This is a genomic window from Hominibacterium faecale (genome assembly GCF_020734085.1).
In the GTDB taxonomy this organism is placed as follows: Bacteria; Bacillota; Clostridia; order Peptostreptococcales; family Anaerovoracaceae; genus Hominibacterium; species Hominibacterium faecale.
Window position 1 is genome coordinate 519,043 of the sequence record NZ_JAJAGH010000001.1, and the last position, 57,671, is coordinate 576,713.

Annotated in this window: 45 protein-coding genes and 1 tRNA gene (2 of these 46 only partly in view); 42 read left to right on the plus strand and 4 right to left on the minus strand. The window is 49.7% G+C overall.

Features of this window, described 5'->3' with window-relative positions; all coding sequences use genetic code 11:
- The 20 genes from grdC to LG211_RS02505 all read left to right on the plus strand — a co-directional run.
- Window positions 1-1,051 carry the 3' portion of a glycine/sarcosine/betaine reductase complex component C subunit beta gene (gene grdC / locus LG211_RS02410; protein WP_227754664.1) on the plus strand. It extends 494 nt beyond the left edge of the window, so the window shows 1,051 of its 1,545 coding nt (coding positions 495-1,545); its start codon lies off the left edge, out of view; the stop codon is at window positions 1,049-1,051.
- A gap of 17 nt (window positions 1,052-1,068) precedes the next feature.
- Window positions 1,069-2,181, plus strand: a complete 1,113-nt coding sequence (gene grdD / locus LG211_RS02415) for a glycine/sarcosine/betaine reductase complex component C subunit alpha (protein WP_227754663.1) — start codon at window positions 1,069-1,071, stop codon at window positions 2,179-2,181.
- Window positions 2,182-2,297: 116 nt separating this feature from the next.
- Window positions 2,298-2,394, plus strand: a tRNA-Sec gene (locus tag LG211_RS02420).
- Between the two features lie 25 nt (window positions 2,395-2,419).
- Entirely contained in the window at window positions 2,420-3,829 is a 1,410-nt protein-coding gene (gene selA, locus LG211_RS02425) for an L-seryl-tRNA(Sec) selenium transferase (protein WP_227754662.1), read from the plus strand.
- A complete protein-coding gene (gene selB / locus LG211_RS02430; protein ID WP_148397732.1) occupies window positions 3,826-5,745 on the plus strand; it encodes a selenocysteine-specific translation elongation factor in 1,920 nt (639 codons plus the stop codon). Before selA ends, selB begins: the two co-directional genes overlap by 4 nt.
- 1 nt (window position 5,746) lies before the next feature.
- Window positions 5,747-6,658, plus strand: a complete 912-nt coding sequence (locus LG211_RS02435) for a selenium metabolism-associated LysR family transcriptional regulator (RefSeq protein ID WP_269476945.1) — start codon at window positions 5,747-5,749, stop codon at window positions 6,656-6,658.
- 28 nt (window positions 6,659-6,686) lie between these two features.
- Window positions 6,687-7,841 (plus strand): aminotransferase class V-fold PLP-dependent enzyme, encoded by a 1,155-nt coding sequence (locus LG211_RS02440; protein ID WP_148397734.1) that lies wholly within the window; start codon window positions 6,687-6,689, stop codon window positions 7,839-7,841.
- Window positions 7,842-8,075: 234 nt separating this feature from the next.
- Window positions 8,076-9,446 carry a sigma-54 interaction domain-containing protein gene (locus tag LG211_RS02445; RefSeq protein WP_253021229.1) on the plus strand — a complete coding sequence of 457 codons (1,371 nt, stop codon included), beginning with the start codon at window positions 8,076-8,078 and terminating at the stop codon, window positions 9,444-9,446.
- Between the two features lie 188 nt (window positions 9,447-9,634).
- A complete protein-coding gene (locus LG211_RS02450; RefSeq protein WP_269476946.1) occupies window positions 9,635-11,287 on the plus strand; it encodes an APC family permease in 1,653 nt (550 codons plus the stop codon).
- Window positions 11,288-11,292: 5 nt separating this feature from the next.
- Window positions 11,293-12,552: a glycine/sarcosine/betaine reductase component B subunit gene (locus LG211_RS02455; RefSeq protein WP_269476947.1), complete on the plus strand. Its 1,260-nt coding sequence runs from the start codon at window positions 11,293-11,295 to the stop codon at window positions 12,550-12,552.
- A gap of 14 nt (window positions 12,553-12,566) precedes the next feature.
- A complete protein-coding gene (locus tag LG211_RS02460; protein ID WP_227754658.1) occupies window positions 12,567-13,874 on the plus strand; it encodes a glycine/betaine/sarcosine/D-proline family reductase selenoprotein B in 1,308 nt (435 codons plus the stop codon).
- Window positions 13,875-14,238: 364 nt separating this feature from the next.
- Window positions 14,239-14,571 (plus strand): hypothetical protein, encoded by a 333-nt coding sequence (locus tag LG211_RS02465; protein ID WP_269476948.1) that lies wholly within the window; start codon window positions 14,239-14,241, stop codon window positions 14,569-14,571.
- A 206-nt stretch (window positions 14,572-14,777) separates the two neighbouring features.
- A complete protein-coding gene (locus tag LG211_RS02470; RefSeq protein ID WP_148397738.1) occupies window positions 14,778-16,448 on the plus strand; it encodes an APC family permease in 1,671 nt (556 codons plus the stop codon).
- 27 nt (window positions 16,449-16,475) lie between these two features.
- Entirely contained in the window at window positions 16,476-17,624 is a 1,149-nt protein-coding gene (locus LG211_RS02475) for an acyl-CoA dehydrogenase family protein (protein WP_148397739.1), read from the plus strand.
- A gap of 9 nt (window positions 17,625-17,633) precedes the next feature.
- A complete protein-coding gene (locus LG211_RS02480; protein WP_148397740.1) occupies window positions 17,634-18,464 on the plus strand; it encodes an electron transfer flavoprotein subunit beta/FixA family protein in 831 nt (276 codons plus the stop codon).
- A complete protein-coding gene (locus tag LG211_RS02485; protein WP_269476949.1) occupies window positions 18,461-19,372 on the plus strand; it encodes an electron transfer flavoprotein subunit alpha/FixB family protein in 912 nt (303 codons plus the stop codon). The genes LG211_RS02480 and LG211_RS02485 overlap by 4 nt, the downstream gene beginning before the upstream one ends.
- Before the next feature lie 15 nt (window positions 19,373-19,387).
- On the plus strand, window positions 19,388-20,608 hold the full coding sequence (locus tag LG211_RS02490) for a CaiB/BaiF CoA transferase family protein (RefSeq protein WP_148397742.1): 1,221 nt from the start codon (window positions 19,388-19,390) through the stop codon (window positions 20,606-20,608).
- The gene (locus LG211_RS02495; RefSeq protein WP_148397743.1) at window positions 20,605-21,810 is read left to right on the plus strand and encodes a CaiB/BaiF CoA transferase family protein; all 1,206 of its coding nucleotides are present in this window, start codon (window positions 20,605-20,607) and stop codon (window positions 21,808-21,810) included. The genes LG211_RS02490 and LG211_RS02495 overlap by 4 nt, the downstream gene beginning before the upstream one ends.
- Window positions 21,811-21,927: 117 nt before the next feature.
- On the plus strand, window positions 21,928-23,331 hold the full coding sequence (locus LG211_RS02500) for a sigma-54 interaction domain-containing protein (RefSeq protein ID WP_227754655.1): 1,404 nt from the start codon (window positions 21,928-21,930) through the stop codon (window positions 23,329-23,331).
- Between the two features lie 14 nt (window positions 23,332-23,345).
- Window positions 23,346-24,788, plus strand: coding sequence for an MFS transporter (locus LG211_RS02505; RefSeq protein ID WP_227754654.1), 1,443 nt, complete (start codon window positions 23,346-23,348; stop codon window positions 24,786-24,788).
- A gap of 175 nt (window positions 24,789-24,963) precedes the next feature.
- On the opposite strand, the gene LG211_RS02510 is transcribed toward LG211_RS02505, so the two are convergent.
- Window positions 24,964-25,389, minus strand: a complete 426-nt coding sequence (locus LG211_RS02510; RefSeq protein WP_148397746.1) for an acyl-CoA thioesterase family protein — start codon at window positions 25,387-25,389, stop codon at window positions 24,964-24,966.
- A gap of 352 nt (window positions 25,390-25,741) precedes the next feature.
- On the opposite strand from LG211_RS02510, the gene LG211_RS02515 reads away from it, so the two are divergent.
- Window positions 25,742-26,635 carry a selenium metabolism-associated LysR family transcriptional regulator gene (locus LG211_RS02515; RefSeq protein WP_227754653.1) on the plus strand — a complete coding sequence of 298 codons (894 nt, stop codon included), beginning with the start codon at window positions 25,742-25,744 and terminating at the stop codon, window positions 26,633-26,635.
- Window positions 26,636-26,742: 107 nt separating this feature from the next.
- Here the strand turns inward: LG211_RS02515 and LG211_RS02520 are convergent, their stop codons facing one another.
- On the minus strand, window positions 26,743-27,843 hold the full coding sequence (locus LG211_RS02520) for a YkvI family membrane protein (RefSeq protein WP_148397748.1): 1,101 nt from the start codon (window positions 27,841-27,843) through the stop codon (window positions 26,743-26,745).
- Between the two features lie 20 nt (window positions 27,844-27,863).
- Entirely contained in the window at window positions 27,864-29,459 is a 1,596-nt protein-coding gene (locus LG211_RS02525) for an amidohydrolase (protein WP_148397749.1), read from the minus strand.
- A gap of 391 nt (window positions 29,460-29,850) precedes the next feature.
- Between LG211_RS02525 and LG211_RS02530 the strand changes: the two genes are divergently transcribed.
- From LG211_RS02530 to LG211_RS02575, 10 genes are all read left to right on the plus strand, one after another.
- Entirely contained in the window at window positions 29,851-31,224 is a 1,374-nt protein-coding gene (locus LG211_RS02530; protein WP_148397750.1) for a sigma-54 interaction domain-containing protein, read from the plus strand.
- A gap of 140 nt (window positions 31,225-31,364) precedes the next feature.
- Window positions 31,365-32,618: a glycine/sarcosine/betaine reductase component B subunit gene (locus LG211_RS02535; protein WP_227754651.1), complete on the plus strand. Its 1,254-nt coding sequence runs from the start codon at window positions 31,365-31,367 to the stop codon at window positions 32,616-32,618.
- Between the two features lie 18 nt (window positions 32,619-32,636).
- A complete protein-coding gene (locus tag LG211_RS02540) occupies window positions 32,637-33,956 on the plus strand; it encodes a glycine/betaine/sarcosine/D-proline family reductase selenoprotein B (RefSeq protein ID WP_269476950.1) in 1,320 nt (439 codons plus the stop codon).
- Window positions 33,957-33,958: 2 nt separating this feature from the next.
- On the plus strand, window positions 33,959-35,569 hold the full coding sequence (locus tag LG211_RS02545; RefSeq protein ID WP_269476951.1) for an APC family permease: 1,611 nt from the start codon (window positions 33,959-33,961) through the stop codon (window positions 35,567-35,569).
- A 604-nt stretch (window positions 35,570-36,173) separates the two neighbouring features.
- Window positions 36,174-36,524: a sulfurtransferase-like selenium metabolism protein YedF gene (gene yedF, locus LG211_RS02550; protein WP_148397753.1), complete on the plus strand. Its 351-nt coding sequence runs from the start codon at window positions 36,174-36,176 to the stop codon at window positions 36,522-36,524.
- A gap of 44 nt (window positions 36,525-36,568) precedes the next feature.
- Window positions 36,569-36,856, plus strand: coding sequence for a putative Se/S carrier protein (locus LG211_RS02555; RefSeq protein ID WP_148397754.1), 288 nt, complete (start codon window positions 36,569-36,571; stop codon window positions 36,854-36,856).
- A 29-nt stretch (window positions 36,857-36,885) separates the two neighbouring features.
- Window positions 36,886-37,917, plus strand: a complete 1,032-nt coding sequence (selD, locus tag LG211_RS02560; protein WP_148397755.1) for a selenide, water dikinase SelD — start codon at window positions 36,886-36,888, stop codon at window positions 37,915-37,917.
- Between the two features lie 173 nt (window positions 37,918-38,090).
- Complete coding sequence (gene yedE / locus LG211_RS02565; protein ID WP_227754649.1) at window positions 38,091-39,146, plus strand: YedE family putative selenium transporter; 1,056 nt, start codon at window positions 38,091-38,093, stop codon at window positions 39,144-39,146.
- 15 nt (window positions 39,147-39,161) lie between these two features.
- Complete coding sequence (locus LG211_RS02570) at window positions 39,162-39,371, plus strand: sulfurtransferase TusA family protein (RefSeq protein WP_148397757.1); 210 nt, start codon at window positions 39,162-39,164, stop codon at window positions 39,369-39,371.
- A gap of 11 nt (window positions 39,372-39,382) precedes the next feature.
- Window positions 39,383-39,640: a putative Se/S carrier protein gene (locus LG211_RS02575; RefSeq protein ID WP_148397758.1), complete on the plus strand. Its 258-nt coding sequence runs from the start codon at window positions 39,383-39,385 to the stop codon at window positions 39,638-39,640.
- A 56-nt stretch (window positions 39,641-39,696) separates the two neighbouring features.
- Here LG211_RS02575 and LG211_RS02580 read toward each other — a convergent pair whose 3' ends face one another.
- Window positions 39,697-40,833 carry a PPC domain-containing protein gene (locus LG211_RS02580; protein WP_269476952.1) on the minus strand — a complete coding sequence of 379 codons (1,137 nt, stop codon included), beginning with the start codon at window positions 40,831-40,833 and terminating at the stop codon, window positions 39,697-39,699.
- 919 nt (window positions 40,834-41,752) lie between these two features.
- On the opposite strand from LG211_RS02580, the gene uvrB reads away from it, so the two are divergent.
- From uvrB to LG211_RS02635, 11 genes are all read left to right on the plus strand, one after another.
- The gene (gene uvrB / locus LG211_RS02585; RefSeq protein ID WP_148397760.1) at window positions 41,753-43,735 is read left to right on the plus strand and encodes an excinuclease ABC subunit UvrB; all 1,983 of its coding nucleotides are present in this window, start codon (window positions 41,753-41,755) and stop codon (window positions 43,733-43,735) included.
- 14 nt (window positions 43,736-43,749) lie between these two features.
- Window positions 43,750-46,584 (plus strand): excinuclease ABC subunit UvrA, encoded by a 2,835-nt coding sequence (gene uvrA, locus LG211_RS02590; protein ID WP_227754647.1) that lies wholly within the window; start codon window positions 43,750-43,752, stop codon window positions 46,582-46,584.
- Window positions 46,585-46,887: 303 nt separating this feature from the next.
- Window positions 46,888-47,553 (plus strand): hypothetical protein, encoded by a 666-nt coding sequence (locus tag LG211_RS02595; RefSeq protein ID WP_148397762.1) that lies wholly within the window; start codon window positions 46,888-46,890, stop codon window positions 47,551-47,553.
- A 67-nt stretch (window positions 47,554-47,620) separates the two neighbouring features.
- Window positions 47,621-49,063: a sodium:solute symporter family protein gene (locus tag LG211_RS02600; RefSeq protein ID WP_148397763.1), complete on the plus strand. Its 1,443-nt coding sequence runs from the start codon at window positions 47,621-47,623 to the stop codon at window positions 49,061-49,063.
- A gap of 16 nt (window positions 49,064-49,079) precedes the next feature.
- A complete protein-coding gene (locus LG211_RS02605; protein ID WP_227108434.1) occupies window positions 49,080-49,310 on the plus strand; it encodes a hypothetical protein in 231 nt (76 codons plus the stop codon).
- Window positions 49,303-50,910, plus strand: coding sequence for an amidohydrolase (locus LG211_RS02610; RefSeq protein ID WP_269476953.1), 1,608 nt, complete (start codon window positions 49,303-49,305; stop codon window positions 50,908-50,910). The genes LG211_RS02605 and LG211_RS02610 overlap by 8 nt, the downstream gene beginning before the upstream one ends.
- Before the next feature lie 24 nt (window positions 50,911-50,934).
- Window positions 50,935-52,341 carry a sigma-54 interaction domain-containing protein gene (locus LG211_RS02615; protein WP_148397766.1) on the plus strand — a complete coding sequence of 469 codons (1,407 nt, stop codon included), beginning with the start codon at window positions 50,935-50,937 and terminating at the stop codon, window positions 52,339-52,341.
- A 405-nt stretch (window positions 52,342-52,746) separates the two neighbouring features.
- A complete protein-coding gene (locus LG211_RS02620) occupies window positions 52,747-54,132 on the plus strand; it encodes a Na+/H+ antiporter NhaC family protein (RefSeq protein ID WP_269476954.1) in 1,386 nt (461 codons plus the stop codon).
- A 34-nt stretch (window positions 54,133-54,166) separates the two neighbouring features.
- The gene (locus tag LG211_RS02625) at window positions 54,167-55,399 is read left to right on the plus strand and encodes a saccharopine dehydrogenase family protein (RefSeq protein WP_253021243.1); all 1,233 of its coding nucleotides are present in this window, start codon (window positions 54,167-54,169) and stop codon (window positions 55,397-55,399) included.
- A 27-nt stretch (window positions 55,400-55,426) separates the two neighbouring features.
- Entirely contained in the window at window positions 55,427-56,644 is a 1,218-nt protein-coding gene (locus tag LG211_RS02630) for a saccharopine dehydrogenase family protein (RefSeq protein WP_269476955.1), read from the plus strand.
- A gap of 210 nt (window positions 56,645-56,854) precedes the next feature.
- Window positions 56,855-57,671 carry the 5' portion of a DMT family transporter gene (locus tag LG211_RS02635; RefSeq protein WP_148397772.1) on the plus strand. It continues 143 nt past the right edge of the window, so 817 of the gene's 960 nt are visible here — the first part of the coding sequence; its start codon is at window positions 56,855-56,857; the stop codon falls past the right edge of the window.

Sequence of the window (57,671 nt, forward strand, 5' to 3'; positions counted from 1 at the left end):
TCATGGCGGAAAGCTGGTTGGAGCAGTTAAGCGGGCCCACGACATCGATGTCAATCTATCGGCCCATGTCATGCTGGAAAACCTGGTGACAAAAGCATCCAGCGTACTGTCGCTGCTTCACCTTATAAAAGCATCCGGCGTCGATCCGTCGGAAATCGAATATGTGATCGACTGCTGTGAGGAAGCCTGCGGCGATATGAACCAGAGAGGCGGCGGAAACTTCGCAAAGGCTGCGGCGGAAGTAGCGGGCCTTGTCAACGCCACCGGATCCGATGCCAGAGGCTTTTGCGCCGGACCTGCCCACGCTCTGCTCAATGCGGCGTCGCTGGTTAAGGCGGGAACCTTCAAGGCCGTCGCTGTCACAGCCGGCGGATGTACCGCCAAGCTGGGCATGAACGGCAAAGATCATGTTAAAAAAGACATGCCTATTCTGGAGGATGCCATCGCGGGATTTTCCGTACTCATCACAGCCGACGACGGAGTCAGCCCTCAGATCCGTACCGACATCGTGGGCAAACACACCGTAGGCACAGGCTCATCGCCTCAGGCTGTCATCGGTTCTCTGGTGACCGAGCCTCTGGATCGGGCGGGCCTGAAAATAACCGACGTAGACAAATTCTCCCCTGAAATGCAAAACCCGGATATCACCAAGCCGGCAGGAGCAGGAGACGTTCCAGAAGCAAACTATAAGATGATCGCGGCGCTGGGCGTAAAGCGGGGAGATATCGAGCGGGCCGGTATCGCCGATTTCGTTAAAGAACACGGACTTACAGGATGGGCGCCTACTCAGGGCCATATTCCTTCCGGCGTGCCTTACCTTGGATTTGCCAGAGAAGACATGATAGCGGGCAAGATTAAAAGGGCCATGATCATCGGTAAAGGAAGCCTCTTCCTCGGAAGAATGACCAATCTCTTCGACGGCATCAGTTTTGTTATCGAAGCCAACGACGGAAAAGGCGCAGAAGAGACAGCCGGTATCGATGAAGGAAGAATCAAGGAACTGATCGGAGAAGCAATGCGTGAATTTGCCGGAAATCTCCTCAGCAAATAAGCGGAAAGGAGAAGACGATGTCAGAACAGAACATAAAACAAATGATCGCAAAGTCCTTTATGGATATAGCAGACGGCCTCCAATCAGGGGACTTCAGCAAAAAATTCACCATCGGAATCGCCGCCGACGGCAGCGAGCATGGAGACGACAATCTTCTGCAGGCGGTAAAGCTGGCGGAAGCAAAGGGCCTGAAGGCTGTGCTGATCCAGGGTGAAGATGCCCATGACAAAATGGAGGAACTGCTGGAAACGGGAGAGATCGACGGTGCGGTAACCATGCACTATCCGTTCCCCATCGGCGTATCAACGGTGGGCAAGGTGGTGACTCCGGCAATGGGAAAAACCATGTACCTTGCCACGACCACAGGTACGGCGGACACGGATCGGGTATGCGCCATGATTAAAAATGCCGTGTACGGGATTATTGCGGCCAAGGCCGACGGCGTTGAGAATCCGGCGGTGGGAATCGCTAACATCGATGGCGCACGCCAGTGCGAAAAGGCGCTGCTCAAGCTTTCAGAAGGCGGATACCCCATAACCTTTGCCCAGTCAAGCAGAGCGGACGGCGGCATCGTGATGCGGGGAAACGACCTTCTTCAGGGAACGGCGGATGTCATGGTCATGGACTCCCTCACCGGAAACCTGATGGTAAAAATCTTTTCTTCTTATACCACCGGCGGCGGATACGAATCCCTGGGATGGGGCTACGGACCGGGAGTCGGCGAAGGATTCGACAAGACCATTATGATTATTTCCAGGGCATCGGGAGCGCCGCTGATCGCAGGAGCAGTGGAATACGCGGCAAACCTTCTGAAAAACGGCATGAACAAGATCGCCGAGGAAGAATTCAAGAAAGCCAAGAAGGCCGGACTGGACCACATTTTAAAGGAATTTTCACAGCCCAAGGCCGCGGCTGCAGAGGAAGATCTAGTGGAAGCGCCGCCTAAGGAGATCGTCACCGCTCAGATACCAGGAATCGAAGTCATGGATCTGGAGGATGCGGTCATGGCCCTTTGGCGGGAGAACATCTACGCGGAAAGCGGAATGGGCTGCACAGGACCGATCATCCGCATCAGCGAAGCCAATAAAGACAGAGCAGAAGAAATACTGACAGAAAAACAATACATTTAATAGATAGAAAAGAGTCGGGCAGGTACGGCATGCGCCTCCTTATAATGCGAACTTTCTTGGTACCAGCCCTTATTCTTCAAAACATTACCACAAACATCCATATTCAGACAAGATATGGGGGTAGATGGGTGCTGGTGTGCCTTCCGGTCTTCAAAACCGGTTTGAGGGGTTAGGAGCCTCTCAGGTGGGTTCGATTCCCACATACTCCCGCCATAAACTTGCAGACAGGAGGATAAAGATGGAACATAAGCAAAAGCTTTTATCAAAGCTTCCCAAAGTAGATCAGACGCTGCAAGATCAGCGCCTATTTGCGTTTTTTGAGGATACATCGAGAGACTTGATCGTGGAGTCGGTAAGAGAGGTGATCGCAGAAGAACGAGCAAAGATTTTAAATGGCAGCGGATCAGCTCCGGCCTTTGATGAAGAAGCATTTTTCCAGGCCATCACTGAACGGATCAGCCAGAAGAAGCGCCCCAGCCTGATAAACGTAGTCAACGCAACAGGCGTGGTTCTTCATACCAATTTGGGAAGGGCGGGATTATCCCCTTCTGCGTGCGCCAACGTGATGAAGATCGCAAAGGGTTATTCGACCTTAGAATATAATGTGAAAAAGGGAGCAAGGGGCTCCCGCCATTCCCATGTGGAAAGCCTCATCTGCAAAATAACAGGAGCTGAGGCTGCGATGGTGGTCAACAATAATGCAGCAGCGACGATGCTGTGCCTTTCAGCCATGGCTGAAGACAAAGAAGTCATCGTGTCCAGAGGCGAGCTTGTGGAAATCGGCGGCTCGTTTCGCATTCCCGATATCATGGCAAGAAGCGGAGCAAAGCTGGTAGAAGTGGGAACGACAAACAAGACTAAGATTGCCGATTACAAACATGCCATAACGGAAGAGACCGCAGCCATCATGAAGGTTCATACCAGCAATTACCGCATCGTCGGCTTTACAGCGGAAGCCGATCTTGCGGAGCTGACGGCTCTGGGAAAGGAAAGCGGCCTTCCGGTCATCTACGATATGGGCAGCGGCCTTTTGGTAGACCTGAGCAGCTACGGCATTAAAGAACCCACAGTGGGAGAAAGCCTCAAGACCGGTATCGACGTGATCCTCTTCAGCGGCGACAAGCTGATGGGAGGCCCCCAGGCCGGGATCATCGCAGGAAAGAAAAGCCTCATCAACCAGATGAAAAACCACCCCCTGGCAAGGGTAGTCCGAATCGATAAGATGACATTGGCCGCTCTCGAATCTACTTGCAGGACTTACCTTGACCAGGAAAAAGCCCTCAAGGAAATACCCGCGCTGCGAATGCTGAGCGAGGATATCCAGTCCATGAGAAGCCGGGGCGAGCAGCTGAAAGCCCTTTTGGACGATTCCATGTTCTTCAAATGCCGGGTGGTGGAAGCGGCGGAACAGGTGGGAGGCGGCAGTGCTCCCACCACCGAACTGAAAGGGATCGCGGTGAAACTAGAGACCGAGATACCGGCGGAGAAAATAGAACGGCTCCTGAGAAAAAACAACATCCCTATTATCGCCAGGATCATCCGCGACGCAGTTTACTTTGACATGCGCACAGTGGCCGATGAGGAGCTGCCGATCATCGCAGAGGCGATGGCGGCAATCGAAACTGCCATTAGGAGGTCGAGATCATGAAGAATGTGATAATCGGAACAGCTGGCCATATCGACCACGGCAAAACCTGCCTTATCAAAGCCTTGACCCAGATTGACACCGACCGGCTGAAGGAAGAAAAGCAGCGGGGCATCACCATTGAGCTGGGGTTTGCCGATCTGCCCAACGACATGGATCTGGATATTGGTATCATCGACGTGCCGGGCCACGAAAAGTTTGTAAAGCATATGCTTGCCGGGATCGGCGGCATCGACATCGTGCTCCTGATCGTAGCCGCGGATGAAGGCTTTATGCCCCAGACAAAAGAACACTTTGAGATTCTCAAAATGCTCAAGATCAAAAAAGGCATCGTGGTAATGACCAAGGCGGATCTGGCGGATGAAGAGTGGCGAGAAGTGGTAAAAGAAGATATCAAGGACAATGTGGCAGGCACGTTCCTGGAAGGCGCGCCGATTATGGAGGTTTCTTCCTATACAGGCCAGGGCATCGAAGAACTGAAAAAACAGATCCTGGAAATGGCGGCCCAGTGCGGGAGCAGGCGGGAAGACCGAAGGCTGCTCCGGCTGCCCATCGACCGGGTGTTCACCATCGACGGCTTCGGCACGGTCATTACCGGAACCCTGATGGAAGGCTCGGTGGGAACCGGCGATGAGGTGATGCTCTATCCGTCCCAGAAAAAGGCAAAAGTAAGGAATATTCAGGTACACGGAAATACAGTGACGGAAGCCAGAGCCGGCCAGCGTACTGCCATCAACCTGGCAGGAATCAAAAAAGAGGAGCTCAACCGGGGCGATGTGGCCGCTTACCCGGGGCTTCTTGAGAACACACGAATGATCGACGTGCGGATCGATATGTTCGACCGAACAAAACGCATCCTCAAATCAGGCAGCAGACTCCACTTCTATTATGGATCGGCGGAAGCCCTGTGCAAGGCCGTTCTTTTGGATCAGGAGGCGATAGGTGAGGGAGAGTCCTGTTACGCCCAGCTGAGATTTGAAGAAGAGATCGCCGTCAAGCGGGGCGACCGGTTCATCCTCCGGTTTTATTCACCACTGGAAACCATCGGCGGCGGTAAAATCCTGGACGCTGCCGCCAAAAAGAAAAAACGCTTTAGCGAGGAAGCAATTGCCAGCCTTAAGATTCAAGATGAGGGAAAGGACCAGGATGTCTTGGCCCAGATTTTCCTGGAAGAAAGCTTCCGGTTGGGAGATCTGGCGGAAGTGATCCGAAAGTTGGGAAAGACAAAGGAGGAGGCGGAAGAACTGGTTGATGCTCTGCTTGAAGAAAAGACCATCAAGAAAATCAGTGAAAACCTTCTTTTACATAAAACGTATTTAAGCGATGTTCAATCCAAAGCAAAGGCACTTTTGGAAAACTATCACAGGGAAAATCCCGTAAGCAGCGGCATGCCCAAAGAGGAGTTCCGCGGAAAGCTGGGCAGACTCCTGCGCACAGAGGACCAGAAAAAACTGGAGCTTCTGATCAACGATCTTTTGCAGGGACAAGCCGTGAAAGAAGAAGCCGGAACCATGTCCCTCAGGGATTTTCAGGTGACATACACAGAGGAGCAAAAGAAGATGGCGGATCGTTTTGGAGCGATCTATGAAAAAGCGGGTCTGGAACCGCCGCTGACCCAGGAGGTGGCCGCAGGGGAAAAGGACCCCAGGCTGGCGGGCCAAATCCTGGGCTCCATGCACAACCGCGGAGTACTGGGCAGGCTGAACTATCAATACTATATGGACGCAGCCGCTTTAAAATCGGCAATAGACGTTTTGATCAATACCATCGACCGCCAGGGAAAGATCACCCTGGCCCAATACAGGGATCTGATCGGAACATCGAGAAAGTACGCTGTCATGATTCTGGAATACGCCGATGAAAACAAGATCACCAAAATGACCGGCGATTGCAGAGTGCTTTACAGACAGGAGGACTGATATGGATTTCAAACAGATTGAAGCCTTCGTCAATGTGATAAAATATAAAGGCTTTTCCAAGGCAGCGGAAGCGACCTTTTTAACCCAGCCCACCATCAGCGCCCATGTCAATGCGCTGGAAAAGGAATTGCAGCTGCAGCTCATCGACAGGACCAAAAAGGAAGCCCTGCCCACAGCGGAAGGAAAGCTCTTTTACAATTACGCCTTGACCATGCTCAATACCAGGGAGCAGGCCATTTACTCCCTGCAGAACTTTTCCCTCAACATCAACGGGACGATTGGCATACAAAGCTCCAGCATTCCGGGAGAATACATCGTGCCCGGGCTCATCGCGGATTTTAAAAAGGAATACGGTAAGGCGAAATTTTATCTGGAACAGTCGGACAGCTCCCTGGTCGCCGATAACATTAAAGCCCATAAGGGTGAAATCGGATTTACCGGACACAAAGAAAACGACGGGCTGACCTACAAGCTTTTGATGAAAGACAAGGCCGTCCTCATCACCCCTCAAGTTCCCCACTTTAAAGAACGCGAAGGAGAGCGGCTCCAGTTGAAGGACTTTATTGGAGAGCCGTTTTTGCTGAGAGAACGGGGTTCTGCCACAAGGGAAACCTTTGAAAAGGAACTGGACGCCAAAGGCATCCCCCACACTTCCATGAATGTGGCCGCCAGCATGAACAGCATGGAAGCAATCAAACAGGCGGTGAGAGGCGGCATGGGCGTATCCATCATTTCAGAAGTGGCGGCGGACCGTCAGAGGGCGGACAGAGGGTATCTGGTATTCGATCTGGAAGATTATGACGAAGAGAGGGAGTTCTATTTGGTATATAACGATAAAATCACCATGTCGCCCACAGCCGAGACCTTCAAATTTTTTGTGCTTGAGAAATACGGATATAAGTTCGACTATTAGGCCGGGCTATTTTGCAAGGAGATAGAACATGAAGCAGATTTATTGTGACAATGGGAGCACGTCCTTTCCCAAAGCTCCCGGTCTTGGGGAGGCCATAGGAAAGCATATCGATTTTAACGGATATAACATCAGCAGGGGAGGATACAGGAAAGCTTACAGCCTGGAAGGGGAAATCATCGAAGCAAGAGAAGCCTTATGCAGACTCTTTCATTGCACGGATCCGAAAAACGTGATTTTTACTCCGGGGGCGACCATCGGCCTCAATATGGTGCTCAAAGGTTTGCTGAAAAAAGGAGATCATGTCATTACCACCTCCATGGAGCATAACGCGGTGGTCAGACCGCTGACCCAGCTGGAGAAGGAGGGTGTTTTATGGAGCGAGGCTCAGTGCGATGCGCAGGGCCGGCTGAATGTGGAAGAAATCAGAAAGCTGATCCGGCCGGAAACAAAGCTGGTGCTGGCCATCCACGGGTCCAATGTGTGCGGCACGCTGATTCCCATCAAGGAAATCGGCAGCATTTGCAAAGAAACGGAAATTTTCTTCTGCGTGGACGCTTCTCAGACTGCGGGGAGTGCCTTCATCGATATGGAAGAATGCTGCGCCGACGCCCTCATAGCGCCGGGACATAAAGCCCTCCTTGGGCCTCAGGGAATCGGCATCGTGCTCCTTTCCAAAAGGATGGCCGGAGCGATGAAACCGCTTTTTTCCGGCGGTACGGGAAGTGCTTCCGACAAAGAGGAAATGCCGGAACTGCTGCCGGACAAATTCCAGCCGGGAACGCTGAATATCCCTGGCATCATCGGCCTCAAGCATGCGGTGGATTTTATAGAAAAGGAAGGGCTGGCCGCCATCATAGAAAAGAAACAGCGGATTACGGATGCCTTTCTTGAAGAGGTGAGCAATATGAAGGGAGTCAGGCTGGCGGGCCTTCCTTCCGGCGGCGGCCGGTGCGCGGTTGTATCTCTGGATTTTGTCAATTTGGACAATGCAGAGGCCGCTTTTACCTTGGAAAATGAATTCGGGATCATGACCAGATGCGGGCTCCACTGCGCGCCCCATGCACATAAGACGCTGGGGACCTTTCCCCAGGGGACGGTCCGGTTTTCCTTCGGCTATTTCAATACCATGCTCGATATCCGGCTGGCCGCGGGAGCGCTCAATCGGATTTTGAGCAGCCGCTGACTTGGGGATTGGACAGTCTGGGATATTTGGGCAAAAAAACAAGAAACTCTTAAAAATTTACGCATTTTCCAACGATTCCAAGCTCTCAAATTCAGTTTAAAGGCAGATTTCTTGTTTTAAACCGATATGAGGCCCCGCAAACCCACAACTTTGCGTAAATTTTTAGGCCGGTCCCCTAAATTTACTGGAGCCCGATTCCGGCAGCAAAGGACGGATCCTGATTGGAGGTGCAGGATGGATTTTAATAAGCTTACGGAGAAAGAAAAGCAATATGCAAGAGCAATTATCGAATGTATCGATGACGGCGTATTTATTACCGACGGCGAAGGCACTGTGATCGACTTGAATATCAACAGCCTGGGATGCCAGAAACGGGAAAACATCATCGGCAGAAACATGCGGGAACTGATCCAGGCCGGCATTTACCGGGATTCGGCCGCGCTGAGGGTGATCGAGGAGAAAAAGCCGGTCAGCATGTTTCAATATGAGGAAACGGATCTCTTAACCACCGCCATGCCCTATATGGAAAACGGCAAGGTGAAGATGGTGGTTTGCTGCGAACGGGAGATACACACCTTAGAGGCCATTGAGCGGGAGCTTGAGGAAAGTCTGGAGAAGAACAGCAAGTACGAACAGGAGCTTTTGTATATCCGGGCTGAGATGACGAAAAACGTGGGCATTATCGCTGAATCACCCCAGATGCGAAAAGTGGTGGATTTGGCAATCACGGCGGCCAACTTTGACTCCAGGGTGTTAATCCAGGGCGATACAGGAACCGGCAAAGAGGTAATTGCCAAGCTGATCTACAGCAGCGGCAAGCGAAAAGGAAAACCCTTCATCGCCGTCAACTGCGGAGCGATTCCAGAAACCCTGTTGGAATCGGAGCTCTTCGGATATGAAAAAGGGGCTTTTACCGGGGCCAGTGATACAGGCAAAAAAGGGTTCTTCGAGCTGGCTAATGAAGGAGTGCTCTTTCTTGATGAAATCGGAGAAGTTTCCCTGGGCTTTCAAGTGAAGCTGCTCAGAGCCATACAGGAAAACGAAATCATGCGTGTGGGCGGGAGCAAATCGATCAAGGTCAACGTACAGATTATCGCCGCTACCAATAAGGATTTACTGCAAAAGGTGGAGCAAGGGGAATTCCGTGCCGACCTCTACTACCGGCTCAGTGTGTTTCCCATTAAAATACCGGCGTTGAAAGAGCGTAAAGAAGAAATCATGTCCCTGGTGCAATTCTTTACCGACAAGCTGAATCAGCAGTACGGCAAGGAAAAATGTTTTTCACCCAAGGCCATGAAAATCCTGCAGAATTATTCCTGGCCGGGAAATATCCGCGAGCTGGAAAACGTGGTGGAGAGGCTGATGCTCATCAGTCTAAACGATGTAATCAAGGAGGAGGATGTGACGACTATGCTCTTTGATGACGGAACCATCGATAACTTCCAGTATGAGGGCATCACTCTGGAAGAAGCCGTCGCCATTACAGAAAAGAATTTAATAAAAAACTACATGGAAAAATGCGCCAATCCGCCGGAACTGGAACAGGCTTTGGGGGTATCCCGAGCCACGTTAAACAGAAAAATCAGTAAATATGGATTAAGATAAACCTTGTTTGTTCACAGCAAACCTGCTCTCCTTTGAGTTTTCCTGCTCATTTGAGAGCAGGTTTGTTTTTTGTATTTTCTGAAAACGTTGAAATTGAAAGGATTACAGGGTTGGCATTATACTTGCTATATATAGAAACAATTGTACAATTATATTATATTGATAAAAATGATAATAGGAGGAGTGTAATGGACAAAAACAAAGGACCTGACCTGGTTCTCAATAATAGTAAGGTCAAGGCTCAAGATGTAAAGCTTTATACTATGGTATTCATCATGTACAGCTTCTGCTGCGGCGGATGCTTTGGAATCGAAGAAATGATTCCGGTGGCAGGCCCGGGAATGACGGTACTGCTGCTGATTTTAATCGCGCTCTTTTGGGCGACTCCCCAGGCAATGATTTCCGTGGAACTGGGATCGGCCATGCCCTATACCGGGGGTTTCTACAAATGGACCCAGGCCGGTCTGGGCGAATTCTGGGCCTTTGTCGCCGGATGGTGCAGAGTAATCGCCCAGTATGTGGAGAATTCATCGTATATCATCCTGGGAGTGGGGTATTTAACTACCCTGATCCCCATGTCGGAAGGAACGGCCTTTATCATCAAAGTTGCAATCATCTTATTCTTTACGGCCATCAACCTGAGAGGCATCAAGGAGGTGGGCTGGGTAAGCACCTTGCTGTCCATGGTCATCATTATCGCCTTTGCCTTTGTAGCTGCTGTGGGATTTGTCAACTGGGATTCCAACCCGATACAGCCCTTCTACAACGAAGAAGAAGGCTTGTTCTGGGGTATTTCGGGAGCCCTTGCCATCGGAATGTGGATGTATTCGGGCTATACCTCGGTTTCCACCCTGGCAGGCGACTGCAAAGACAGAACGGTTGTGCCAAAAGCCCTGCTGATCGGCCTGCCGCTGATTACGCTGACTTACCTGCTGCCGACTCTGGCCGGCGTTTCTGCCACCGGAAACTGGCAGGATTGGGGATCGGGCGGCATCAATTATTCCACCGTTGCCGCAATGGCAGGACCCGTATTCGGAGCCCTCATGGTGGTTGTCGCCATCGTGGGATGTCTCTCCAACTACAATACCTGCATGATTTCTCTTTCAAGAAATTTCTACGCTATTGCCGAAGACCGGCTGGCGCCGAAAATTCTGACCAAAGTTAGCAAGAACAAGGGGATTCCCTATGTGACCATCGTTACCATCGCCATCGTATCCATCATCGGATGCACTCTGGATTTTTCCACCGTAATCACCATGTCGGTAACGCTGTTTATCGTCGATTATGTGCTAGTCTGCCTGTCCGGTATCGCTCTGAGAAAAAAGGCCCCTGAAATGGAACGGCCTTTCAAACTGCCCTTCGGAATAAAGGGTGTGACCCTCATGCTGATGCCTGTGTTTATCGTAGCTTTCATCGCACTGATGATTAACGGCGCCGACTACTTTGTGTCAGGCATGGCGGCTGCGGCCATTATCCCGCTGCTATATGTGTACTTTAAGAGAAAGAGCGGAGGCCTGGCTTCCTTCGGGGCGGACAGCGAGGAAGTGAATCCGCGGACAAAACTGTGTTTCGGAGATTTAAAACGAATCGCGGTTCTCTACGGCGTGCTGGGGATTCTGGGAGCTATCGCGAGCTTCTTTCTGCCGTTTTATGAAGGCTCCTGGGGCCCGGAATACTATATGGAAACCTACGGACCGGAAAACGCCTTTGCCTTTATCATCGCTGCCGTAAGAGTGCTCACAGTCGTCTATATCGCGGTAACCTGCATTTTGGCCTATTTGTCGAAGAAGGTAGATCAAAAGCAGACAGAAGAAATAAACGAAAACGAGAAAGGAGCGTAATCAATATGAGCGGAATGAAATTAAATCTTGATATCATTGAAATCAAGGATATCTGTTTTGGAGAGAACAACGATATCAAAGATGGCACCCTTGTGATCGACAAAAAGGGGCTGATTGAATATCTGGCTGATCCGGTGTTCGCCAAAATCGATATCCAGCTGGCAAAGCCGGGAGATTCGGCGAGAATCATTCCTGTAAAGGATGTGATCGAGCCGAGAATCAAGGAAGAGAGTGAAACGTCTTTTCCGGGAATCATCGGCGATTTTGGAGACTGCGGCGAGGGCACGACCAAGGTGCTGCGGGGCTGCTCAGTTGTGAGCACCGGTACTATTGTCGGATTCCAGGAGGGGATCATCGATATGTCCGGCCCGGGGGCCGAATATACCCGCTACTCAAAGCTGAACAACGTCGTCCTTGTGATCGATACCATAGAAGGAATCAAGCCGGCTGAACACGAAGCCGCGGTAAGGATAGCAGGACTGAAAGCAGCCCACTACCTGGCCAAATCCGCTTTGGGAAAGGAAGCGGATTATCAGGAGACTTACCAGCTGGGTCCGGTGAAAGAGGAGCTGCCCAAGGTGGCGATCATGTACATGATCATGGCCCAGGGGCTGCTCCACGACAATTATGTGTACGGCGTGGACGCAAAAAAACTTCACCCCACCTTGCTTCATCCCAATGAAGTTTTTGACGGTGCGATCGTAAACGGATGCTGCGTGGTCGCCGGCGATAAATATACCACATACGACCATCAGAATAATTCTCTTGTCCAGGAGTTTTACAAACGCCATGGCAAAGAAATCGACTTTCGGGGTCTCATTGCGGTACCCACCTATCCGGGACTTGCGGATAAGAGAAGATGCTGCTCATCGGCAGTGAGAATGGCCAGGCTGCTCGGCGTTGACGGGGTGGCTATTCCAGAGGAGGGCGGCGGCAATCCGGAAGCGGATTTGATGATGATCTGCCGCGGCTGTGAAAAAAATGACATTAAAACCGTGATGATGCTGGGGCCGGACGGCGTGGAAGAGCCGGTTGCCGATACTGCCCCGGAAGCGGATGCGGTGATCAATGTGGGCGACTGCAACGAATTCGTGGTCCTGCCTCCCATGGAGCGGATCATCGGAGACCAGAATCAAGTCAAATATATGTCGGGCGGAGCAGAAGAGAGCATCCGGGAAGACGGCAGTATCCGGGTTTCCCTGTCGATCATCATGGGTTCCGTCATCGGTCAGGGAACCTTGAAAATGAGTTCCTACGTATATTAAGAGGAGGTGTTAACATGAGAGTTGTACATTATATCAATCAATTCTTCGGGCAGATCGGGGGAGAGGATATGGCTCATCATCCTCTGGAAGTGAGAAAAGGGCCTTTTGGTCCCGGTCTGGCGCTCCAGAATCTGCTGGGTGAGGACATCCGGATTACAGCCACAATCGTCTGCGGCGATAATTATTTTGTGGAAAACGCTCAGGCGCTGAAGGATGATATCGTTAAAATATTAAAGGAAGAAGAGACGGATTTGCTGATCGCGGGCCCGGCCTTTAACGCCGGAAGATATGGAATGGCCTGCGGCGAAGTCTGCAAAATCGCCTGCGAAGAGCTGGGACTCAACGCCGTATCCGGTATGTATGAGGAGAATCCGGGGATGGAGCTGTTTCGGAAATATGCTTATATCCTGCCCACAGGCAATTCTGCCAGAAACATGAAGGATGCTCTGGCGGCCATCCGCGATTTTGTAAAGAAGATCGACTCCGGTGCGGAAATCAAAGGGCCGGAAGAGGAAGGCTATGTGCAGAGAGGAATCCGCAAGAACTACTTTGAAGAAAAGACGGGAGCTGAGCGCTGTCTGGACATGCTGCTCAAGAAGATCAAAGGCGAAGAATATCAAACCGAGCTGCCCATGCCCATCTTTGAAAAGGTGGTACCAAGCCCAGCCATCAAGGATATGAGCAAGGCGAAAATCATCGTCATGACTTCCGGGGGCATGGTGCCTCTTGGCAATCCGGATCATCTGGAAGCGTGCAACTGTACGAAATTCAAACGATACAGCTATGAAGAGAGCTACGGCGGCAAAGGCGCTACCAAAGGTAAGGTGGTCCACGGCGGATATGACCCCGTTTATGGGGATGAGGACGGAAACCGAATCCTGCCAGTGGATATGCTGGCGGAGCTGGAGAAGGAAGGCCGGATCGGCGAACTGTGTGATTTCACGTATGTGACTGTGGGCAACGGCATGGGCACGGACCAGGCAGCCCAATTCGGCGATGCCATCGCCGAGGAATTAAAGCGTGAAGAGATTCAGGGCGCGATCTTAACCTCCACCTGAGGGACCTGTACTCGTTGCGGCGCAACGATCGTAAAGCATATTGACGCTGCGGGAATCCCCATTGTGCACGTATGTACAGTAACACCCATTTCCATCTCAGTGGGAGCAAACCGGGTCGTTCCCGGCGTATCTATCCCCCATCCGGTGGGAAGGCCGGATCTGCCTCCGGAAGAAGAGAAAGCTTATCGGAAGAAGATGATGGAAACCGCGCTGAGAGCGCTGGAAACGGAGATAACGGAGCAGACCGTATTTCCGGTAAAATAGATTGAAATTTAAATTTTGATAGTTCTCCTAAAGGCCGTCTGGCACTTCCGTGCAGACGGCCTTTAAAGTGTCTGAATTCTTATAAATTCTGCATTTTTCGATAGAGACCCTCCTTTCTGGAGCGCGTCCGGTAAATCCCTTCTTTTTTCGCATTTCAGGCGCCACAGATTTTCGGAAAAAAATAAACGAAATTTAAATTATTTACGCAGTTTCCAACGGCCAGGCACCTTCAAATTCGCGATGAGGCCGCGCGGGCCGCAAGTTACCGCGATCCGACCCCGCAAACCCATAACTTTGCGAAAAGAATGCCGATTTCTACAGAAGTTTACCGGAAACCGAAACGGCTACGGCTTGCAGATAGGATGTGGGGATCTGGGAAAAAAGTGAAGCGAAATTTCACTTTTTACGCAGTTTCCAACAGCCAAGCACCTTCAAATTCGCAATGAGGCCGCGCGGGCCGCAAGTTGATGTGATCCAGCCCCGCAAACCCACAACTTTGCGTAAAAAGCGAAAAGCTTCAGCAAAATTTTCCGATCTGGCGAAATCCTTTTATGGGGCCTTCTCCTTCCGCCCCCGCAACCCCATAACTTTGCGAAAAAAGGGGCTGATCAATGCGATCAGCCCCTTTTTTCAGTTGCTTTTAGACAACGAATCGTTGCCCTGCGGCAACCCTGCGTTGCCATATGGCAACGATTAAATCGGAAAATTGAAAAAATACTGAATGTTGCGACGGTGAGGGCGCTTGAAAATAGGGGGTTGCAAAAAAGAAACGCTTATCTGGCCATGTGGTATGAGACTTGCGACTATATATAGTCAGTCAAATCTTCCACTGTATTCAACCTTGCGGCGCCGGAATGGAATGGTGGATATAGTACAGTTTCTTAAACGAAAGGAGTAGTAATTATGAGTAATCAACAAACAGGCGGGCTAAAAGAACATCCCGTAACCCTGCGCGCAGCTGTTATGATGATGTACTGTTTGGTAGCCGCCGGTGCTTTTGGTATCGAAGAAATGATACCGGACGCAGGCCCGGGAATTACGATTATCGTATTATGTGTACTGCCGTTTATATGGGCAGCGCCGCAGGCTCTTTGTTCGGCGGAGCTTGGTTCGGCCATTACCGATGTCGGCGGATTTTACAAATGGATCCAGAGAGGTCTGGGAGAATTCTGGGGATTCCAGGGCTGCTGGTGCAGAACCTTATCCTGCTATGTGGATAATACCCTCTACATCGTGCTTGCCGGATCCTATACCCAAATGCTGATCCCCAGCATGACCGATACAGGCAAGTTTATCTTAATGACAGCACTTATTGCCGTATTTACCGTAATCAATCTATTGGGTATCAAAGAAGTGGGTATGATCAGCACGATTTTTTCAGTAATCATATTCATCGTTTTCGCCGCTGTGACGGTAATCGGGTTCTGCAACTGGAACTATAACCCTGTTGAGCCGCTTTACAACAGTGACGACTATTCGCTGGTAGGTTCCATCGGCGCCTGCCTTGCCACCGGCATGTGGATGTATTCCGGTTACACTTCCATGTCAACACTGTCCACAGAATGTAAAGACAAGAGCGTTATTCCAAGAGGGCTGATGATCGTAATGCCGATTATCGCATTATCCTATATACTGCCTACCATCGCAGGGCTTGCTTCTGTGGGACACTGGCAGGATTGGACCTTTGAAGGCGGAATTTCCTTCGGCCACGTTCTCGCGCTGGCAGGATCTTGGGGGCTTCCGGTTTTCGTAATCGCTGCAGTTTTCTCAAACCTTGCGATTTTCAACACCCAGATCATTTCCGTATCAAGAGGATTCTTTGGAATGGCCGTTGATAACCTGGCTCCAAAAGCTTTAATGAAGCTGAGCAAGAATAGACGGATCCCGTACATTGGCGTTCTTTCCTTATCCGTCGTTGCCTTTTGTCTGTGCAATTTTGACTTTTCCGTGCTGGTAACCATCGACGTAACCTTATTGATGGTCGACTATGTGCTGGTATTCATCTCAACAGCAAGACTGAGACGGACAGAGCCGGATATGCCAAGACCCTTCCGCATTCCGGGCGGAGACACCTTTGTAAAGATTTTAGTGGCTCCGGGAATCCTCATCGCAGTAGCGGCGCTGTTCTTAAACGGTGCGGATTACTTCCTGGGAGGAATGGTCGGATTAATGTCGTCCCCCATCTTATATGTGATCTGGAAACGGATGTATGGAGGGCTTTATAAGATCGATCCGGTAAAATATCCGATAAACCCAAGGACCAAGCTGGCAGTAGGCGACCTGCATAGAATCGCAATCATCCTGGCAATCTTCGGAGTTATCGGCCTGATCGGATCCATGTGGTGGTTCGGCTTTTACGAGGTTGACTGGGAGTCCTACTACCTGGACACTTATGGCTACTTGAAGTTTATGGGAAGCACAGGCGAGGAGATTATCCACTGGATTTACACGACCATGAAGTGGTTATCCATCCTGTATCTGGCTGCGACGGTCGTGCTGGAAATCGTAGCTGCCAAGATCGATCCCAGGAGCAACCCCCAAAAGCTGGATAAGGATGCAAAGATAAGCAGCTAACTTGTTGACGAATAAAGGAGGAGTAACATGAAATTTGAATTTACAGAAGAACAAAACCTGTTGAGAACGGCATTTGTAGAATTTGTTAAGGAAGAAGTGGCACCCAATGCGGCCAAGTGGGATGAAGAAGATTACACACCAGTGGAACTGATGCCCAAGATGGGTGAAATGGGGATCCTGGGGGTCTTCGTTCCCGAAGCCTACGGCGGAGTCGGCCTGGGCCACACTGAGCGGGTAATGGCTCTGGAAGAGATCGCCAGATACTCAGCGGGCCTGGCGATGATGGTCTTTACCCATCAGCTGGGAATGGCGGCAATCCTCGACTTTGGCACGGAGGATCAGAAACAAGCTTATCTTCCGGAGATGTGCGCAGGCACAAAGATCTGCGGGCTTGCGGTAACGGAGCCGGGAGGCGGATCGGACGTGGCCGGGCAGAAAACCACGGCCCAGCTGGCGGATGGCCAGTGGGTGGTAAACGGAAGAAAATGCTTCATAACCAACTCTCACATTGCCGATACAACCGTCATTACCTGTAAGACCGGGGAAGATGACAGAGGCCGGGCCACCTTTTCTGCCATTGCCATTGATAAGGGCACGGAAGGCTTTGCGCCGGGCAGACATGAAAACAAATTGGGCCTCCGGGGGTCGGTGACCGGCGAGCTGATTATGAACAACGTGAAAGTGCCGGAAGGAAACCTCATTGGAGATGTGGGCAAGGGAACGCCCATTGCCATGAAAGAAATCGGAGAAGTGGGAAGAGCCAGCATGACAGCCATTGCAGTTGGTTTATTAAGAGCTTGTCTGGAAGACGGTGTAAAATTTGCCAATGAGCGGATCGTTTACGGCAAGCCCATCGCCAAGCTGCAGGCAATCCAGTTCCATGTTGCCGAAAACAGAGTGGCCTACGAAGCTGCCAGATTGATGCTCTACAGAGCGGCGGCGGTAAAGGATGAAGGAAAACCGGCAACCATTGAATTTGGCATGGCCAAATATTTTGCCACCGATAAAGCAGCGGAGGCAGCCAGAAGAACCATCGAGCTCATGGGCGGATACGGCGTTGTCAACGAATATGCAGCAGGAAGATATTTGAGAGACGCCATGGCCTGCATTTCCTCAGGCGGAACAAGTGAAATTCAGAAAATCATCATTGCGGGAGACACCTTAAAGAAATTCTAGGAGAATCACATGAATATTTTAGTTTGCATAAAACCGGTGCCAGATCCGGAAAAGTACGGGCAATTAAAACTTGACGAAAAAACCAAACGGCTTGTGAGAGAAGGGATCCCCACGGTCATCAATCCATCGGACAAACATGCCCTGGAGGAAGCCATCACTCTGCGGGACTCTCTAGGCGGCAAGGTGGCGGTTCTCACCATGGCGCCCCAATTCAGCAAGGACAAATTAATGGAAGCTCTGGCAATGGGCGCCGACTGCGCCTATCTGGTATCGGACAAAGCCTTTGGAGGCGCGGATACATACGCCACATCCTATGTGCTGGCACAAGCGATCAAAAAGATTTCCCTGGAAATGGACCCGGAAAAAGACTTTGCCTTTGATCTGGTGCTGGCAGGCAACGAAAGCGCTGACGGGGCTACCGCCCATGTTCCGGCGCAAACCGCGGAGTGGCTCAATCTGCCCCATTTATGTAAGGTCAGCAAACTGGAGCTGCAAGATGAAACCGCAAAGAACCTGCGGGCATGGAAAAAAATCGATCAGGGCGAAGCCGTTTTTCAGATTGACGGACCGTGTGTGATCGCAGTCAGTTCGGAGATCAACCGGCCGAGGCTGATCAATGCCATGGGCATTATTAAAGCGAAGAAAAAGCCGCTGACCATATGGAACAATGACGATCTTTGCTTAGATGAAAAAAAGATTGGTTTGACAGGCTCGCCCACTCAGCCGGGCGAGCTGATTACTCCCGATCTGAGGAGGGCCGCTGTCAGCTTGGGAAGCGAAGCAGATAAAGCAGCCGAAGAGATTGTAAAAATCATGAAAAAGGCGGGTGTGTTGGAATGAAAAAAAGCGATATTAAAAAAGTAATGGTATACGATCAGGGTCCAGCGGATCAGCCACATCCGGCCTTCTGGCAGAACATGGCCCACCTGCAAAAGCTGCTTTTGGGGGAAACGGTGGAATTCATAAGACTCTGCTGCCCCTGCGAGAACCCGCAGCAGGCGGTTTTGTCCATAGAACCGGTTATAAAGGAAGAAAAGCCCGATCTGCTTGTCATCCCAGCCACGCCTTTGGGCGAGGAAGCGGCGCCTTCTCTGGGTATCCGGCTGAACACTGGCGTAGCGGCTCACTGTGCGAATATCGTCATCAATGGGCAGGGCCGGATCGCATATATGGTACCGGCTTTCAGCGGCAAGGTCATAGGGGAGATTTTCATACCGGGCAGCCGTCCTGCCATTGCAACGGTAAAACCGGGCGTATTTCCCTATACGGAAAAGGATACGGCTGCGTACCGGGATATCCTTTGCACGTGCGTTCCTGAGGACCGCTGTTCTGTACGCATTACAGATATAAAAGAAATTCACAACCAGCAAAGCTCCATTGAAAAAGCCAGGCTCATCTTCTGCGGCGGATTCGGTATCGGTTCTGCTGAAAACTGGAAAAAGCTAGAGGACCTGGCGCAAAGGACGGGAGGCGGGGCAGGCTGCACAAGGCCTGTGGTCGATATGGGCTGGGGACCGGATGAATACCAAATGATCGGAACCAGCGGTAAAACCGTAAGGCCGAAGGTCTATATCGGGTTTGGCATATCCGGAGCGGCCCACCATCTTTGCGGCATCAAGGACGCGGACATCATCATCAGTATCAACAATGACAAAGACGCGGAAGTATTCATGGCTTCTGATTACATAGCTGCGCTGGATGCGGGCGAAATGATCGACTGCCTGGCGGAAAAGCTGCAGCAGCGCTAGAAAGGAGCAATACATATGACGAAAATATTAGATGGAATCAGAATCATTGATTTTACTCAGGGCCACACGGGCAGTTATGGGACCATGCTTCTGGCCGATTTTGGAGCCGAAGTAATCAAGATCGAAGATCATAAAAAAGGAGGAGATGTGCTGCGGAGCAGTTTCCCAAAGAACGAAAAGGGAAGCGCCTACCACGCATATATGAACCGGGGAAAAAAGAGCATCTGCATCGACCGCCGCTCGCCACAGGGGCAGGAAATGATCCTGCGGCTGATTGAAAAAGCCGATGTGGTCTGCGACGGATTTCCCGCAGGCGAAATGGAGGCGTGCGGGATCGGCTACCAGGACGCATGTAACGTAAATCCCAATATCATCTATGCGTCCCACACCGGATTCGGAAAAACAGGGCCGCTGAGCAATACGGCCGGATGCGATCTGGCGTCGGAAGCCATCTGCGGACTGATGGAGACCACCGGTTCACCCGACGGAGACCCGACTGCCCACGGTTCGCGCATAGCCGACCAGTTCGGCGGCGTATTCTTTGCCTTCTCCATCGTGGCGGCGCTCATGGCGAGGATGGAGATGGGTGAGGGACAGCAAATCGATGTGGCTTCCTCCGACTGCATGTTCACCGCCCTGGAGGACTGTGTCGCCGAAGCTTACATGGACGGGGTTACGGAGCACCGGGAAGGAAACGGATCGAGAGCCATCGCGCCTTACGATACCTTCGAAGTCAAGGACGGGATTTTATCCACCGCCGTATCAACCAATTCCCAGTGGAAAAAATTCTGCGACGCCATGGGATTTGATGATATAAAGGATGACCCCAGATTTTCCACCAACGAACTGCGCGGGGAACATTACTACGGCAAAAACGGACTGAGAGAGAGGATCGCAAGCAAGTTTGAAACCATGACAAAGTGGGAAATCGAAGACATGCTCAGGCCGTATAACATCCCCAGCGGGCCGGGCTTCACCGTTCCCGAAGCATTTGAAAACGACCAGCTGCAAATCAGAAATATGGTGCTCCAGGTTGAGGACAAAACTCTGGGGGCGGTCAAGATGCCGGGAGTTCCCATCAAGCTTTCGGGAATCGATGATACGGATATCGGTTCAGCGCCTTTACTGGGAGAGGACACCAAGTCATTCCTTCAGCAGGCAGGATATACGGACAGCGAAATTGAAACCATGGAAATAGATGGTGTCATCATGTGCAAAGGAGGGGACAGATCATGAGACCTTTTGACGGAATAACGGTGCTGGATTTTACACAGGCGTACAGCGGACCCTACTGCGCGTTGAATTTAGCCGATAACGGAGCGCGGGTCATTAAAGTGGAGCGGGCGGTGGACGGAGAACAATCCAGGTACTGGACCCCTTATACGGAAGACGGAGAGAGCGGGTATTTTGCCCTTTACAATCGGAATAAGGAGTGTCTGGCCGTGGATTTGGGAGAGCCGGAGGGCAAGGAAATCATCAAAAAATTGTTTGCCCAGGTAGACGTGGTCCTGGAAAACTTCAAGTACGGCACCATGGACAAATTGGGGATCGGATATGAAGTGGCAAAGGAAATCAACCCGGAGATCATATTCGCGTCCATCACCGGTTTTGGGCAGACGGGGCCTTTGCGCAAGAATACCGCATATGACAATGTGATCGAGTGCATGTGCGGATTTATGGAAATGACCGGATATCCCGATGGAGAGCCGATGCGTTCCGGAACTTCGGTGGGAGATAGCTATACCGGCCTGACCATGCTGCTGGGAATCGCGCTGGCTTGTTACGATAAAAAGCGAACCGGCAAGGGCAGAAGAATCGACGTGGCCATGTTCGATACCATGTTTGCCACCATAGAGGATGCGGTTTTGGCCTACAGCCTGACAGGAGAGGAAATCAGCCGGTCGGGCAATGCCAAGCCGCGGGAGATCGTGCCTTACGATGTTTACAAATGCGAGGACGGCTCTGTGGCGGTGGGCATCACGGAGGAATCCATGTGGCCGGATTTTTGCGAAGCAATGGGAATGGCGGAATTGATCGATGATGAGCGGTTCTGTACCAATGATCTGAGATGTGAACATTTTGACGCTTTTACCCAAATCATGGTTGATTTTATGAACAATCAAAAACAGGGATGGGTACTGGATCAGCTGGCAAAATACAAGATTCCTGCGGCGCCGATTCTGGTTCCCCTGAGGACGATGGAGCATCCCCAGACGCTGGCCAGGGAGATGGTCATTGAAATCGACGATGCCAACATCGGCAAATACAAAGCCTTTGGCCATCCGATCAAGTTCAGCAAGACGCCTTGCTTCGTAAAAAAATCGTCTCCCAAACTGGGCGAAAGCACCTATGATATTTTGACCTCCCTGGGATACAGCGAGCAAGAGATTCAAAACTACGTGGATGAAGAAATCGTCAGCGTTCCCGAAGAGCATTAATTGGTGCATATAAACGAATGCAATATACTGCAAGCAGAGTATTTATTATAACAATAAATGCTCTGCTTAATATGATATAATGGTCTGACAAATAGTCTTTGCGGAAGAGGTATGAAGATGAAATATATTCAGTTTCTAAAAGAAAACTATGATTGGCTGATGGATTTTATTAATTGTATGACGGTCGGCATTTGGATTACCGATGCCGAAGGAAGGGTGATTATGGTTAATAATTCTTCAATCAGCACGGGAGGATTGGGCCGTGAAGAAATTTTGGGACGATATACGACCGAATTACTGGAGTCAGGATATATTTTATATGAATCCTCCGTATTGAAAGCGATCGAAAGCGGCCATGAAGAGAGCATCGTGCAGGAAGAGGGGGAAGGCAATCATTCGATGGCTACCAGCGTTCCGCTCTTTGACGGAGATGAGCTGGATTTGATCGTATGCGTTGAACTGGATATCACAGAGGTGATGCGCCTGAAGGGACTGCTGGAAAATCAGAAGAATATCACCAGGAAATACCGAGATGAGCTTTTAAAGTTTTTGGGCCAGAACAACACGGAAAACAATGGCAGCGAGGAACTGGTCACCTATAACGTTAACATGATCCGCATTAAAGACATGGCCGCGAAAACGGGAAAAACCGACGCAACTGTGATTATCACCGGGGAGTCGGGGACCGGTAAAGAAGTGATGGCCAATTTGATTCAGAAAAACAGCGCCAGGGCCGACGCGCCTTTTATCAAGGTTAACTGCGCGGCGATTCCCGAATCCTTAATCGAGTCGGAATTCTTCGGATATGAAAAGGGGACATTTACTGGCGCCAATGTGAACGGTAAGATCGGCCTCTTTGAATTGGCCAACGGCGGGACCTTGTTTTTGGATGAAATCGGCGATTTGCCGCTGCAGATGCAGTCCAAGCTGCTGCGGGTCATTCAGGAGCGGGAAGTGCGGAAGATCGGCGGCGAAAAGGTCATTCCGGTGGATATCCGTTTTATCGCCGCTACCAATAAAAATTTGAAAAAGGAAATGGAGAGGGGCGCTTTCCGAAGCGATTTGTATTACCGGCTGTTCGTGGTGCCGATCCATATTCCGCCGCTGAGGCAGCGGATCGAGGATATCGCTCCCATGGCCAATTATTTTATCAAGATGTTTAATGAGCAGTATAAGATGAACAAGGTGATCTGCGATGATGCCATCAAGGAATTGGAGGCCTATTATTGGCCGGGAAACGTCCGCGAGCTGAGAAATGTCATCGAGCGAATGGCTGTCAGCGGTTCCGGCGATCAGATCACCAGATTCCAAGTGAGCATGTGTTTGAACGACAATGCCGGCGCCGGCGACAATATGGGACCTGGGGCAAGAAATCAATCTCTGGGCGCCCTGCTGAAGGAATATGAGCGGGAGATCATCATGAAAACCGTGGATGAATGCGGCAGTATCAGCGCTGCGGCCAGGGCTCTTCAGGTCAATAAATCCACCATATCAAAAAAGCTGAAAGAATATGAACGTTGAGTAACGGAAGGCTTATGGATAAATTAAAAACCAGTACAAAGATCTTATATGGAATCGCCGGAATCGGAGACTCGGCATTATATAACTTTATGGGGACCTTTGCCCTGTTTTTTCTGACGACCGTGGCGGGCGTCGATCCGGCGGTCGGGGGAACCATTGTGGCGCTGGGCTCCATATGCGAGACGATCGCCGGGGCGGTCATCGGCTATGTTTCCGATAACACTGCGACAAAATATGGGAAAAGGAAACCCTTTCTTCTGGCCGCGGCCTTCCCGCTGACAATCATAACCTGCCTCTTTTTTGCCAATTTTAATATGGGCATGACCGTTAAGATTTTGTACTATGGGGCCATGATGGTTATTTTTTGGACGTTTTTTTCTGTTTTCTTTGTGCCTTATTTGGCCTGGGGCGCTGAGCTGACTCAGGACTATAATGAAAGAACCGTGCTGCGGGGATACGTCTATTTCTTCAACATGGCGGGAGTGACCATTGGCATGATCCTGCCCAACCTGATCGTGGACTGGCTTGGCAGCCAAGGCTTCTCTTTAGGCGCCAGCTGGCAGATCACGGCTGTTTTCTGCGGCGTGTGCGCAGGAGCATCCATTTTTATCGCCGCTGTCGGCATCAAAGATCAATTTGAGCGGAATTATCAAACAGCAGGGAAAGAAGCGGCGCACAAAGCCAGAACCAGTATGAAGTCCCTGGTTCGGGCTTTCAAAGACATGCTCGGCAGCTATTGGGAAATCATGAAAAGCAAAACGGTTTTGTGCATCCTAGGCGCCAGTGTCTTTTATCTGATCGCTTACGCCATTTTCTCCGCGGACAGAATGTATTTCCTAACCTATAACATGAAATTCTCACCGGGACAAATTACTGCGGTCCTTGCATTCCTTACCTTCTCGCCCCTGGTCTTTTTGCCGCTGATCATAAAACTAAGCAATCGATGGGATAAACGATCTCTGTTTCTTTACGGAATGAGTATCAGTACCGTGATGATGCTGCTATATGGGGTTATGGGCATTCATTCCATGGCGGGTATTTTCTTGTATTCCTTTCTGTATTCCATCGGAAATATTTGTTACTGGCAGCTGATTCCCTCGATGATCTATGATGTTTCCGAAGTGGACGAACTGATTTACAATAAGAAGCGGACCGGGCTAGTGATTTCGCTGCAGTCCCTTTCCGAGTCTCTGGCAAACGCCGTCGGTGTGCAGCTTTTAGGCATTATGCTCAGCGCCGCGGGCTTTGACGGAGAAGTGGGGGTACAAGCGGATACGGCATTGCTCTGTACCCATCTTTCCTTTACGGTCCTGCCGGCTGTTTTCATGGGAATATCCATTTTGATGATTGTGAAATATCCGGTTACGAGAGCGGTTTATGATCAGGTTTTGGCCGCGCTCAAGGCCAGGGAGGCAGGAGAAGATGTGGATATGGAGGCGTTTGAGAGATTGAGATGAAGGCTTGGGCTGGTCCTCAGGAAATGAAGTTACGGTAAACCAAAAAGCATGCCAGCTCAGTGGGCAGCCCCCGTTTATTATCACAAAAACCCAAGCCCCGCGCTGGGGCTTGGGCGATGGTATTCAGAGGCAGGGTGATAGCCGTCTGAACAATTGGCATTGGGAACAAATCTATCTATGCCTCGTCTACTACAAAGGTTGTATCTCCCTTCACCACTAAAACAGGTTCGTCGAATACTTCTGAACGATCGGTTTTCTGGTCGTATTCAGAGGTTTTGTACATTTCATACCCATATATTCTGGATCTGCTGCCGTGCTTGACAAGCCATACAATCACTTCTACGGCGTCCAGCATGTGAACCGGCTTTAAAATGTTTGCTTCCGTGTGGACGAATAGGCCGCCGTCCCCGTCATCCCGGATATTGCTCAGCTCGGTAACACAGTCAATGCACTTTTCCATCAATTTGCATCCTGAGATCATTTCTCCCGGATAATGCATATCCTCGCCGTTGATCGACATTCTGAATTTTAATTCCGTTACATCTCTGCCCTTCTTTACTTCACTTAATAAAGCCCTTTTTTCAGCTTCTACTTTTGCCATAATCGTGTCCTCCTTATTAATCATTTATCGGTTCGTTGTGTACTGCTTATAATATACGCATATATGGTGCCAACATTTTATAAAAATAAGCTGTTGAAATTTCAATGGTTAGATAGGATGGGCCGCTGTGACGGTCCTGTTTTTGTTGCCATACGGCAACGTCGTTGCCGTATGGCAACGATGGGGGAATGATGCCGGGAATGGAAAAACAGGCCGGCCGCATCCATGGACACGCGGTCCGCCGGATCTTGCTATGTATACAAAATTCTTTGAAAATCCAATATTGAATTAATTGGTAAATCGTGGTAGCATGAAAACACAAACCGCCATTTTAAGGGAAAAGGGGAGAAACATGGATTTCAGACAAATCGAAGCTTACGTCAATGTCGTAAAGCAAAAGAGCTTTTCAAAAGCCGCCTATATTAGCAATGTGAAGCAGCCGACCATAAGCGCGCACGTCAACGCTCTGGAGAAAGAAATGGGAGTCAAGCTGATCGACCGGACCCATCGGGAAGCCAGGCCCACACCAGAAGGCCAGTTGTTTTACGATTATGCCATCAACATGATCAATCTGAGAGAGACCGCCACTTACTCCATAAAAGGTTTTCAAAAAAATATTAACGGATTAATCCGAATTCATGCGTCTAATTTTCCTGCAGAATACATCTTGCCCAAACTGATCAAATCCTTCAGCGATCTCTATCCCAACGTTAAATTTCAAATTGAACAGTACGACAGCAAACAGGTTCTGGAGAACATGCTGGAAAACAAGGCCGAAATCGGTTTTACAGGAGTAAAAGGCAGCTACGGTCTGGCCTATATCCCACTATTTGAAGACGAACTGGTGGTCATCGCCCCAAAAGATAAACAATACGAGGGGCTGATCAAAGAGCCGATTAAGGTGTCTGAGATCGCAGACTATCCGCTGATTTTCAGAGAACAGGGCTCAGGCACAAGAAAATTATTGGAGGCCATCTTGGTGCGCGATGGGATACAACTGGACGAGCTCAATGTGGTGGTGACGGTGAATAACAATGCCATGCTGAAACGATTCGTGAAAAGCGGAATGGGGGCAGCGATCATTTCTAAATGCGCGGTGGAAAAAGAAGACAAAGACTTCTTCCATGTCATAGAGATTGACAATCTGGGGGTAAAAAGAAAGTTTTATCTTACCTATAATAAGAAAATAACAGGTACACCTACAGTGAATCTGTTTAAATCCTTTGTGGAAGATGGATTTAAATAGGGGCAGGGAAGGCACTGCAACAAGAAAACAGTACAAAAAAAGAGGACGGGCTATCGCATTTTTGATAGCCCGTTCCTCCTTTAAGAAGGTATATGTCAAAAGAGTATCTAAGCTGCTGTTTTCTTGGAGTTCTTCTTAGCGATCCGAAGAACAACCTTGACGGCCACCAGGAGAATGAAAATGATTCCCACATAACCGTTGATGACATAGATGATATTGAGCAATTTATTGAACGGCAGCAGCAGCGCCACCGCAGCGCCCAGCAGAGCCAGAACGACAATGACAAGCTTGCCTTTGGTCGTCTTTTCGTCTACGAATCTGGTTGCCGGACTGTAGAGAAGGGGCACGGCCGATGAATAGATACCGAACATGATAATGATTGCGAAGACAGCGCCCAGCGCGGGACTCAGGTTGGCGGCCAGCGTGAGGATTGGAATCTGGGAACCTTCCATGGATTCCATATTGGCAAACATGGCCAGCACCACGATGAGAGCCGTTACTGTGAACAAGGCCACGCCTAAAATCTGGCCGTAAGCGGCCTGCTTGAAGCTTTTCAGCGTCTTGCCGTAAGCTGGCAGAAATGCTACCATCCACAGGATGCCGAAGCCCAAATAATTGAATACGGACATGTACCAGGAATCGGCCGGTTTGACCAGATCCAAATCCGCCGTAAGGGCCATACCTTCTTTAATGGACAGATCGCCCATAAAGATATTGGGAATACAGATTAAGATGGTGATTACGATCAAGGCCGGTCCGATTTTGCCGATGATATCTGCGATTCGATTGAGTCCAAGGGTAACGGTCAAACCTCCGGCAACGGCCAGTATGACAACGCCGACCCAGGTCGGAAGCCCATAGTGCTGATTCAGGGTAGCGCCGGCGCCGGAACACATGACGATGAACGACATATAGACAAACAGGTTTGTAAAATAGTCGTAAAAGGTACCGATATATTTGCCGCAGTAGTACTTATAAACACCGTCTTTTGTTTCAAACTGTTCTCTGTATCCGGTTGTAATGAATTCGGTGTCCATCCATGAACCGATGATAAAATATGCGATCAGAGCTGCGAACGCGCTGACGCCGTATGATGTGAAATATTGCAGAACCTCTTGTCCCGTAGCAAATCCTGAGCCGATGGCAAAGGCGATATAAGTGCCGGCGACCGTTAAAATTCCTCCCAATGATACTTTGTTTCCACTCATAGAAATTCTCCTTATAATAATTATGCTTCATATACGATATTGCCGTCCATCATGGTCATCATCACCGGCATGGCAAACATTTGATCCCGGTCAGAAATGATTTGGAACGGATCTTTGCCCAGAACAACCACGTCGGCCAGTTTACCCGGTTCAAGGGTACCCAGCTCATTCTCTTTACCGCATGCGTATGCGGATCCCAGGGTGTAGTTTCTGAGAGCTTCATGAAGGGATAACTTTTCCCAGGGGTTGTAGCCGCCTTGGGGTTCCAGCTGATTGGTAAGCCGGTTCACGCAGCGGAATAAGCCTCTAAATGGGGTAAAATCCACAACCGGATAATCAGTTCCAAATGCCATATGGGCACCGGTATCCAAAATGGATTTAAATGCCCACATATACTTCATCCGTTCCTCACCGATCAAATGGTGGAAGGGATGGGTGCTGTAGTGGGTGCGAGGGGAGTGTTCAGGCTGAACGGACGCGACCACTCCCAGTTCCTTGAACCTGGGAATATCCTCCGGAACGATCATTTCAATATGCTCGATGGCATGGCGCATATCCCGAAAACCGTTGGCTTTGCCGGCCTCTTCAAAGGCATCCAGGGCAAGATGGACCGCTCCGTCGCCGCAGCAATGAACCCGGCATTTGACATTCATCTCGTCCAGCTCCGTGACTCTTGCGATGAACTGATCTCTGGGAACCAGCGGCTTGCTGACAAACCCCGGTTTATCCTCATAAGGCGCTGCCAGAAAACCGGTGTAGCCCATAGGAGTACCGTCCAGGAACTCCTTCACTCCGTTGAAGGTAACCAGCGGTCCGGTGAATTCCTGTTCCAGTGCCTTGATTTTTTCGTTGGATTCCATCATGGCTGCGGAAAAGTTGATGCGGACGGGCAAATCCCCCGACTGCTGAAGGATGCGGTAAGCTCCTTCTCGGATAATACCGTGGAGAGGCAGATCGCCTACTGAAGTGATTCCCAGACTGTTGGCCATTTTTGCAAAGGACCTGGTAAAATCCGCGATCTTTTCGTCAGAAATTTGATCAAAGATGATCTTTAATAAAGGAGCAACGGCAAGCTCATGAACATATCCGGTCAGCTCACCATTTTCGTCTTTCACATATTCCCCATTGGGCGGATCGGGCGTGTTCTTATCAATATGAAGCCTTCTTAACGCCTCGCTGTTGAGCCATGCGCCGTGGCATTCCTTATTCAAAGAAAACACGGGCGTTTTTGGAAAATAGCGGTCCAGAGTTTCCTTCGTAGGAAGCTTTTGTCCCGGCCAGACGAAATGATCCCAGGCGCCGCCCAGAATCCATTGGTCCGGATCCTTGTCTTTGTTCCGTTCATATAAATAGCGCGCCGCATCTTCTTCCGCGGCTGTGCGGCGAATGGTGCCAAAGTATTCCATCATAGCAGCCATAGCCATATGAACATGATAATCGTTGAAGGCAGGCATCAAAAATCCATCGGAATAATCCAGAATTTCATCCGCCATGGCCTCATCCCAATCCTTTGCCGGAATAAGGGCGCTGATTCGATTGCCGTCAATCAGCAAATAACCGTCAACCAACACATCCGAAAGGGACGTATAAATCTTCTTACATCGAATTGCTTTCATCGTTCACCTCCATTTTTCGTTGCGTATTGAGAGAACTGTCGACATGCTTCTTCTCCACAATAAAGATATGCATATTGCGTGCCAGTTCCAGAAAATTCTGAAATAAAACAATGAAAAGCCCATGATTTCAACGATTTTAATATTATTGATTTTTTCAATAGTAAAATAATTAATAGTGATATATAAAATAGTTTGAAAATTGCCATGAATTTTTGGTGCAATTGTGCAACAAATGCAAAAATGCCCCATGAGCTGTTTCGGTAAAATACAAGTGGAGATCCATAGATGAATCTGCTAGGAACTTCAAAAATATATTGATTTTTCTAATACTTAAGACTATGATAAATTCAAGAAACCAATAAGTTGATACTTCTTTATAAAGGAGCTTTTTATGGATTTCAATAAATTTTCGGATGAAACGAAAACGTGTATAAGTGCCGTAATCGAATGCATCGATGACGGCATCTTTATAACCGACGGAACGGGTACGGTGGTTGAGCTGAACAAAAGCGCGCTGGGATGCCAGAGCAGAGAACAGATTATTGGAAAAAATATGCGCCAGCTGATTGAAGAGGGGATTTATGAAGATTCTCTGGCCCTGCGGGTCATCAAAGAAAAAAAGCCAGTCAGTATGGTCCAGCACGAAGAAACCGACATCCTGACCACCGCCATCCCCCATCTTGAGGACGGCCAGGTAAAAATGGTCGTGTGCTGTGAACGGGAAGTTTACGAGCTGGATGCTTTGCGCCAGGAATTGAAAGAAAGCAGAGCAAAAAATTTGCAATACGAGCAGGAACTGATGTATTTGCGAAAGAATGCAACCAGGGATGTGGGCATTATTGCAGAAAGCACCCAGATGCACGATGTGATCGAGCTGGCGCTGACGGCGGCCGAGTACGATTCCAGAGTTTTGCTCCAGGGTGAAACGGGAACCGGAAAAGAAGTGATCGCCAAGTTGATCTACCGCAACGGCAAACGGATGGGCAAACCTTTCGTCGATGTGAACTGCGGGGCCATCCCGGAGAACCTGCTGGAATCGGAGCTGTTCGGATATGAAAAGGGGGCTTTTACCGGAGCGAGGGAAGAGGGAAAGAAAGGCGTGTTTGAACTGGCTGACGGCGGTGTTTTGTTCTTAGATGAAATCGGAGAAACATCCATCCCTTTTCAAACCAAACTGCTGCGCTGTATACAGGAAGGTGCCGTAACCAGAGTCGGCGGGGTCAGAGCCGTCCCGGTGGATGTGCAGATCATCGCGGCCACCAATCGGGATTTATTGAGAGAAGTCAAGGAAGGGCGGTTCCGGGAAGACCTGTATTATCGATTAAACGTGTTTCCCATTGAAATACCGCCGCTGCGCCAGCGAAAGAGCGACATTGTTTCGCTGGTGTATCTATACGCTTCCAAATTCAATGACAAGCATGGTACGGACAAAATGTTTTCCAGGGAAGCGCTGGAAGCGCTGCAGAATTACAGATGGCCGGGCAATGTGAGAGAGCTGGCCAATGTGGTGGAAAGGCTGATGCTCATCAGCAAAAATAAAATTATCAAGGAGGATGAGCTGCAGTTTTTATTCTTTGCAGAGAATTCCCCGGAGGAACAGGAGCTGACAGAATCCTCGCTGGAAAAACATGTGGAACGCATCGAAAAAGAGGTGATTTCCAAATATCTGATGCGATATAAGCGGCGGGCGGAACTGGCCGATGCGCTGGGCATATCCATCGCCACTTTAAACAGAAAGCTGCGAAAATACGGATTAGGCGACTAGAGAGATTAGTGCAGATTTGATTGAAATCGATCAAATCTGCATTGTTTTTTTGTGCCTTTTTACCTGAAAGCATGTAATTTCAACGTTATGAAGATGGCACGGTTATTGCGATTCTTAATGGTATGGAAGGAGGAACTGTAATGAACAGCATGAAATTAGAGTTGGAAGTGATTGAAATCAAAGATATCCGGTTTGATCGCAAAACATCGGTGAAAGATCATGTTCTTCATATTAATAAAGAAGAATTGATCAAGTATCTGCAGGACCCTCGCTTGCAGAACATCGACATCGACTTGGCAAGGCCGGGTGAATCGGTACGCATTATTCCGGTAAAGGATGTGATCGAACCGAGGATCAAGGATGATGGAAAAGGGGGCAGCTTTCCCGGGTTCCTGGGGGATTACGAGGGCGCCGGCGACGGGAAAACCATCGTTTTGCGGGGATGCAGCGTGGTGACTACCGGGAAAATCGTTGGTTTTCAGGAAGGCATCATCGATATGTGGGGGCCCGTAGCCCGGCATTGTGCGTTTTCCGCGCTGAACAATGTGGTTGTCAAAGCAGACCCGCAAGACGGCATCGAACCTTCGGACCATGAAGCCGCGATCCGGGTCGCCGGACTCAAAGCAGCCCACTACCTGGCAAAGGCAGGACTTCAAGGAATTGCAGATAAACGGGAGGTCTACCAACTTCCGCCGGTTTCCAAAGAACTGCCCAAAGTGGCGATCATGTACATGACCATTGCCCAGGGGCTGCTCCATGACAATTATGTTTATGGGGTCGATGCGAAAAAACTCCATCCGACCCTGCTTCATCCCAATGAATTGCTCGACGGCGCCATTGTCAACGGCACGTGTGTGGTGGCCGCTGACAAACAAACCACCTACCGCCACCAGAACAACGCCCTGGTAAAGGAGCTGTACGCAAGGCACGGCGTTGATTTGGATTTTGCCGGTGTGATCGTCGTTCCGGTAAGGCCGGAGTTAAAGGAAAAGGAGCGGTGCTGCAGCGGGGCTGTCAATCTGGCCAGAACCATCGGCGTTGAGGGAGTGATCATTCCCGAAGAAGGGGGCGGAAACCCGGAAGCCGATCTGATGATGACATGTAGAGCCTGTGAAAAGCATGGTATTAAAACCGTTCTTATCATTGCCCTGGAGGATCCCCTTGCCGATACAACCCCAGAGGCCGATGCGGTCATCGACGTGGGCAATGACGATGAAGTACTGACCCTGGAACCGGCAGAAAAGGTGATCGGATATGAAGAACAGATTCAACTGCTGTCAGGGGCTCCAGAGAACTGTATCGCAGATGACGGAAGGATCCGCATCCCCTTGTACGTTATAACCGGCCTCCATGGAAGTCTGATCGGCTCCCATGTGAAAGGCGTGGCTTATTGATAGAAAGGCGGTGAGAAGATGAAGGTTGTACATTATATCAATCAATTTTATGGGCAAATCGGAGGCGAAGCGGAGGCTTATTATCCGTTGGAGGTAAGGACAGAACCCGTTGGCCCAGGAAAACAGCTGCAAGCCATGCTGGGAGAAGATGGCCGGATTGCAGCGACCGTGATCTGCGGAGATAATTATTTTAACGAAAACATGGAGACGGTAAGCCGCCAGATCGAGGAGATCCTGAAAACGTATGATGCTGATCTTTTGATAGCAGGTCCGGCTTTCAACGCGGGCCGATATGGGGTCGCCTGCGGGGCCGTCTGCAAGATCGCATACGAGATGGGTATCCCGGCAGTGAGTGGAATGTACAAGGGCAATCCGGGAGTCGAAATGTATCGGAGATACGGCTATATTCTCTCCACAGCCGACAACGCCCGGAGGATGAAAGAGGCCCTGGAAAGCATCTGCGGCCTGACAAAAAAACTGATCCGCGGAGAGCTGCCTGCCGCGCCCGATGAAGAGGGCTATTTTGAAAGGGGCTTGCGCAGAAACGTATTTATGGAAAAGAACGCGGCCCAAAGGGCAGTTGATATGCTGATGGCCAAAATGGGGGGCAAATCGTTCATCACGGAACGGGAGATGCCGGTGTTCGAGAAGTTTGCGCCCAGTCCGGCCATCCAGGATATGAAGCAGGCTACCATTGCAGTTATGACCAGCGGCGGCCTGACGCCCAAAGGCAATCCCGACCGGCTGGAAGCCTGCAACTGTACCAAGTATAAGATGTATTCTCTGGAAGAGGATTACGGAGGAAAAGGGATCACAAAAGGCCAGGTGGTACACGGCGGGTACGATCCTGTATACGGCAATGCTGACGGAAACCGGATCCTGCCGGTGGATGCGCTGGTTAAGCTTGAACAAGAAGGCGTGTTCGGCAAGCTCTACGATTACACCTATGTTACAGTGGGAAACGGCACAGAGGTTGACCGGGCGGCCGACTTCGGCGACAAAATCGCTGAAGAGCTGAAAGCGGGCGGCGTTGACGGTGTGCTGCTGACTTCCACCTGAGGAACCTGTACTCGTTGCGGAGCAACGATCGCAAAACATATTGACGCGGCAGGAATTCCCATCGTGCATATTTGCACCGTCACCCCTATTTCCATTACTGTGGGCGCCAACCGGGTCGTTCCAGGCGTTTCCATCCCTCATCCCGCAGGCAATCCCAACGCCAGCCGGGAAGAAGAATTCAAGAGCCGAGAACGGATTGTCAGGACGGCCCTTAAAGCGCTTGAGACCGATATAACGGAACAAACGGTATTTCCAGTGGAATCCAATCAGGAGGTGTGAACATGAACGAAAAGAAGAAGGGAATCGTGATCGATAATAGTAAAATCAAACGGCAGGATGTAAAACTGTTCACCATGGTCTTTATGATGTACGCATTCTGCAGCGGAGGCGCCTTTGGCATCGAAGAGATGATACCGGTGGCAGGCCCGGGAATGACCTTGCTGCTGCTGGTTTTGATCGCGCTTTTTTGGGCAACGCCCCAGGCGTTCATCTCAGTAGAGCTGGGTTCGGCAATGCCCTTTACCGGCGGGTTTTATAAATGGGTCCAGGCAGGTTTGGGAGAATTCTGGGCCTTTACCGCAGGATGGTGCCGGGTCATCGCCCAGTATGTGGAAAACGCTTCTTATATTATTCTCAGCGTCGGATATCTGAGCACGCTGATTCCCATGAGCGAGGGCGCGGCCTATATGGTAAAAGTGGCAATTGTATTATTCTTTACGGCCATCAACCTCCGGGGAATCAGGGAAGTTGGCTGGGTAAGCACGGTTCTTTCTCTGACGATCTTGATCGCTTTTGCGGCTGTTACGGCCGTGGGATTTGTCAATTGGGACACCAACCCCATCGTTCCTTTTTATAATGAAGAGGAAGGCCTGTTCTGGGGAATTTCCGGCGCCCTTGCCATAGGGATGTGGATGTATTCCGGCTATACATCCGTTTCTACCCTGGCAGGAGACTGCAAGGATCCGACCGTTGTTCCCAAGGCACTGATGATCGGACTGCCGCTCATTACCGTTACTTATCTCCTTCCCACCATGACAGGCGTATCAGCCATCGGAAACTGGCAGGACTGGGGTCCTGACAGCCTGAACTATGGAACGGTAGCGGCGCTGGCAAGTCCGATTTTTGGCTCTTTTATGATGCTCGTCGCAATATTCGGATGTTTGTCCTGCTACAATTCCTGTATGATTTCCTTATCGAGAAACTTTTACGCCATAGCGGAAGATAAGCTAGCACCCAAAATTTTGACAAAAGTAGATAAAAAGAGAGGCGTCCCCTATATTGCCATTTTGACCATCGCGGTTATTTCCATTATCGGATGTTCCATGGACTTTTCCACCGTGGTCACCATGTCGGTAACGTTATTTATGGTCGACTATGTGCTGGTCTGCATTGCGGGCATTATGCTGAGAAAGAAGGCTCCCGATTTGGCAAGACCCTTCAAGCTTCCTTTCGGAACAAAAGGGGTGGCGCTCTTCGTAAGTCCTGTATTTGTTGTTGCTTTCATCGCCCTCATGATCAATGGAGCCGACTATTTCCTGGGAGGAATTATCGGTGTGGCTGTTATTCCTATCCTTTACGTTTACTTTAAGAGACGAAGCGGCGGACTGGCCACTTTGGGTTACAGCGAAGAAAAGATCAATGAAAAGACCAAGATGTGCTGCGGAGATTTAAAGCGGATAACCAAGCTGTTCGGGGTGTTTTCTGTGTTGGGCCTCATTGGCAGCTTCTTTATCCCTTTTTATGATGGTTCCTGGGGGCCGGAATATTATATGGAAGCATACGGACCTGAAAATGCCTATACTTTTATCATCACGGCAATCCGGGCGATGACGGCCCTTTATATCGCAGCGACGGCAGTGCTCTACGGATTGTCGAAGAAATACGAACAATAGGCCGGTACAGCGGGGGGGGGGAATGTTCATTTTTACGAGAACGAGGTCCCTTGCGTAAAAAAGAAAAAAATCATGTAAAATTTACGCTTTTTTCAACGACAAAGCCTTCTTAAATTAGACTTGAAGCAGGATTGTTCCATTTTCCTAAAACTGAGGCCCCGCAAACCCACAACTTTGCGTAAATTTTAAGGATTTTCACAAAAGTTTTCCCAACACTTGCGGGCGGCTCAGCAATCTAATTCCAGTACCGCGGAATACGCTGCAGATTGAACGAAGTGGGTTAGCAAAGGTCTAGTGAACAAAAATAAAATAAAAAACCGACCCGTGACTAAGAGGTCGGTTTTTTTGGCATTGTATCGATCAGTAATTCTTTTTCTGTCTTGCGCTTATCATAGCAAAGATTGGGGCAGAATGGAAATCGCAAAACCGGATGGATTCTTTGACCGGCATAGAAAAGATCAATGGGTATAAACGATAGTAAAAATGAATGCTTTTGAAGATATGAATAGAAAAAGTCTATATCTCATGCGGGCGATTGAAATGAGTGGTTTGACAAGCTTATAATGGAAAAAGAACTTAATCCCGATAAAAAGAGGTAATAAGAATGAGTGAAACCAAGAAAATCGCGATCATGATCGCTGCGGACGTTATTGGAGCCGGCGACGAAGAGCTGGGCCATAACTTGATGAAGAGCTACATCTATTCTTTGACAGAAGCCGATGTGAAGCCCGAGACGATCATGTTTCTTAACAAAGGCGTCTATCTGACGACCAAGAATTCACCGGTGCTGGATTTGATTAAACAGCTGGAAGCAGACGGCGTTGAAATCCTTTCCTGCGGAGCATGCCTTGATTTTTATCAATTAAACGATGCGTTAGAAGTGGGAACGGTGACCAACATGTATTCGAACGTTGAAATTATGCATGAAGCTGATAATACAATCGTTATTTCATAATTTGCCCGCAAGGGGATATCGTTAATGATTGGAAGGTGTTTCGCATGAGCAGGGCTAACTTAGAGGATTCTTTCTTTGCCATGGTCTTTTCCTGTACAACGGATACCATTGAAACTGAGAGAACCATGCAAAAAAATTTTAAAACCATGATTATTCCCACTCCCAGGGAGATTTCTAAAAGCTGCGGCTTTGCTATTCGATTTTCGGATGTGGATGAAGAGGCGTTGGTTCAATCGGCCAGGGGCCTGGAAGTACCTCACGCGTTATATCGTTTGAGCGCAAAGGACGAAGGTGGTATGCGGACCGCCCGTCTGATTGAAGATGTCAGCTAAAACGTTTGATTATGAAAGGAGGGATCACAATGAAGAACGACGATGTCAAATTGACCGACATGTCCGCTCACGCTGGTTGAGCCGCCAAGATAGGACCGGGTGTCCTTTCAGAAGTTTTATGCCATCTGCCCAGATTCAGCGATCCCAATCTGCTGGTTGGATTTGATACGAGCGACGATGCGTCGGTTTATAAGATGGATGAAAACACGGCTTTAATCCAGACCGTGGATATTTTTCCGCCTGTTGTGGATGACCCTTATGAATACGGGCAAATCGCAGCTGTAAATTCATTGAGCGATGTATACGCCATGGGAGGGGAACCCAAACTGGCGCTCAATATCTTTTGTTTTCCGGAAGATCTGCCCAAGGATGTGGTCCAGGCCATACTCCAGGGCGGCTATGAAAAGGTACAGGAAGCCGGCGCGCTGATCACCGGAGGTCATACGATCCAGGACAGCGAGCCCAAATACGGACTTTCTGTAACTGGATTCGCTCATCCTTCGGAAATTCTGATGAACAATCAGGTCAGGGCCGGGGATGTGGTGATTTTAACCAAGGCGCTCGGCACCGGTATTTTAACGACGGCCGCTAAGGCCGGGCTGCTGGAGGAAGATGGGTATCGGGCATTGGTGGCCTCCATGACCCAGCTGAACAAAGCTGCCGCTGAGCGGATGAAACCATACGGCGTTCACAGCTGCACAGATGTAACCGGCTTCGGCCTTTTGGGACATGCCTTTGAGATGGCATATGGAAGCGGGATGACGATCACTTTGGATCATACAAAGCTGCCATTGCTGCCGGAAGCAGAAGAGATGGCCGAGACAGGAATCATCCCTGCGGGTGCATACCGAAACCGGGAATATTTAGATGATGTGGTACTGGTGAAAGAAGGGGTTCCTCTGGCAATCGAAGATATTTTGTACGATCCCCAGACTGCCGGCGGTCTGCTCATTTCCCTGCCAGAGACAGAGGGGCTGAGGCTGGTGAGCGAGCTGGAAGGCGCGGCTGAAATCATCGGCTGGGCCGAGGAGCTTCACGATTACAGCATTGTTGTGAAATGAAAAAAGCTGCCGCTGATCCTGGGCAGCTTTTTCAGGTTTACCAGCGGCTTGCCGGCAATCGAAAATTTCTATCCAAGGCCCGCCACCAATAAACAGATTCATTTTTACGAATTATGGTAAAACTGCTATCCTTTAACTGTAAGCAATTATTGATAGGAGGATAAATCGTAGAAATGAAAAAAACAGCTTTAATTGGAATCACAGGAGGACTTGTAGGACTGATCGCAGTGGTGCTGGTCTCCTTTGGAAATCCGGGCAATATGGGATTTTGCATTGCCTGCTTTTTGAGGGATACGGCCGGAAGCGTGGGGCTTCACAGGGCAGAAGTGGTGCAGTACATCCGGCCGGAAATCATCGGACTGGTATTCGGCGCTTTGATTATGTCTTTGATTGGAAAGGAGTTTTCGCCGAGAGGAGGCTCATCCCCGGCCATCCGCTTCGTGCTGGCAATCTGCGTGATGATCGGCGCTCTGGTGTTTTTAGGGTGTCCGCTGAGAATGATGCTCAGAATCGGCGGCGGCGATTTGAACGCCATTGTCGGTCTGGTGGGATTTGTTGTTGGAATCGTGATCGGAATCTTCTGTTTGAACAAGGGTTTCTCCCTGAATCGGGCATATAAACTGAGCAAGTGCGAAGGCGCGGTCTACCCGGCGATCAATGTCGGACTGCTGGTTTTGCTGTACGCGGCTCCCGCATTCTTGTTCTTCAGCACCGAGGGCCCCGGCTCCATGCACGCGCCCATCATTCTTTCCCTGATCGCAGGACTCATCGTCGGCGCTTTGGCTCAGAAGTCGAGATTTTGCACGGTTGCGGGAATTCGCGATACCATTCTCTTTAAAGATACCACCATGCTGATCGGCTTTATCTGTGTAATTGTGATTGCAATAATCGGGAATCTGATTACAGGAACGTTCCATGTCGGGTTTGAAGCCCAGCCCATTGCCCACAGCGACGGACTTTGGAATTTTATGGGCATGGTGGTGGTTGGATTCGGTTCGGTTCTTCTCGGCGGATGCCCGCTGCGGCAGGTGATTTTGTCCGGCGAAGGAAATACCGATTCCGTGGTAACGATCTTCGGATTTCTGGTCGGCGCTGCCATCTGCCATAACTTTGGACTGGCATCGTCTGCGGAGGGCCCGTCGCCCTACGGTCCGGCAGCTGTGATCCTATCGCTGGTCGTGGTGGCATTGATCGCGGTATTTAATTTAAAGAAAGTTTCGAAGGCTTAATTGAGGAGGTTTAGGATGGTAATTCATGTTGACGCCAGGGGCTGTGCTTGCCCTGAGCCGGTAATCAAGACAAAGAAGGCGATCGCGCAGGAGCACGATGAAGTGGTGGTTCTTGTGGACAATCGGACCGCTTTGGAAAACGTAAAGCGATTTGCGGCAAAACAGAATCATCAGGTGATAGTTGAAGAAATCGAAGGCGACTATCAGCTGACTTTAAAGAAGTAGGCGGGGTGCATATGGAATATATCGTGACCTTTCATACCCATTTTGACGCGCTGCAGTACGAGCGATTTTTGAAAAAAGAGGGCATTAAAGGAAAACTGCAGCCGGTTCCCAGGGCGCTGAGCTCATCCTGCGGCACTTGTGTAAAGTTCGCCGCAAAAGAACCGGCAGAGGAAAATCCCAAGTTCGTGGACCATGAGTTTGAAAAGTTGTTTGCTGTCGGGGATGATGGGTATGTGTTCCTGGCTGACGGCGATGCTGACGGGTTATAGATGAGGAAAAAAGGATGGAAACGGAAGTAGTTCTTCGTGTTCCATCCTTTTTAGGCTTATTTCCATTTAAGGGTATAGGCGCCGGATTCACGTTTGTCTTTGGTATAGATCTTTATATAATAAGTTCCTTTTGATAGACGCCCGTACTTTGTTTTGCTTTCAATATAACCATCTGCGTCTATCGTCTTTTGACGCAGGCTTTTCACTTTCTTTCCCTTTTTATTATATAGATCGATATAACATTGGCCAGACATATAATTCTTTAAATAAAATTTCACTTTACCGGATTTTTTGACTTTGACCTTGTACCAATCGTGGCCTTTTTTGCCAGACAGGACATAGCCTTTGATTTTTTTGTTTCGTTTAATGGAGACGCTTTTTTTCTTGGTGGCGCCGCTTTTTTCCTTAATTTTGGTATTACGAAGATAGAGCCGGTAGGGCCCTGTGCCGGATTGATCCTGAACATTTTTGAGGCGGAGATAATAGGTCGTTCCTTTTTTTACCCCAAAATACAATGGCAGGCCGCCATCATAAGACCTGGCAATATTTTTTGAAATCTGCTTTTTATTGTTGTCCAAGAGGGCGAACGTTGCGTCTTCTTCACCAGTATAGTAGTTTACCTTGATATAGCCGGTTTCTTTTGCAGTGAACCGGTACGTTTGCGATTTAGCAATGGGGGTTATCCCCAGATATTCAGTCGTATTCAAACGAATTGTTCGGTCGGCGGCAGGATAGAGCCTCGCTTCCAGATCAAAAGAAACCTGGAAAGAAGGGGCCTTGCTGCAAATGGCGATATAAAGCTGTTCTCCGGCTTTTGCAGAACTGAGCTGCAGGTTATGGCGGAGACCGTTTTCAATTTTTAATTGTTCTTCCCATTTGTCACTGAGATTTTCTTTTTTGCCATATGCTACATTGAGCGATCCTGTCCCTCGGACATTCCCAATCTTCACATCAATTAATCCGCTTTCGGTAAAGGGGACTTGATAAATTTTGCCGCGATAGCCATCAAAGAGAATCGGGTCGCTGTCTGAAATCGTGCCCGATATTTTGGGGACATGTTCCTTTCCCTGATAAACTTTTGTGGGAAGCATTTCCACATACTTCCCAGAAGATTCGGCCGCCATTGCTGCCGATGGGATCATTGCTGCGAAGAGCATGAGCCCGGTGATCAATGCTGTGATCTTCGTTTTCATAATTTCCTCCTTTTTACACAATACACTTAGAGACATGAACAACGTGCTGACAGCAGGGGTTCTGTATGCGAAAAGAAATGATTTCGACGGCAGAATTGGTTTGCTGTCTAGCTATAGTATACCTTGTAAGTGACGAGGAGGCAAGCATGGAAGAGGGGCGCGCCTAAGGCGCCCCGGGGTGGTCTTGCCTGGGCTCGGTTTTGCTCGGGAAAAATATTTTTTTTTTGCCGATTCCTAATCGAAATGGCCTGATTTGGATGCAAGGTCCATAGAAAAACAGGCAATTTTGATGCTTTCGCAGCTCGGCGGGTCGGAAGATGGTATCTATTTGCTGCAAATAGCTCCGAACGAATAATTTATGTGTGGTTAGTTGCGAGCAACAACTGAGATGAACTGGCCTGAAGCGAAATTTCACGTGATTTTCTATGGACTTTGGCTTGAAAAAGGCCGATTTCGAATAGAAATGGGATAAATTTACATTTTGCTCAGCGTGGATTCGCTTCATGCAGCGGGTTAGAGCAGTTTGGGCCGTGCTGGTGATCCGGGTTACAAAAATCCGAAAATTTTTATTCTTTGTATCCAAATTACAGCCTGGCGCAGGCTGCAGGTTTTTATACCAGTATTTACTCCATCGCAGGCGAACTGGCCGGCTGATACGCACATCTGCTCTGCGGCCGCCAGATTCCAGGCAGCACAAGGTTTCATAGCATAAAAGAAAGAGATGATAGGATCGAGATTGCGATAGAGGAGTTGATGGAGAAAGATTAATCAGTACAGAACAAATGTTCCTTTTTGTTCTGTACTTTTTAAATATTCTATGCTAGAATACCTACATGGAATCGATGCTGCCGTAAGGCAAAAGCGAGTGAAATAACAGCGGACCCAGGTCCGCGTTCAAGATAATACGGGGGTGGAACAGATGCGAGAAGAGCGTCTTTTTAAAATAGCTTCAGAATACAAACCTATGGGAGACCAGCCGCAGGCCATCCAAACGCTGGCCCGCGGAGTGGAGGAAGGCAGAGAACACCAAACATTGATGGGCGTTACCGGCTCTGGAAAAACCTTCACCATGGCCAATATTATCGAAAAGGTGCAAAAGCCTACCCTGGTGATTTCCCACAACAAAACCCTGGCAGCCCAGCTTCACGGCGAATTCAAAGAGTTTTTTCCCGACAACGCGGTGGAATACTTTGTCTCCTATTACGACTACTACCAGCCGGAAGCTTACGTGCCTTCCACGGATACCTATATTGAAAAGGATTCCGATATCAACGAAGAGATTGAAAAACTGCGCCACTCGGCCACAGCGGCTCTGGCGGAGCGGAGCGACGTAATCATCGTCGCCAGCGTATCCTGCATCTATGGACTGGGCAGCCCATTTGACTATGAAAATCAAATGCTGTCGCTGCGGCCGGGCATGGAAAAAAATCGCCAGGATATTCTGCGCCGATTGGTGGACATCCAATATACCCGCAACGATATGGCCTTCACCAGAGGCACGTTCCGGGTGCGGGGCGATGTGATCGACATCTATCCGGCAGGAGCGGAAAACGCAGTCCGGGTAGAACTCTTCGGCGACGAAGTGGAAACCATTAAAGAGATCAATCCCGTGACCGGCGAAATCATCGGATTGCGCAACCACATTGCCGTTTACCCGGCTTCCCACTATGTAACGACCAAAGAAAACATCGAAAACGCCGCTCTGACCATCGGCGAAGAACTGGAAGAGCGGATCCAGTGGTTCAAAGACCGGGGCAAACTGATCGAAGCGCAGAGAATTGAACAAAGGACCCGCTACGACATTGAAATGCTCCGGGAAATCGGCACCTGCAAAGGGATCGAGAATTATTCCCGCCATCTCAACGGACTGCCCGCCGGTAACCGGCCTTATACACTGATCGACTACTTCCCCGACGATTTCCTCATCATGATCGACGAATCCCACGTCATGCTCCCCCAGCTGAGGGCCATGTACGCCGGAGACCGATCCCGGAAAAGCTCGCTGGTGGAATACGGTTTCCGTCTGCCTTCCGCGCTGGACAACCGGCCCCTTCAGTTCGAGGAATTTCGGAACCTGGCCCACCAGTGCATCTATGTCAGCGCTACGCCGGGCTCCTATGAAAAAGAACAGAGCGGCGGCGTCACAGCCGAACAGATCATCCGCCCCACCGGCCTTTTGGATCCGTTGATTCAGGTCCAGAAGAGCGAAGGGCAGATCGACCACCTCATTGGAGAAATCAATAAAACCGTGGAAAAGGGCGAGAAAGTCCTGGTAACCACATTGACAAAAAAAATGTCTGAAAGCCTGACCGATTATTTAAAAAACGCCGGAATACGTGTTAGATATCTTCATTCTGAGGTAGATACATTAGAGAGAATGGAGATCATCCGCGACCTGCGTATGAACGTGTTTGACGTTCTGGTGGGAATTAACCTTCTGCGGGAAGGGCTGGATATCCCAGAGGTGTCCCTGGTCGCCATCCTGGATGCGGACAAGCAGGGATTCCTGAGGACGGAAACCTCGCTGATTCAGACCATCGGCCGCGCCGCCAGACACTCGGAAGGCCGGGTCATCATGTACGCCGATACCATCAGTCCGGCGATGAAGGTCTCCATTGAGGAAACAGAGCGCAGACGCAAGATACAGGACGCCTATAACAAAGAACACGGCATCACGCCCCAGACCATCAAAAAATCGGTAAGAGACGTGATCGAAGCCACCATTGCTGCTGAGGAAGAATCCCAGTATAAGGGAAAGAGTCCTCTGGAGCTGACCAAGAAAGAGCTGGCCGCATATATCAAACAATTGGAAAAGGAAATGAAACAGGCTGCTGTTGACCTCCAGTTCGAACGGGCGGCCATGCTGCGAGACCAGATTTTCGAATATAAAGTAAAACTTTAACATGAGGATAAGAGATGACAAAAGACATTCACATCAAAGGAGCAAATGAAAACAACTTAAAAAACATTGACGTTACCATCCCCAGAGACCAGATGGTGGTGCTGACGGGACTTTCCGGTTCCGGAAAGTCGTCGCTGGCTTTTGACACCATCTATGCGGAAGGACAGCGGCGCTATGTGGAGAGCCTGTCTTCCTACGCCAGACAGTTTCTGGGACAGATGGAAAAACCCAATGTGGAATATATCGAAGGCCTTTCACCGGCTATTTCCATAGACCAAAAGACCACCAGCAAAAATCCCCGCTCCACCGTGGGCACAGTAACAGAGATTTACGACTATCTGCGGCTGATGTACGCCCGTATCGGCGTGCCCCACTGTCCGGTCTGCGGCAAGGAGATTTCCAGCCAGTCAGTGGATCAGATCGTGGATTCGCTCATGGAACTGGGGGAAAAGACCAGGATTACCATGCTGGCACCGGTGGTACGCCAGAGAAAAGGCGAACACGAAAAGATTCTGGAGCGAATCCGCAAAGAAGGATTCACCAGAGTCAGAGTCGACGGCGAGATCCGGCAGATTAATGAAGAAGAGATTAAACTGGAAAAGAATCTGAAGCATATTATCGAGATCGTCATCGACCGGATCATCGTCAAAGAAGGCGCGGAAAGCCGCTTGTCAGAAGCCTGCGAGCTGGCAATTTCCCATGGGGATGGACTGATCGTGGCCCATATCAAACAGGACGAAGCGGAATACGACCGAATCTTCAGCACCAGCCTGGCCTGCCCGGAACACGGAGTCAGCATCGCTGAGCTGGAGCCGCGGATGTTCTCCTTTAACAACCCCTTCGGCGCCTGCCCGGACTGCAAGGGGCTGGGATTCATCCAGAGAATCGACCCGGATCTGATCATCGCCCAGCAGGACAAGAGCATCCCCGACGGCTGTCTGTCCACCATCTTCGCTTCCATGGAATTTTCCGGATTCTACCGGCAGATGATCGAAGCTCTGGCCGAGTATCACAAAGTGGATATCAATACGCCGTATAACAAGCTGCCGAAAAAATTCAAACAAGAGCTTTTATACGGGACCGGAAAACGGCACCTGAAATATTATTATACCAGCCGCAGCAACGGCACCAAATCCTATCGGGATCATCCATTCGAAGGCGTGATCAATAACCTGGAACGGAGATACCGGGAGACCAATTCGGAATTCATCAAAGAAAAGATGAGCAAATACATGACCATCACCCCATGCGATACCTGCGGCGGCAGACGTCTGCGGCCGGAAGTGCTGGCCGTTACCGTAGGCGGAAAAAACATCATGGAGTTCTGTGAGATGTCCATCCGCGACGCCTATCAGTTTGTGGAAAGCCTGCACCTTTCTGAAAAAGAGCTGATGATCGCCAATCAAGTGCTCAAGGAAATTAAAGCGCGGCTCAACTTCCTCATCGACGTGGGCCTGGACTACCTAACCCTCTCCAGAGCTTCGGCAACTCTTTCCGGGGGTGAATCGCAGCGTATACGGCTGGCGACCCAAATCGGTTCCAGTCTGGTGGGCGTCCTCTATATTTTGGACGAGCCCAGCATCGGCCTCCATCAAAAGGACAACGAAAAGCTTTTGGCTACCCTGAGGCATTTGACCGATATCGGCAACACCCTGATCGTGGTCGAACACGATGAAGATACCATGTATGCGGCCGACCATATTGTAGACATCGGACCCGGCGCCGGTATCCACGGCGGCGAGCTGGTGGCGGAAGGAACCGTGGAGGATATTAAAAAGAACAAGCGATCCATCACCGGCCAATACCTGAGCGGGGAAAAGAAGATCGAAGTGCCGAAAAATCGCCGTCAGGGAAACGGTCTCAAGATCCAAATCAAAGGTGCGGCAGAAAACAATCTGAAAAAGATCAACGTCAACATCCCGCTGGGCAAGCTGGTCTGCGTTACCGGAGTTTCTGGTTCGGGAAAGAGCAGTCTGGTCAACGAAATCCTGTACAAGGGCGTGGCTGGGGAAACCAACGGACTGAAAGCCAAAGCCGGCGCTCATAAAAAGATCATCGGAATCGAAAACATCGATAAAGTAATCGATATCAACCAGTCGCCCATCGGCAGAACGCCCCGGTCAAACCCGGCTACCTACACAGGGGTATTTACGCCCATCCGGGATCTGTTCGCCCAGCTGCCGGAAGCCAAGCTGAGGGGATACGAAAAGGGACGCTTCAGCTTTAACGTCAAGGGCGGCAGATGCGAGGCGTGCAGCGGAGACGGCATCATCAAGATTGAAATGCATTTCCTGCCTGATGTATATGTGCCCTGCGAAGTCTGCAAAGGAAGAAGATATAATCGTGAAACTCTGGAAGTGAAATATAAAGGAAAGAGCATCTTTGATGTGCTGGACATGAATGTGACAGAAGCGCTTGAATTTTTCCAGCACATTCCCGCCATCGCAAGACAGCTGGAAACGTTGGAGCAGGTGGGACTAGGTTATATTAAACTGGGACAGCCTTCCACCCAGCTTTCCGGAGGAGAAGCCCAGCGGATCAAGCTGGCATCCGAGCTCTCCAAGCGGAGCACGGGAAAGACCTTGTATATTTTGGATGAGCCGACCACAGGACTTCATTTTGCCGACGTGGATAAGCTGCTGCAAGTGCTGGATACCTTGGTAGACGCAGGCAATACGGTGGTTGTAATCGAACACAACCTGGACGTCATCAAGAGAGCCGACCACATCATCGACCTGGGGCCGGACGGCGGCTTTCGCGGGGGAGAAATCGTAGCTGAGGGTACCCCTGAAGAAGTGGCCCAGGCGGCGCAGTCCTATACCGGACAGTTTTTAAAAAAAATGCTCTAATGTGCGCAGGCGGTTGCTTTTTGACAACTTCAAGATGCGGCGATGCAACCGGCTGGAAAGCGAGATTCAAAACATTCTAAATAGTTTGAAAATGCGCCCCTTGGGGATAAACTGCGTACAATTATAATTTCCAAAAATTAGAAACTGTTTCAAAAGTAAAACAAAGGAAAAAATTAGAAAAAACAAGAGGTTGCTAAACCCGTTGAAATTTCAACGGGTTTTCTTTTTTTGCCCTTGGTATGAGATTTGCACTATATAGAAGCTATAAGTTGTTTCCATGTGATGCAGAAAGGAGTGATCGAGATGCTGCAAGAAAAGACTATTGTAAAAAGGCTCGGGAAAGCAGCCCGGGCGGAACCTGCGGACTGCTTGCAAACAGCGGGAGACGTACAATTTTTTACCCAGATTGTACATAGCAGGAACGAGGCGGTTGAAAGCAAATTAAAGCTGCTGAGGGGAAGCTTTTTCGGCAGACCCATGGTGAAATTCGAAGTGAAAAGCATGTCCGACGTCTGGGTGCCCTATTGCTATTTGGAATATGATTTTTCCGTAGAACGAAAAATTATGTTCAAACAAAAAGGACTGATGAAAACGGGCACCGTTGGCTTGGTGTTCGATCTGAACGAAATGCACCCATTCCAGTACGATCTGTTTGAGAGCGGTGCGCTGCCGCTGAAAAAAGGCAGGCTGAATCAAGAACAGCGGAAAATGCTCAAGAGCAGCCACTCCCTTTGCGAAGTGAAAGCAAAGGCGGAAGATTACCTCCAATTTCGAGTCATGAAAAAGTTTTACGGCACGGAGGCGCAGCTGTACCTAAAGAAGGAACAGCCTTTTTTCCGCCCCGCAGTGGAGATCGAAGTGCTGTACAAAGGAAAAAACACCAATTTCAGGTATGCGTACCTGGATGAGTTCGCTGTGGAGAGCGAACACGTTCTGGGCCTGAAATATCGGGTAGACAACAATTTTTAAAAGGACCGCTGAGGAACTGACAGAAAGCAGTTTTCGTTATTTGTGTGAAAAGAAAGGCGGAAGTTTTATGATTAATTTTGCAGAGATCTGGTCGACACTGGACTGGATGATTATCGTCGCATATTTCGCAGTTATTATTTTAGTGGGACTGGTCATGCGCAAGAGAGCCAGCAAGAATATGAAAAGCTTCTTTGTCGCATCCAGGAGGCTGACGATTCCGGTGCTGGTAGGTGTGGGCGCTGCCAGCTGGTATGATTCCTGGACCATAGTTGGCCTGGCCGAATGCGGCACGACAATGGGAATCTGTATTATCTTTATTTATGTAATCCCCACCGCTATCCTCAGACTGCCGCTGGCCGTATGGATCGGCCCTCTTGTCCGGAATAAAATCCCCGATTGGGTCATCACAATGCCGGATTTGATGGCTTACATGTACGACAAACGGACAAAACTGGTAATGGCGCTGGGAATGCTGCCTCCGTTTCTTTATGAAGCGGCTTTACTCACCGCAGGCGGGCAGGTAATTTCCTATGTTACGGGGATGAACATGTGGGTCGCTTTCGTGATCCTGGGCGTAATCATTATTTTTTACACCTCTTTGTCCGGGCTGTGGGGTCTGGCTGTTACCGATATGATGCAGTTTGTTGTCATGTCGGTTGCCGCGGGCGTTCTTTGCTTTGGCATTTACGCTCATTTTCAAGGATTCGGCAGTCTGTTCGATCAGGTAGAGGCGGTCAATCCGGAATTTATGACCATAACCGGCGGCAACGATTTTATGGCCATTTTGGGATGGGTGATCAGCGCCCTGGCCATGTACGCCAATTCCCAGTCCTATCAGAGGTTCGGCTCCTCCAAATCAGGCGGAGACATTAAAGTTTCCTATACTTGCATCATGATCTTCGGATTATTCTTCAGCACCGTAATGGTAATCGCCGGCATGGCGGCGCTGATTACATTCCCGGAAGCAGCGGCACAAGCGCCGTCGGAAGCTTTCTGGGGCGTTGTTTTCACCACCTTGCCCATCGGGCTGAGGGGGCTCTTTGTGGCCGCATTGCTCTCTGCGGTTATGTCTACGGTAAGCGCCGATTATCTCATTGCGGGAGCGGTGGTTATCCACGATATTGTCAAAGGCTTTTTCAAACCTTCCCTCAGCGACAAAGCCGAAGTCTTTGGAACCCGGGTCGTCATCTGGTGTATCGGTATCTTTATGATCGTTGCCACCTACTTCTGGCAGGACGGTATTTCCAAAGCTTACTACTATTGCGGAGGATTCCAGGTAGCGGCCTTCATCGTTCCTTTGATGTTCGGACTTTTCTATCGCAAAAAGACAGCTGCCGCAGGATTCTGGAGCCTGGTGCTGACCATCATTGCTTATGCGGTATGGCAATTCGCGCTGGGAATCCCATGGGGCATTCCGACCAATCTGGCCTGCATCCTGTTCAGCATGATCGTTTATGTCGTCGTCGCCAAGATCACCTATAAAGGTGAAGAAAAGAAAGCCATTGCATAAGAAAGGCGGTTAAACCATGAAAAAAGAACTGAGTGAAGAAAGAAAAACGAGGCTGGCGTATATCTGGGCGGCCATCGCGCTGATATCGTCTGTGGTACTGGGAGCGCTGGTAGCGGCCGGATCGGATCAAATTCTGCCCATTTTCCTGGGATTGGCAACGGTCCTTTACGGCCCGGTGACCGCATTCCTCTATATCCGGGAAGTAAGAAACGGCGTATTCAAAGTGGAGGAGGATGACAATGAGTAGAACAGCACTGCGGAGCAAGCGGATTTATACGGGCCTGACAGCAGAATTGACAGACGGCTATGTGATATGGGAGGATGGTAAGATCCTCTTTGCGGGACCTGCGGCGGACGCGGAGCCGCTTTTGGATCCTCAGACAAGGATCCTCGCCATGGACGATGCTTTTGTCATGCCGGGTTTTCACGATTTCCACGTTCACCTGCTGTCCGGCGCCCTCATGGAGCGGGACGGAATTCTGCGCTATGCCGGATCGGAAGAAGAAGCGGCAAAGATGCTCTGGGAGAAGAATAAGGACCGCAGGTCCAAAACTTGGATTTTAGGCGGCGCCTGGGATAATTTCCGCTGGCCGGGAAGCAAGCTTCCCTCCAGAGAAAGCTTGGACCAATATTTTAAAGACACGCCGGTATTCTTGCTGAATAAGGAATGCCACGGAGCCTGGGCCAACAGCGAGGCTCTGCGAAGATTCAACATCACCAAAGAGACGCCGGATCCAGAAAACGGAAGTTTTTTCCGCGATGAGAGCGGCCGGCCCACCGGCTATGTCCATGAAGCGGCTGTGATTCCCATGCTCAAAGGCATCCTTGGGAAAATGAGCGTGGAAGAAATGGCCGATTATGCGGAATCTTTTGCGGAGAAAGCGAATACATATGGAATAACATCCGTTGGGGACTTGCCCTTATATGGGATCCGGGGGGACCGGGCTTACAAGCTGCTCAAGGACCAGGGGCGGCTCAAGGTACGGATTAATTTCTGCATCTCGCTCATGGAAAATCTCAGCGACATTCTGGAAGCACGCGCCGAATACACGTCCGATCTGCTCCGGTTTATCGGCGTCAAGGACTTCCTCGACGGAACCCCCATGGGCCACACAGGCTTTATGCTGGAGCCTTATACCGATATGCCTGATTTTCGCAGCAAGCCGATGATTGAGCCGGAGGTGCTGAAGACGCGCGTGGCGCTGATGGCGGCCAATAACATTAAAGTCAGGCTCCATGCCTGCGGCGACGCAGCGGTCAGACTGGGGCTGGATGCCTTTGCCTATGCAAAGGAAACGTGTAAGGACAAGGACCTGCGACACTGTATCGAGCACATTGAATCCATTTCGCCGGACGATATCGGACGGTTCGGACAGCTTAATGTGATCCCATCCGTACAGCCGGACCATCTGCCCAAATATGATTTTGACCACCATCCCTTCCACCGGATGATCGGAGAGAAGCGAATGCGATATTCCTGGCCCTTCCGCTCACTGGCGGAGCAGGGCGCGGTGCTGGCTTTCGGAACCGACTACCCGGTAACGGAGCTGAATCCGCTGCGGGGTATCTATCGGGCGGTGACCAGGCTGACTGACGAGGGTGAGCCAAAAGACGGATTTTCACCGGATGAAAGGCTGAGTGTTCATCAGAGCCTGAAAGCCTATACGGCAGGATCCGCTTACGCGGCCGGAAGGGAAACGGAGACAGGAATCCTCTATCCCGGCATGCTGGCCGACCTGACGGTGCTTGCGGGAAATCCTTTCGATTGTGCCCTGGACAGGGAAAAAATGTTCAATATGAAAGTTTTGATGACAGTGGTAGGCGGAGAAACGGTATACGGCGGATAATTCGATTTTAGACAGGAGGCGGGTATGGACAGACTAAATGAAGAAGAACTACTGACCAAATATTACGATGAGATCCTCAATATTATGAATACGATCAAGGTGGGCGTGTTCATCACGGACGGTCAGGGAAATGTGCTGATGGTCAACAAAGAATCGGAACGCACGGGCGGATTGGAGCTGGATGAAATTCTCGGAAAGAACATGCAGGAACTGTTGGAACAGGGATATGTGGATGAGTCTTCTGTACTTAAAGCCCTGGAAACCAAGGATGAGTATCGCATGATACAGAGCTTGGGCGACGGGAGCAGCATCTATCTGACAGCCGTGCCCTATTACAAGGACGGTCAGATTCGGCTGGTGGTATGCACAGAGCGGGATATTACAGAGACCAGAGTCCTGGAAAGCTTGCTGGCGGAGAGCAAGGAGCTTTCGGAAAAACAAAAAAAAGAGCTGGAATATCTACGGGCAAAGAGCAACGGAAAAAGCCCGGATATTATCGCTGAAAGTCCAAAGATGAAAGAAATCATCCATGCCGTAGAACGGGTCGCCCAGCTGGATGCCACGGTTCTCATCTGCGGCGAGTCCGGTGTGGGCAAAGAGGTGATCGCAGATTACATCTTTAACAAAAGCAACCGCACGGAAAAACCGTTTATTAAGATCAACTGCGCGGCCATTCCTGAAAACCTCCTGGAATCAGAGCTGTTCGGCTATGAGAAGGGCGCTTTTACAGGCGCGGACACAAAGGGCAAAATCGGAATCTTTGAGATGGCTCAGGAGGGGACTCTGTTTTTGGATGAAATTGCAGAGATCCCCATGCGTCTGCAGGCCAAGCTGCTGCGGGTTCTGCAGGAAAAGGAGATCCGCAGGCTGGGAGGCAAGCAGACCATCAGTGTTAATGTGCGGATCATCGCGGCGACCAATGTTAATTTGAAACAGGCGGTGGAGGAGGGAACCTTCCGGGAAGATCTGTACTACCGGCTCAACGTGGTTCCCATCGACGTGCCGCCCTTGAGAGAGAGGAAAGAGGATATTTGCGCACTTACCGAGCATTTTGTCAATCTGTTCTGTGAGGAATACCATACGAAAAAACAGGTTTCTGTGGAAGCAATGGCAGAACTGATGCATGCTCCCTGGCACGGTAATATTCGTGAGCTGAGAAACATGATCGAACGGCTGATCGTCAGCTTTGACGGTGAGCAGATTACTTCCAGGCAAGTGAAAAATCTGCTCTTTGCCAGCGATCGGTCCAGGAGCAGCTGTATGATTGAGGAAAAACTTTCCCTGGAAGAACTGATGGGCGAATACGAACGGGAGCTGCTGCTGAGCTATCTTGAGAAGTACGCCACAGCCGCAGAAGTGGCGAGAAAATTGCGAGTCAATAAATCGACCATCAGCCGAAAATTAAAAAAATATAAGATTGCCCAAAAATAAATTTTTAAAAACAGATCCAATTTTTTCGATTGGATCTGTTTTTTACAAGAAGCCGGTTGCATGCAGACAACGATTTTAGTTGCGGAAAGGCAACGTTTTTTAGAAAAAAGAGTCACTGTAACCGTTCCATTTACATCATTTGGCAGAATTGAAGCAAATTAGTACAAAAATCACAGCAAAAAACGGTTGTTAAAAGACAACTTTCAGAAGTTGACCGGTTTTTTAGAAAATTGCGAAAACGGCTGTATTTCAACGATTGCAGCTATTTGAGGGCTTTGGCATTGTTCTTGCTCTATATAGGGGTGTGCACATCAGTTCTTGCGATATACCTAAACGGGCCTGTATATCGCAAGAATGAACGGACGTTATTGTTTGAAGAAACAAGAAAGGTGTGAGGAAAAAGCAATGGATAATTTTGGAATATTAACCTTGATTCCTCCCATTGTCATTATCGTCTTTGCGCTAGTGACGAAAAGAACCTTTGAAGCACTTTTGATCGGTGCGGTCATCGGCTTTTTCATGACAGACAAATGGGGCGTTTTAGGTGCGACGCTGGACGGCTTTTCCACAACAGCTGCTGAAAACATATGGATGGTCCTCATTTTCGGGCTTTTGGGAGGATATACCTTCCTTCTGCAGAGGTCCAAGGGCTCCTTTGGTTTTGGGAGATTTGTAAGAAAGTTCGCCAACACAGAAAAAAAGACGTTAATCATCGGGTGGATCCTGGGAATTATTGTTTTTATGGATGATTACTTAAATATCCTGACCGTATCCACATCCCTTCGGGAGACCTGTGACAGACAAAAGACTCCCAGAGAGATGCTGGCATATGTAATCGATTCGACAGGAGCTCCGGTCTGCGTTCTGATTCCACTCTCCACATGGGCCGTGTTCTACGCCGGCGTAGTGGGAGACGAGGCGGGAATGGCCTCATATGGCAGCGGAATGGATATTTACATTTCATCGATCCCGTTTATTTTATACGGCTGGATGGCCGTGATCGTGGTACCGCTTGTCATCTTGGGCGTGGTTCCCAAGCTTTTCGGCATGAAGAAGGCATATAAACGGGTTCAGGAAACGGGAAGAGTTTATTCGGAGCAGAGCGACAAATACAATCAGGGAATCACCGAATTCGATAAGCTGATGGAGGAAAAAGGGATTACGGATGAGGATGAAAAAGGGCATATCCTTTTCTTCATCATCCCGCTGGCAGTGGTAATTGCCGTGACCCTTTATACGGATGACCTTTTGATCGGGCTGGCTTCGGCCTTAGTGGTTATGGCAGTGATGTACCTGCCGACGAAGGCCGTTCCATTCGGAGAATTCTGCGAAGCATTCGCCTCCGGATTCGCATCCATGGTGCCGATGATGTTCATCACCATCGGAGCACTGACTGTCAAGCTGTCCATGGATGGAATCGGACTGCCGGACTTTGTAATCAACGCAGTACTGCCGTACATGAACGGGGCGCTGTTCCCGGCGATTACCTTTATCGTAGTGGCAGGCTTGTCCTTCGTTACAGGCAGCAACTGGGGAATCCCGGCTCTCACGGTTCCCATTCTTATTCCGCTGGCTTTGGCGGGAGGCGCCAATCCGCTGGTCGTATTCGGCGCCATCGTTTCTGGAGGAACCTTCGGAAGCCATGCGTGCTTCTACTCGGATGCTACGGTTCTGACTTCCCAGACCTGCGGCATCGAAAACCTGGAACACGCATTTACCCAATTCCCATATGCGCTTCTTTCCGCCATATTGGCATTGATTGGATTTATCATATGCGGATTCGCATTGTAAATAAGTTTTTATGAAGATGAAGGAGGATTTAAAAATGAAAGCACTCGTATTAGGAGCAGGACTGCAGGGTATCGCTACAACGCTGGATCTGGCGTGGAACAAAAATATTGAAAAGATCACCCTGGGAGACTTTGATCTGGAGCAGGCAAAAAAAGTTGCCGATTTGTGCAATTCCAAATATGGCCACAGGGTCGATCCGGTGTTCTGCGACGTAAATGATAAACCTGCCTTAGTGGAACTGATTAAGGCTCATGATGTATGTATCAATATCGTCAATTACTATTATAACTGCGCGATCATGGAGGCTTGCCTGGAAGCGAAGAGAGACTATATCGACATCGGCGGCCTTTATGTGGAAACGGTGAAACAGGTGAAATATGATCAGCAATTCAAGGATGCCGGCCTTCTGGCAATCATCGGCATCGGCGGAACTCCCGGCGTGACCAACGTATGCGCGGCCTGGGCGGCGGATCAGCTGGATACGGTGGAAACCATCGACTTCTTCTGCGGATGCGACGATTGGGGCAAGAGCGAAAAAACCTTCGAAGTTACATATTCCATCGAGACCATCATGGATGAATTCCACATGAAGCCGATCCAGTATATCGACGGCGAATATGTGGAAGTAGAACCGAGAAGCGGCGGCGTTATGGTTCAGTATCCAAAACCCATCGGCGAGCAGTACGCCTATTATCTGATGCACTCCGAACAGGGAACTATTCCCGAATCCTTCAAGGATAAGGGACTGAAAAACTGCAGATATAAGCTGGGCTTCAGCGACGAAGTTCTCAATACCCTCAAGTTCCTCCACGGACTGGGATTCAGCAAGCAGGAAACCGTCAACTTTGAAGGCCACGACATCAAACCGGTTAAGATTCTGAAAAAACTCATGGAACTCCAGCCGGACGATCCCAATGCTGAAATCAATGACTGCGATGTGATCAAGACGGTTGCTGTTGGAACAAAGGACGGCAAGAAAGTTCAGTATGAGCTGGATATGATCTGCAGACCGGTAAAAGAGTGGCCGGAGCTGATGGGCGCTCAGGTATATATCGGCGGCGCGGCAGCATGGGCTACCGAACTCTTGAGAAAAGGCGTCATCACAGCAAAAGGCGCTCTGGCACCGGAACTGTGCATTCCTCCTGTACCGTTCTTTGAAGAAGCGGCTAAACGGGAAATGTATGTGAGAGTAACCAAAAAAGAATTGCTGGGAAGCGATAACTGGGATGAAGCCATGAAGAAAGAGCTGGTTGACCAGGGCAGATAAACCGATGTAAGAGAAAGGAGAAGGGCTATGAAAGTTTTAATTGTAGGAGCAGGCGGCCAGGGAGGCCCTTGCGCATCAATTTTATCCAGAGATGATACAGTGGAAGAGATTCGTCTTGCGGATCTGGACCTGTCCGTGGCTCAGAAAGTAGCGGACAAAATCGGCAGTCCCAAGATTAAAATCGCGGCAGTGGATGCCACCAAATCCAGCGAAGTAGCCAAACTGGCCGATGGCGTGGATGTGGTAATGGATTTCGTAATGCCTTGGATGGCGACCTATGTCATGAAAGGCGCCCTTACCGCAAAGGCTCATTATGTGAATTCAGCCTTTGATACTCCCTTCTGGGAGGAAATCGCAGAGGGAAAAACAAGAGAAGAGCTGACTTTATGCAAGGACTTTGAAGCGGCCGGGCTGACCGCGCTCCTTGGCTGCGGCATGGCGCCGGGATTTATCAATGTGCTGATTCGTGAGCAGACCGACAACATGGATCGGGTTGACAGCATTAAGATACGCCTTGGAAAAGCTAAGACCGGCGGCGGTGAATACGATGACATTATCGTTCCCTGGAACCCGGGATGGGCGCCGATTCAGGCTCTCAAAGACTGCGCCGACAACGCCATCTGTTTCGATCAGGGAAAATACGGATATGTGGAACCCTACGCGGGTATCGAGGAATGGCCTTTTGAAGAGCCGGTGGGAAAGAAGCTGGTATCCCATCATTCCCACGAGGAACCTTATTCTCTGCCTCTGACCATTGGCAAGGGCCTGAAATATTGCGACTTTAAATATTATGTTTGCTATCATCCTGCGGCTCTGGTGAGCCTGGGCCTGGCTTCCAATGAAGAGATCGATGTGAAAGGGACTAAGATCAAGCCCATCGATGTGTGCGCGGCGGTTCTGCCCAAGGCCGGCAATGCCTTCCTGACAGAAGAACCGGCAAAATTTGACTACACCGACAAGCATGTATTCATGTCCATGCAGGCGGAAGTGCAGGGCGAGAAGGATGGAAAACCAGTGACCAGCCTGATTAACTGTCCGCAGATGACGACCCCATGCCAGCCGATCTATGATTTGTTCGGTACCACGCTGGTCAATGTGGCGCTTCCGGCCGTATGCGGAGCAAAACAGATCGCAGAGGGCGCAGAGCGTGGCGTGATCTTTGCTGAACAGCTGGATCCTCAGCGCTATCTTGAAATCCTCAAGGCAACCGGCTATCCGTATGAATGGCAGGTTACGTTAAAATAGCAGCCAAGTTCAATCTTTACCTTATAACATTTTCAGGGGAAGCGGCGGCCGCATTTGCGGCCGCTGTTTCTCGTCTGCACCGCCTGCATCCTTTGGAAACAAAGGGCAATTAAGGAATTGCAATACAGGGGTTTACAATTTGCAACTTTTCGATGTAAAATAAGTATCGAACGCCATTGTAACGGTAACTGTATTAAAGTAGGTGAAAATTTGTGTACACAAGATAAAGCAGAAGATAAAAAAACGACGGACTATGCCGAAGAAGGCTTGAAGCGGGAGAAAAAGGAACGCAGTCTGACCTATATGCTGATGACGTTTTTAGTTGTCGCCTGGGGATTCGATTATGTAGTGGCAAAGCATGCGCTGCAGATTTTGGAACCGCTCACCTTGTTGTTTTTGAAGTACTCCATTGGGCTGCTCCTGGTACTTTCGATCAAATTAAAGACGGAGCGAAAAAGTGTGATACGAAAAAAGGATATCCCGCTCTTCATTTTATGTTCCATTTGCGGAGAGATCATTTATTTTTATTGCGAATATACGGCTATGGATTACATCCCTGTTTCGCTGGTGTCCATTGTACTGGCCTTTGTGCCGGCGCTTTCGATTATCATTGAAAAGGTTTTGTTCAAACGCAAGGTAACAAAAGCAATGGTTATTGGAATTGCTGTGTGCATCTTTGGTGTGGTGCTGATCATCGGCGTGGATTTTGAGCTCCTGTTTCAGGGGAGGATCATCGGCTATCTGCTGGCCTTCGGCGCAGTGTTTTCATGGAATGCGTATAACTTCCTGACCGCATCTCTCCATGACCGCTACAGCAGCGTAACGCTCACTTGCACCCAGCTGATCTGTACGACGCTTTTGGTCCTGCCCTATGCGATTCATACGATGCCGCCATTTGAGGCTTTTACACCGACCATAATCGGTGGTATAATATATCTCGGCCTGGTAAACGCCGGGCTGGGTTTTATGATTACGGTCAGGTCGCTCCATGTGCTGGGACCTACTTCCACGGCACTGTTTTCCAACT

Excerpts from the sequence above, each read along its gene's own strand:
- grdD (WP_227754663.1), top strand. The coding sequence starts at position 1,069 with ATGTCAGAACAGAACATAAAACAAATGATCGCAAAGTCCTTTATGGAT.
- selA (WP_227754662.1), top strand. The coding sequence starts at position 2,420 with ATGGAACATAAGCAAAAGCTTTTATCAAAGCTTCCCAAAGTAGATCAG.
- selB (WP_148397732.1), top strand. The coding sequence starts at position 3,826 with ATGAAGAATGTGATAATCGGAACAGCTGGCCATATCGACCACGGCAAA.
- LG211_RS02435 (WP_269476945.1), top strand. The coding sequence starts at position 5,747 with ATGGATTTCAAACAGATTGAAGCCTTCGTCAATGTGATAAAATATAAA.
- LG211_RS02440 (WP_148397734.1), top strand. The coding sequence starts at position 6,687 with ATGAAGCAGATTTATTGTGACAATGGGAGCACGTCCTTTCCCAAAGCT.
- LG211_RS02445 (WP_253021229.1), top strand. The coding sequence starts at position 8,076 with ATGGATTTTAATAAGCTTACGGAGAAAGAAAAGCAATATGCAAGAGCA.
- LG211_RS02450 (WP_269476946.1), top strand. The coding sequence starts at position 9,635 with ATGGACAAAAACAAAGGACCTGACCTGGTTCTCAATAATAGTAAGGTC.
- LG211_RS02455 (WP_269476947.1), top strand. The coding sequence starts at position 11,293 with ATGAGCGGAATGAAATTAAATCTTGATATCATTGAAATCAAGGATATC.
- LG211_RS02470 (WP_148397738.1), top strand. The coding sequence starts at position 14,778 with ATGAGTAATCAACAAACAGGCGGGCTAAAAGAACATCCCGTAACCCTG.
- LG211_RS02475 (WP_148397739.1), top strand. The coding sequence starts at position 16,476 with ATGAAATTTGAATTTACAGAAGAACAAAACCTGTTGAGAACGGCATTT.
- LG211_RS02480 (WP_148397740.1), top strand. The coding sequence starts at position 17,634 with ATGAATATTTTAGTTTGCATAAAACCGGTGCCAGATCCGGAAAAGTAC.
- LG211_RS02485 (WP_269476949.1), top strand. The coding sequence starts at position 18,461 with ATGAAAAAAAGCGATATTAAAAAAGTAATGGTATACGATCAGGGTCCA.
- LG211_RS02490 (WP_148397742.1), top strand. The coding sequence starts at position 19,388 with ATGACGAAAATATTAGATGGAATCAGAATCATTGATTTTACTCAGGGC.
- LG211_RS02495 (WP_148397743.1), top strand. The coding sequence starts at position 20,605 with ATGAGACCTTTTGACGGAATAACGGTGCTGGATTTTACACAGGCGTAC.
- LG211_RS02500 (WP_227754655.1), top strand. The coding sequence starts at position 21,928 with ATGAAATATATTCAGTTTCTAAAAGAAAACTATGATTGGCTGATGGAT.
- LG211_RS02505 (WP_227754654.1), top strand. The coding sequence starts at position 23,346 with ATGGATAAATTAAAAACCAGTACAAAGATCTTATATGGAATCGCCGGA.
- LG211_RS02510 (WP_148397746.1), bottom strand. The coding sequence starts at position 25,389 with ATGGCAAAAGTAGAAGCTGAAAAAAGGGCTTTATTAAGTGAAGTAAAG.
- LG211_RS02515 (WP_227754653.1), top strand. The coding sequence starts at position 25,742 with ATGGATTTCAGACAAATCGAAGCTTACGTCAATGTCGTAAAGCAAAAG.
- LG211_RS02520 (WP_148397748.1), bottom strand. The coding sequence starts at position 27,843 with ATGAGTGGAAACAAAGTATCATTGGGAGGAATTTTAACGGTCGCCGGC.
- LG211_RS02525 (WP_148397749.1), bottom strand. The coding sequence starts at position 29,459 with ATGAAAGCAATTCGATGTAAGAAGATTTATACGTCCCTTTCGGATGTG.
- LG211_RS02530 (WP_148397750.1), top strand. The coding sequence starts at position 29,851 with ATGGATTTCAATAAATTTTCGGATGAAACGAAAACGTGTATAAGTGCC.
- LG211_RS02535 (WP_227754651.1), top strand. The coding sequence starts at position 31,365 with ATGAACAGCATGAAATTAGAGTTGGAAGTGATTGAAATCAAAGATATC.
- LG211_RS02545 (WP_269476951.1), top strand. The coding sequence starts at position 33,959 with ATGAACGAAAAGAAGAAGGGAATCGTGATCGATAATAGTAAAATCAAA.
- yedF (WP_148397753.1), top strand. The coding sequence starts at position 36,174 with ATGAGTGAAACCAAGAAAATCGCGATCATGATCGCTGCGGACGTTATT.
- LG211_RS02555 (WP_148397754.1), top strand. The coding sequence starts at position 36,569 with ATGAGCAGGGCTAACTTAGAGGATTCTTTCTTTGCCATGGTCTTTTCC.
- yedE (WP_227754649.1), top strand. The coding sequence starts at position 38,091 with ATGAAAAAAACAGCTTTAATTGGAATCACAGGAGGACTTGTAGGACTG.
- LG211_RS02570 (WP_148397757.1), top strand. The coding sequence starts at position 39,162 with ATGGTAATTCATGTTGACGCCAGGGGCTGTGCTTGCCCTGAGCCGGTA.
- LG211_RS02575 (WP_148397758.1), top strand. The coding sequence starts at position 39,383 with ATGGAATATATCGTGACCTTTCATACCCATTTTGACGCGCTGCAGTAC.
- LG211_RS02580 (WP_269476952.1), bottom strand. The coding sequence starts at position 40,833 with ATGAAAACGAAGATCACAGCATTGATCACCGGGCTCATGCTCTTCGCA.
- uvrB (WP_148397760.1), top strand. The coding sequence starts at position 41,753 with ATGCGAGAAGAGCGTCTTTTTAAAATAGCTTCAGAATACAAACCTATG.
- uvrA (WP_227754647.1), top strand. The coding sequence starts at position 43,750 with ATGACAAAAGACATTCACATCAAAGGAGCAAATGAAAACAACTTAAAA.
- LG211_RS02595 (WP_148397762.1), top strand. The coding sequence starts at position 46,888 with ATGCTGCAAGAAAAGACTATTGTAAAAAGGCTCGGGAAAGCAGCCCGG.
- LG211_RS02600 (WP_148397763.1), top strand. The coding sequence starts at position 47,621 with ATGATTAATTTTGCAGAGATCTGGTCGACACTGGACTGGATGATTATC.
- LG211_RS02605 (WP_227108434.1), top strand. The coding sequence starts at position 49,080 with ATGAAAAAAGAACTGAGTGAAGAAAGAAAAACGAGGCTGGCGTATATC.
- LG211_RS02610 (WP_269476953.1), top strand. The coding sequence starts at position 49,303 with ATGAGTAGAACAGCACTGCGGAGCAAGCGGATTTATACGGGCCTGACA.
- LG211_RS02615 (WP_148397766.1), top strand. The coding sequence starts at position 50,935 with ATGGACAGACTAAATGAAGAAGAACTACTGACCAAATATTACGATGAG.
- LG211_RS02620 (WP_269476954.1), top strand. The coding sequence starts at position 52,747 with ATGGATAATTTTGGAATATTAACCTTGATTCCTCCCATTGTCATTATC.
- LG211_RS02625 (WP_253021243.1), top strand. The coding sequence starts at position 54,167 with ATGAAAGCACTCGTATTAGGAGCAGGACTGCAGGGTATCGCTACAACG.
- LG211_RS02630 (WP_269476955.1), top strand. The coding sequence starts at position 55,427 with ATGAAAGTTTTAATTGTAGGAGCAGGCGGCCAGGGAGGCCCTTGCGCA.